The organism is Halobacillus sp. B29 (assembly GCF_052246755.1).
GTDB lineage: Bacteria > Bacillota > Bacilli > Bacillales > Halobacillaceae > Halobacillus > Halobacillus halophilus.
Window position 1 is genome coordinate 1 of sequence record NZ_JBQQCM010000013.1, and the last position, 57,671, is coordinate 57,671.

The following is a 57,671-nucleotide window of genomic DNA, read 5'->3' on the forward strand; positions in this document are numbered from 1 at the left end:
ATCTAAATAATACAAAACCTTCCAATCAAACATTTGAGGAAGGTTATTTGCCATGCGCATTTTTAGTATAACATGGGTTACCTTAAGTTTTTATTGAAAAATGTTGACAAACTATTAGCTGGTTTACTTGAAGACTCAGTTTCAAGATAAATATCCATCTTTCAGTTTTTTCACATTTTAACCATTAATGATAGTCCTACCCTTTTCCGGTGGATTCAATCTCTGATTAGTTTAAGCAAATCGATTGCTATTACATCCATCACCTATCTTATTTGAGGACTTGATTACGGAACTTACAATTGAATTGTACAAAAATCAATAAATGACTTTAACAGAGTCTCCCAAAAAAAAGACAAGCTGCCAGTTTCCTAAGACAGCTTGTCTATCACACTATTCTCTATTACGTTTGCACTCGGTACACGCGAGCTTCATAAGGCTTCAGCTGCAGAGTTCCACCCTCTTCTTGCTCGGAAGGATAATTGCCAATCAGCCGCTCGGCCTGTTCGACCGGAAATGATTCGCTTACCGAGTAGTCAATCGCTTCATTGGTAAAGTTTGCTACGATTAGCGCTTTATCTCCATCCAGCTCTCTTGTATAAGCATAGACCTGCTCATCTTCAGGATCGAGAAGCTGATACGAGCCGTAAATGAGCACGTCATGGTTCTTTCTCACTTTTATGAGCTCTTTGTAGTAATTGAGTATAGACTCTTCGTCTTCCTGCTGCTGCTTAACGTTTATCGAGGTATAATTTGGATTTACTTTGATCCATGGTTCTGCGTCTGAAAAGCCAGCGTAGTTCTCATCGCTCCATTGCATAGGTGTTCGTGCATTGTCTCTTCCTTTTACAAAGATGGAATGCATGATTTCCTGCTTGTCTTTGCCCCTCTCGGTAACCTGCTCGTTATACCAATTGTGGATCTCGACATCCCGATAGTCCTCAATTGAATCAAATTGGACATTAGTCATTCCAATTTCCTGCCCCTGGTAGATATATGGAGTACCTTGCATCAACTGGTAGAAGGTCGCAAGCATCTTAGCGGACTCCTTATGATACTCCTCCGCATCGCCAAACCTGGAAACCGAACGGGGCTGGTCGTGATTTTCCAAATACAGACTGTTCCATCCTTTTCCATTCAAGCTGGTCTGCCAGTCCGTCATAATCTCTTTCATTTTGGAAAGCTTCCAAGGTTTAACCGACCATTTTCCTTCCTGGCTTCCCGGATCGCCGTCGATTTCCATATGATCAAATTGAAAAACCATACTCAGGACACCTGATTCCTCGTCGGTGAACGCAGCTCCATCTTCAGGCTTCACCATCGGGGTTTCCCCTACGGTCATCACGTCATAATGCTTAAGCGCCTGTTCATTCATCTCGTTCATAAACTCCATAAAACGAGGACCATTGACGAAATGCTCGCCTCCCCATTGATACTTGTTATCCTTATTGGTAACTTCTGCATTCGGGAGACCGGGGGTTTTCGAGATTAAATTGATTACATCCATACGGAATCCATCGATGCCTTTATCCATCCAGAAGTTCATCATGTCATACACTTCCTGCCTGACCTGTTCATTCTCCCAGTTTAAATCCGGCTGTTTGTCTGTGAAAAGATGCAGGTAGTACTGGCCGGTGGCCTCATCGTAATCCCAGGCAGACCCGCTGAAGAAGGATACCCAATTATTTGGTTCGGCGCCATTTTTTCCATCACGCCAAATGTAGTAATCGCGATAAGGATTATCTTTAGACTTGCGGGACTCTTGAAACCACGCATGCTCATCAGATGAATGGTTGACCACCAGGTCCATCACCAGCCTCATCTCCCGCTTATGAATCTCTTCGAGCATATTCTCCCAATCTTCCATCGTTCCGAACTCTTCCATGATGGCGCGATAATTGCTGATATCATAGCCATTGTCGTCGTTAGGAGATTCATAGACTGGAGACAGCCATAAAATATCCACACCTAAGTCTTTTAAATAATCCAGTTTCTGTGTGATCCCGCGCAAGTCTCCGATGCCATCCCCATTCGAATCATTAAAACTTCTTGGATATACTTGATAGACGACGCCTTCTTTCCACCATTTTCTTTCCATTTGATCGACCTCCTATGAATGTATCAATTTTTATTGAGAACCTCTTATCCTTTTACAGAACCAGAGGTGAGTCCAGCTACAATTCGTCTCTGGAAAATCAGCACGATGATGACAATTGGAATCGTCACCAGAACGGTTGCCGCCGTTATATCTCCCCATGGAATGGAATATTGACTCTGGTACAGGGAGATTCCAACCGGCACCGTTTTCATCGCATCCTGTGTGTTAATCGTGAGAGCAAATAAGTACTCATTCCAGGCTGCAATAAACACCAGGATGGCTGTCGTAAATACGCCGGGAGCGGCTAATGGTAAAATAATTTTTCTAAACGTCTGAAACGGCGTTGCTCCATCCAGTTTCGCTGACTCCTCAAGCGAATAGGGAATGTTCTGGAAAAATGTAGCCAGAATCCAGATCGCAAGCGGAAGACTGATGGTGATGTAAGGAATCACCAGCCCGGGATACGTATTCCGCAGCCCGAAATCCGTCACAAAGTCGTAGATCGGCGAAATAATCGCAATGGGCGGGAACATAGATGAAGCGAGCACCACGCCTAGAATCACACTCTTAAACCGGATGGGCAGACGCGTCACGGCATAAGCTGTAAAAGCAGCACAGCCGATAGCCAGAATCGTCGTTGCCCCGGACACAATAAAGCTGTTCAGCATGTAACGAAGCAGCGGACGTGTCGTTAAAGCAGATTCATACGATTGAAAAGAAATGCCGGACCCGAACCACGCAAAAGGTGATCCGAATATATCCCCGAGGGGCTTAATCGATGTCAAGAATATCCATAGAAATGGAAACATGACAAGAAAGACAAAGACTATTAGAAACAGGTAAAACCACGGTCCTGCTTTTTGCTGCATAATGCGCCTCCTAACTGGGTAAATTTAGTATCTTAACCTTTTTGTTTGCCTGCCATTAGATCAGAGCCTATAAAGCGGATAAACAGCGTACTGATAATCGCTACACAGATAAAAACAATTACGGAGAGAGCGGATCCTGCTCCGAAGTTCTGCTGGGCGAATAAAACTTTGTAGGCGTACACAGAAACAGCCTCTGTCGCATTGGCTGGTCCTCCTCCCGTTAATACGTAAATCAAATCAAATACCCGGAAGGCATCCAGTGTTCTGAATAACAGCGCCACGAGAATGGTGGAACGGAGCATTGGAAGGGTGATCTTGTAAAAACGGTTCCAGGCATTGGCTCCATCCACTTGTGCAGATTCGTATAACTGATTAGGAATGGTCTGCAAACCTGCCAGTAACAATAGCGCCATGTAAGGTGTCGTTTTCCACACATCTGTGAAAATAATGGAGAAGATTGCTCCCGCACTCGTTGTCAGCAGCTGACCGGCATCCTGTATGATTCCGAGCTGCTCGAAATAGTGAGCGACCACACCCGACTGGCCATCGTAAAGAAATTTCCAAATCATCGCAGACACGGCCGTTGGGATCGCCCATGGGACCAGTACTGACGCACGAACCGCTCCTCTTCCGATAAAAGCCCGGTTAATAAGAAGCGCAATGGCCAGTCCTAAAACCAATTCAAAAAATACAGAAACGACGGTAAATAGCGTGGTTACACCAATGGATGACCATAGTCTAGGTTCTTGAAGGTACTGAGCGTAATTCCCAAAGCCGACAAAGTTCTCCTTCATAAAACTTGAGTCCATTAGTTTCATTTGACCGGATAAGTCGCTTAGCCTGGTCGCTATCTCGCCATCCTGTTCGCTTGAAAGCGACGCCAGTGCCTCCGATCGTTCGGTTAAGTAAGCAGAATAATCTTCCTTAAAGGATTCATCTATGGATACGTATTTCAGTGATTGATCCTTTACGGCATAATGCGATCGCACCGTTTCCAGCACTTCATTAAACTTCGCTTCATGATCGCCCTCTGCAAGGAATGTACGGTGCCTTTCATTGATTCCCTGCTGAATATTTTCTACTTCACTAGTTACTTCTTCCGTACTAGACCCCGCAAGAATTTCTTCTATCGTCTTGTTTACGAAATCGTAGTTATCCGCATACCGCTCCATGTTAATCTCACTCCCAAGCGTACGCTGGGATAAGGAAGGGTCATTCAAACGGTAATCAAACAAGCTGTTCCAAAACGACAACATGATCGGCCACAATACTATGACAGCGATTAGTATTAAGGAAGGTGCTACCATCGCATACCCGAGCTGCTTCTCGCTAAGCGAGAATCGACGCTTACTCATTTTTCATCCTCCTTCTCGCTTTTATTCGTTGACTACACTCTCTATCTCTCTTTGCAGATTCTGCGCCGCTTGTTCTGGCGAGACATCTCCAGCCAGGGCTTTAGAAATCTCAATCTGAATAATGTCGGTGATTTTCGGATAATTCGGTGTCACCGGACGAGGCACAGCATTCTGTAATGTCTCCACAAAGGCCTCGTTCGCAAATACCGGCGAGGCTTCTTTTACTGCTTCATCATCATAAAGAGATTTAATCGTCGGAGCCGTTCCTCCTACAGTAGCACTAATTTTCTGCCCTTCTTTTCCAGTCATGAACTTAACAAATTCCCAGGCAGCTTCTGGATGTTCGGTGTATTTATTAATCATCGTGACCCAGCCGCCCAGTGTAGACGCTGACTGCTCATCTCCTTTTGGCAGCAAGGAGAAACCTACGTCTCCTGCAACGTCTGATTTTTCCTCATTAGCCGATGAAGCCTGCATATAAGGCCAGTTCCGGGCGAAAACCGTATTCCCTTGAATAAAGGCGGTTTCCGTTTCCAGTTCGGTAAAATTCAAAATGTTGTTCGGAACGTAGTCGGACTGCGCAATTTCAGTCATTTTGCGAATCCCTTCAATCGCTTCCGGACTATCCACGACTACTTCTCCTACATCATTGATAACCGCTCCACCATAGGCATGGATGAACTCAATCGCATTCACGACAATCCCTTCATACTGGTTCGCCTGCATCACATAACCAAAGTTGGTCCCCGCTTCTCCCTGGAGATTCCCTGCCATTTCACTCAGTTCATCCCAGGTCTCCGGAGGCTCATCCACAATATCGCTGCGATAATACAATAAGCCGGCATCGGTAAACTTTGGCATGGCCCACGTGCGGCCATTAAACGTAACGGAATCAACGGTTCCTTCAAAATATTTACCCATATCGATGTTATCCTCTTCAATAAACCGGTCTAACCCCATCACATAACCGGCCTGAGCGAATTCCGCCGGCCATACAACGTCCGCATCAAACACATCAATTTCTGCACTTCGGCCACTCAGGGTCGTCACATACTGATCATGCTGCTGACCACTATCCGAAGGCATCTCACGGTACTTGATGTTGATGTTCGGATGCTCTTCTTCAAAAGCTTCAATCAACTTCGCGTTTCCTTCCGTGGTGTCGACACCTCTCGCATACACAAGGGTAACTTCATCACTGTCTCCTGCTGATTCGTCCGAGCTGCACCCTGACACAAGCAGAAGACTCACCATAATTCCCGATAATATCCCCTGCCTGATTGGTCTTATTTTCATCATGCTCCCTCCTTTTTTCGTTAAGACGAATATGTAATCGTTACCATGACCCAACTGTAAATTATTTTACAGTATATTTCAAATTATTCTAAATATTTCATTAGTGAAATATTTAAAACTCCTTTGTTTTTAGAATTTAGGGCTTTTGTCTGAATGTAATTTGAGTGGATACAAAAAACACCTGCGGGATCTATAATCCAACAGGTATTTCTTTTGTATTAGAGTTTTACTATAAAAATACTACTTTTATACTCAATTCATTAACACAAATGGTTTAACCTCTTCTATCAGTTTTGTATCTCTTTATTTAATAAAGACTTGTTCTATGGATTATCTTCATAGTTTATAAATTCTGCTGCCGCAGAAAGATAAGCAACCTATCCACATCAGTTATCGTTGGACACAATTATGCTGAGGAAAACTATTGCCCGGGTGATAATTTAAGTTGAATGGGATGATTGTTCTTAGACAGTGAAAAACAAACCAGAATCCATATCCATTTTAATTTCTTGATCAACTTTATTATCTGGGAGATGCCTTAAAGCCTTGCTTGATAAGCCACCTTTTTCACAGCTTAACGAGGGGTTGCATAGGCTAATGAGGATATTAAAGATAATTAAGGAGGAAAGCGGATGCATTCTCATTATTACCCCGGGCCTTACGGCTATCCGTATGTACCTGCCCCTTATCAACAGCCTTCTTATTCACGTCATCCTTATCCTGACTACTTTCCTAACCATCAAAGTTATTACGACTACAGACAGCCTGTTCGAGGTCAGGCCACATGGACCGAAGGCGGAGCCGTTACCCAATGCGGCATTCCCTGGTCTAACAACCAGTACATGACCGCGGCAGTAGGCAGCAGTTCCCCGTATCAATGCGGTCAGGCAATCAAAGTACGTAATGTTTCGAACGGAAGAGTCGTGATCGTAACGGTGGTCGACAAAGTGCCGAATTACCCAGCCAATAAAATAAATCTTCATAGAAAAGCTTTTGAAGCTCTCGATGCCAATATTGATTTAGGGATTATTAATGTAGATATTACTGCCTCCCCTGAGCTCGAGGAAGAAAAGTGGGGGAAATACTTGCTTGAAATCATTCAGGCAGCCTACCCGAACTATAACGTAACGGATTATAGTAAGGTTAGTAAAAATCAGGTCAACGGTGGACAAATTAGAGAAGTCTTTAAATTTGTCATGACCTCCCCTCAGGAAACGACCAATATTCAGGGGTCGGTCGTTTATAATCCGAATACAGACCGAATTAATTCCATTAATTTTAAAGAAGTATAAGCCGCGAAACTAGCAGCGACCAGAGAAGCAGGAACCTCCCCCGCTTCTCTTTATTTATTAATTTATATGGTATAAAATTCCACCTCAGGTCATACAGTATTTGGATTTTACAACTTAATATTTTATGTTTTGTATATTATTCCGATATGATATTTCAAAAATGGTTCCTATGTCGCAGGAATTTGGGGATGGAAAAATAGACCAAAGGAGGTAGATAGGGCCAAAAGTGGTATAGACGACTATATAATATATACGATACGCTTTTGTTACATATTGAAAACGCTTTCAACAATTACCCTCTCTTTAGTCTTCTTTTCAACACACCTATCACCTATGATCTCGTACAAAATCTCTAATGTTTTGCAGAAGCTGGATCTTTTACATAGCGGTCCACCTTTTTCAAATAGATAAATTTAAGGAGGAATGATGAATGAGAAAAATGGGAAAATGGATGTTCATTGTCACGCTGACCATTTGTATGCTGCTTCCATCGATGTTTGCAAATTCAAAGGCGACGGCATCAGATGAGGGAAACAAGTCTGATTTGATCATCCTTCAAAATGTTCCGCAGTCGGATGTAACCGTAGAAGGGGACAGCTTTGACCTCAGCGCTTTAAATGTCTATGAGGACGGTTATTTCAAAAAGGTGAACGAAGGATTGAAGTGGTCTTCGAAAAATCCTAGAGTCGCAAAGGTAGATCAGAACGGGACCGTTACTTTTACAGGAAAACCTGGCCGAGCGTGGATCTCGGTTACGAACGGGGATCATACGGACAGGATTGCGGCGCACGCCAAACCGAAGCGTGATAATGGAGAAGCCTATATAAGTAAGAACCTTATTAAAGAAAAAGGCGATCGTTACAACCTTGTCTCTCACGCACTTGAAAATATGACGATGAAAGAGAAAGTCGGCCAGATGCTGATGCCGGACTTTAGAAAATGGGACGGAGAAAATGTAACGAAAATGTTGCCGGAAATTGAAGAGCAAGTGAAAAAGTATCACCTTGGCGGCGTGATTTTATTTCGTGAGAATGTCGTCACAACAGAACAGACCGCTGAACTTGTATCCGATTATCAAGCGGCAGCTGAAAAATACGGTTTACTTATGACGATTGATCAGGAAGGCGGTATCGTAACAAGACTACAATCAGGTACGGACTTTCCAGGGAACATGGCCTTAGGCGCCACACGTTCTGAGGAAATCACTCAAAATGTCGGACAAGCAATTGGTGAGGAGCTCTCTTCTCTAGGTATTAATATGAACCTTGCTCCTGTGGTAGATGTGAACAACAATCCTGATAATCCGGTCATTGGCGTACGATCCTTCAGTGGAAACCCTGAGCTTACGGCTAAAATGGGCGTAGCTTACACGAAAGGTCTGCAGGAAACGGGCGTGGCAGCAACAGCTAAACACTTCCCGGGTCACGGAGATACAGCTGTCGATTCCCATCTGGGACTGCCGGAAGTTCCACATGATAAGGAACGCTTGAAAGAAGTAGAACTGTATCCTTTCCAAAAAGCAATGGATGCAGGAATTGACGCTGTAATGACAGCTCATGTCACCTTCCCGAAGATTGATGACACGAAAGTGACATCGAAAAAAGACGGCACGGAAATTGCACTACCTGCCACCTTATCTGAAAAAGTCCTGACCGGGCTGATGCGCAAGGAAATGGGCTTTGAAGGGGTTGTCATTACTGACGCGCTGAACATGAACGCCATTCAGGATCACTTTGGCCCTGTCGATGCGGTCATCCGTTCCATTAATGCTGGTACAGATATCGTACTGATGCCCGTCGGTCTGGAAAAAGTGGCAAATGGCATTTATGAAGCGATTGATTCCGGAGAGATTGAGATCGACACCATCAACAAATCTGTGGAGCGAATTTTGACGTTAAAATTAAATCGCGGCATTATCAAGTCAGAGAATCCAACACCTGTAGATGAGAAAATTGAAAAGGCCAAACAAGTTGTGGGAAGTGAAGCCCATAAGCAAGTGGAAGAAAAAGCGGCTGAACGTTCTACCACTTTAGTCAAAAACGATAACGTCCTCCCTCTTAACTTGGACGAAGATAAAGAACTAGTGGTTATCGGAAATTCATTCAGTGAAGAGTTAGCCGATCAAGTGAAACAGCACCATGAGAACACCACCCTTATTAAAAGCAGCTCGGGTTCATTGACAGACGATCAAAAAGAGCTGGTGGAAGAAGCAGATAAAGTTGTTGTAGGAACCTACACGTACAATGTATCTACACGCGCGGATGATCATCCGCAAATGCAGCTCATGCACGACGTTATGAACACGACCAATGGCGACGTGATCGGTATCGGCATCCGTAACCCATATGACATTATGGCTTATCCGGAAGTGGACGCCTTTATCGCCCAATATGGATTCAGATCGGCAAGTTTTGAAGCCACTGCTGAGACCCTATTTGGTGAAAACGAGCCATCAGGAGAATTACCAGTTGCCATTCCAGATCAAGATGGCGGTACCTTATTCCCATTTGGTACGGGCTTAAGCTATGGAGATCATGGTGATGAAGACGAAAATGAAGATGAGGAAGAAAATGAAGAAGAACACGATGGATCTTTCCAGCTTGGCGTGGAAGAACTTTTAGATGAAGAAAAAGCACTGATTGAAGGCAAAAAGGTAGGCTTAATTACTAATCCGACAGGTGTCGATCAGGAGTTGAACAGCATTGTTGATATTCTTTACAACGATAAGGATGTCGATTTGACGGCTCTTTACGGTCCGGAACACGGGGTTCGTGGAAGTGCGCAGGCTGGTGAGTATGTAGACTTCTATACGGATGAACAAACAGGCTTACCTGTTTACAGCCTCTACGGTAAAACTCGTAAACCGACCCCTGAAATGCTTGAGGACATTGATGTATTAATGTTTGATATTCAGGATGTAGGTACACGCTTCTATACGTATATTTACACGATGGCGTATGCCATGGAAGCAGCTCAGGAGAACGATATTCCGTTTATCGTATTGGACCGCCCAAATCCTATTGGCGGGGAAAAAGTCGAAGGGCCTGTACTGGATACAGACTACAAGTCCTTTGTCGGGAACTATCCGATTCCTTTGCGCCACGGAATGACCGTCGGTGAGCTTGCTAAACTTTTTAATAATGAATACGATATTGGAGCTGATTTGACGGTCGTTGAAATGGATGGGTATGACCGCAGTATGGACTATAATGACACCGATATGTCGTTTGTCGCTCCATCCCCTAACATGCCGACCGTTGATACAGCCTATGTTTATCCAGGAGCTGCCCTGATTGAAGGGACAAATGTCTCAGAAGGACGTGGAACGACCCGTCCGTTTGAATTGATTGGCGCCCCTTTCATTAACAGTACAGAACTGGCAGCGGCGATGAATAAACTGGACTTGCCTGGCGTCAGGTTCCGAGCAGCCTCCTTTACTCCGGCATTCTCGAAGCATGCTGGTGAATTAACGCACGGAGTTCAGCTGCACGTAATGGATCGCGATAAGTTCAACCCTGTAGTTACAGGTGTTCACCTCGTGAAAACCATTCATGATATGTATCCGACGGACTTCCAGTTCCGTGAAGAAAACAGCTCTGGCATTTCATTCTTTGACTATCTGATCGGTAACGGCTGGGTCCGTGAAGGAATTGAAAATGGCCAATCGGTTTCAAGCATGCAGAAGATTTGGGAGAAAGAATTGAAAGGCTTCAAAAACATCCGAGAACAATACCTCCTCTACAAATAAAGAAATAAAAGAATAAGGAATAAAATCCCACCTCAGGTCATCCAGAATCTGGATGACCTGAGGTGGGATATTTTTACATGATTTATTTTGATTGGACGGATGCTCGTTCGATGAACTCGGTGGATAGGTTATAATTTCTTTCCACCTTCTCCCCCGCAAGCATCTGGAAGATCATGTGGACCGCCAGTGCTCCCGCTTCGTACTTGGGCTGACGCACCGTCGTAAGTGGAGGACTGACATACGCGGATAATTGAATATCGTCAAAGCCTACGATGGACACATCATCAGGAATAGAGATTCTTTTTTCATCGAATGCCTGAAGACCTCCAATAGCCATCTCATCGTTCGCATAGAAAATGGCATCAGGTAAGTTCTGTTGAGCAATCAGCATCTTCGTTGCTCGATAGCCCCCTTCTCGAGTAAACTCCCCTCCCATTTTAAAACGTGACTGAAAGGGCACATCATGGTCTTTTAAAGCATCGATATATCCCTTAAAACGTTCTTCGTTATCATGAGAATCGTTCGGTCCACTTACAAATCCAATGGACCGGTGGCCTTTCTGAATCAGATGCTCAGTCGCCTGATACCCGCCCTGGCGGTTATTAACCTCCACATGAATGGCATATGGATTCTCTACATCGCGGTCCAGCACAACTATAGGAAAGTCCTCCCGGGCAGATGCTTCAATCATTTCTGTAGAAATATTGGTAGCTAAAATGATCGCTCCATCTACACGCTTTTCCCTTAAAAACTTGGCCGCTGTCGACCGGTCTCCTCCGACAGAACTGCAAGCAATCAAATCATATTGATTACTTGCAGTCACTTCCTGAACTCCCTTAATCAATTCAGAAAAGTAGGGGCCGGACATATCGCTTAAGATTAAGGCAATTGTATTTGTTTTCGTTCGTTTCAGATCCGAAGCAAATCCGTTCTTCTGATAGTTTAACTCTCTTGCGGCTTTCAGAACTTTATCAATCGTTGCTGAACTGACTTTCCCACTGCCATTTAAGGCATAAGAAGCCGTTGAAACAGCTACTCCTGCTCGTTTAGCCACATCTTTTATCGTAGCCATTGAAATCCTCCATCTATATGGGTTCGTTACTTCTATTGTATCAGTTTTTAAACCCTAACGTTTTACTTGAGACCGGACATGGTAAACCCTTCCACAATATACTTTTGGAAGAAAGCGAAAATAATGATGATCGGAACGACCATAAATGCGGCCCCGGCCATTTGTAAAGCAAAGTTACTGGCGTATTGCCCCTGCAATAAGGACAAGCCTACGGACAATGTGTAAAGACCTTCATCGTTTGCAATAATTAACGGCCATAGGAAACTGTTCCAACCCGCGATAAACGTCAGAATTCCTTGCACCGCAAAGATCGGTTTTGCGATGGGGACGACCAAACGGAAGAATATATAGAATTCTCCTGCCCCGTCCAGCCTCGCTGCTTCAAGTAAGTCATCTGGAATGGTTGTCATGAATTGTCGGAATAAGAAAATACTGAAAGCCACCGCTAAACCTGGAAGTACGATTCCCGTCATCGTGTTGGTCAAGCCCATCGCATTAAGTAAAAGGTAAACAGGAATCATCGTCACCTGACCGGGAATCATCATGGTAGCAAGGACAATATAAAAGATCTTCTCTCGTCCCTTAAAACTGTATTTCGCAAACCCATAACCTGCCATCGCATTAAATAGAAGTCCTAAGAAAGAGAAAAGCACAATCACTAACGTGTTCCTCAAGTAGACGGCAAAATTCAAATTCGTAAACAACTCAATGTAATTTTGTATGGTAGGATTATCCGGAATAATGGCAGGAGGCATCGACAGTACCTCACTCTCCGGCTTAAACGAACTTGAGATCATCCAGATAAACGGAATCGAAACGAGGACTCCACCTACAACCATGATGAATATGACAATCGATTTTTCTAACTTACTTTTCTTTGTTGCTGCAGCCATAAGCTTCCACACTCCCCTCTTTTAATATTCCGTATCTGATTTTCTGAACTTAAATTGGACCAGCGTGACAAGGATGATCATGGCAAACAGGATAAAGGATCCGGCAGCGGCATAACCAAATTCACTGAATTGGAAGCCTTCTTTATAAATAAATAGAGCAATTGAGATCGTTCCATCTAAAGGTCCACCGTCGGTCATGACGAACGGTTCCTCGAAGAACTGCATCCAGCCAATCAGTGTGGTCACGGTTACAAAAAAGGTTGCATAGCGAAGTAAAGGCAATGTCACATTGAACAGGACTTGAAAACGGTTGGCCCCATCCATTTCTGCTGCCTCATAATACGATTTCGGTATTCCTTGAAGAGCAGCCAGGAAGATAATCATATTAATACCGATCCCTTTCCAAACCGCTAGAAGAATTAACGATATTTTGGCAATCGTTGGGTCTTCTAACCAGGGAACGCTTTCCAAAGAAAGAACCGAAAGCAGATAGTTAAACAAACCATATTCGGTGTTATACAGATATCCCCAAATCACTGCAACCGCGATGATGTTGGTAATCGAAGGCATGTAAAACACAGCTCTGAACGTATTAAACAGCCAGCTGGTTCCGTAGTTGAGCAGCAAAGCAATCGATAACGAACAGATAATAACAAGAGGAACACCGATCACTACGTAAAAAAGAGTATTATAGATTGATTGGAGAAACGTACTGTCGGAAAATAAATCTTTATAATTTTCAAAGCCGATAAATGAGATATTGGACCAGTCCGCAAGTCCCTTCAAGTTCATATCCGTAAAACTGATGACAAAAGCAATCAGGATTGGAATCAAGCTGAACAGGGATAGCAGAATGACAGCTGGTGCAATAAACATATAAGGATGCCTGTTTTTGAAATGTTTCATAGAAACCCACCTATCTAAGCATAACGATTAGAAAGGATGATGAAATGATCGAACATCCCATCACCCCTTCCAGCTCTCTATTCTTCTTCAATCAATTCCTGTGCTTCTTGTCTAAATGCCTCAAGTTCCTTTTCTAAATCCGCTCCGCCTTCTGTAATTCGCTCAATCGAAGAGAGCAGCTCCTGAGCAATACGTTCAAATTCTTCTGTTTGCAGACCAGGTTTCGTGTTTTCCAACTGTTTACCAAAGGTTGCATAGTTCGGATCTTCCGTCATTTTCGGTTTTTCCCATGCTTCTGTACGGGAAGGCAGCGTATTTGATTCCTCCAGCCAGTCCATCTGTGTATCGACATCTGTCATAAAGGAAATGTATTTGAGTGCTCCTTCTACGTTATCTGCACTTTCAAAGACAGAGAGGTGTGAACCGCCCATGCTTGATGTGTTGGTTTCCTTGGTAGGCATAACCGCTGTGGCCCATTTCCCTTCAAGGTCAGGCGCCTGGTCATTAATGATGTTGATCATCCAGGGTCCACTGAAGAACATTGGTTTGGAACCAGACTTAAAGGCTTCTACAATGTCGACTCCTTCTTGAGTAGGACTTAAACCTTCTTCAAAGTAGCTTGTATAATACTCTAAGGCTTCCTTAAATTCAGGCGAATCAAAATTCAGCTCGTTTTGATCAAGGTTTGCTTCATATCCATTCTGCCAGGCAAAAATAAATGGAGTAATCTGGTCGTTCCGGTCAATATCAAGCCCGTAAGAATCTTCTCCTCGTGCGCCTAGTTTAGTAGCTGCATCTTTCATTTCATCCCATGTCTTCGGCGCTTCTTCATAACCGGCTTCTTTCAGCAGATCTGTACGGTAGTAGATCACGCGGGTGTCAACGTACCATGGAATCCCAACCACTTGATCGCCATGTTCCATAGTCGTAACCGAACCATCAAAGAAGTTTTCTTTCGCAAAGTTAGGGTAGTCTCCCATGTATTCAGACAAGTCTTTAAGTGCACCGGCTTCAGCAAACTCCGGCACCCATGTTGTTCCTAATTGGACGACATCAGGTCCGTTACCTGAAGCTACGGCCGTTAGTAATTTGTCGTGCGCCGTATCCCAGGGAATAGCCTGCACGTCGACGGTCAAATCCGGATTGTTTTCTTCGAATTTTTTACTGAATTCCTGAAGATTTTTACCTTCTTCCCCCATCGCCCATACGGTCACCGTATTTTCATCTCCTTGCGAGGAAGAACTGTTTGAGCATCCCGCCAGCACCATTGAAAGAATAAGTACAGATAACAAAGTTCCTAATTTCCATTTCACGAAACAAGCACCCCTTTGCTTATTTTTTAATTGAAACGTTTCGATAACTGCATTATAATTTAATTTGTATCCGCTTTCAATAACTTTCCTGAAATTTTTAAAAATTTATTAAACATCTATTATCTAGGGTTTATTGGGTTGACGAATGCCTTACACCTGCTTATACTTCAATTATGTTTAAATCGAAACGTTTCACCAAACCTTAGAGGAGGATTAGAAATGACCGATGTGAATGACCTGCTTCAACAAATGACAATAGAAGAAAAAGTCGGACAGCTTGTACAGCTCGCGACTCCTTTCTTTAAAGGCGCTACAGACCGGGGCGAAATTACGGGTCCGATGGTTCAAATGAATATTAGTGAAGATGATATTCATCTTACTGGATCCGTTCTGGGGGCTTCCGGAGCTAAAGAAACGAATAACATTCAAAAAGTACATATGGAAGAAAACCGTCTCGGCATTCCCTTATTGTTTATGTCGGACATTGTTCACGGCTTTAAAACCATCTTCCCTGTTCCGCTAGCTATTGGCTGCTCGTGGGACTTAGAACTTGCTGAAAAAAGTGCTTCCATTGCAGCAAAAGAAGCTGCTGCTGCAGGGGTTCACGTCACTTTTGCTCCGATGGTCGACCTCTCCCGCGAGCCGCGCTGGGGACGAGTCATGGAAGCAACAGGAGAAGATCCTCACTTAAACAGCGAGTTCGCCCGCTCCTTTGTTAGAGGATTTCAGGGGGATTTAGAGAACGATGATTCCAAAGTTGCCGCCTGTGTCAAACACTTTGCCGCTTACGGCGCGCCGGAAGCCGGCCGAGATTATAATACAGTCGACATGTCGGAATGGCAGCTTCGTGAAAATTATCTCCCCGCTTATAAAGCTGCGCTCGATGAAGGCTGTGAAATGGTGATGACCGCTTTTAATATTTTAAATGGCATTCCTTCCACTGGTAATGAAGCACTCATGAGGGGAATCCTGAGAGGCGAGTGGAATTTTGATGGTCCCCTCGTTTCCGATTGGGGTGCTGTAAAGGAATTGATCCCTCATGGAGTAGCAGAAGATGCGAAACAGGCGGCTGAAAAAGCGATGAAAGCCGGCGTAGATATTGAAATGATGACCGCTTGCTACACCAATCACGTACAGGAATTAATTAAGGAAGAAACACTGCAAGAATCGATCGTGGATGAAGCTGTTCTGCGGATTCTCCGGCTGAAGAAAAAACTCGGACTCTTTGAAAATCCGTACCGTGGAGCCAGTGAAGACAAAGAAGCTGAAGCCATTTTAACCGATGAAAACCGGGAAGCTGCCCGGGAACTCGCTGGTAAATCCATTGTATTATTAAAAAACGATCATGTACTGCCCCTGGATGGTCGACAGAAGACAGCTCTGATTGGACCATTCTCCACAAGTACAGATATCCTTGGGCCGTGGTCATGGGGCGGTTCTCCAGAAGACACAATTACGGTAGATAAAGGTCTTTCCAATTATCTCGACAGTGATCAATTATTTATATCAGAAGGCTGTGGCATTGAAGAAGGAACGGATGAGCAACTGCAATCGGCTTTGGAACAAGCGGAAAATGCGGAAGTAATCGTTGTTGCCTTAGGAGAACACTCAGATATGAGCGGAGAAGCAGGCAGCCGGGCCGACATTCGAATCCCAGAAGTTCAATTGAACCTTCTGAAAAGCGTAAAAGAACTCGGTAAACCAGTTGTGGCTGTACTATTTAACGGGAGACCTCTGGATTTAAGGGAGGTCACGGCAAACGCTGACGCCGTCATCGAAGCCTGGTATCCAGGAACAGAAGGCGGAAACGCACTGGCTGATATTCTATTTGGTACCATCAATCCCTCTGCGAAGCTCACGATGTCCATGCCTTATGCTGTCGGCCAGGTTCCGATCTATTATAATCGTTACAACACCGGCCGCCCGAAAGATGCACCCGATGCGCCGGAACGCTTTGTATCTCAGTATCTAGATATACCGAACGAACCTCTCTATCCTTTCGGTTACGGTCTCAGTTACAGTCAATTTGAGTATGGGGAGCTTACTTTATCCTCCGACCAGATGACACAGGATGAACAACTTTCCGTAACCTCTACGGTAACGAATACCGGAAGCACCGCTGGTGAGGAAATCGTCCAGCTCTATATTCACGATCTGGCAGGAGAAGTTGTACGGCCGCTTAAAGAATTGAAAGATTTCAAGAGGCTCCATCTTGAGCCAGGCGAATCACAGGAAGTCGTTTTCCACATCGAAGAAAGTCAGCTCAGGTACTATCATGCGAATATGGAGCATAAAAGTGATCAAGGAGAATTTGAGGTATTCGTAGGAACCAATAGTCGTGATAACAAAGCAAAGAAATTTCGATTAAAGTAAGAAAAGATAGAAAAATAGGATAAAGGAATAAACTTCCACCTCAGGTCATCCAGAATCTGGATGACCTGAGGTGGGATATTTTTATAATTAATATTTACTAGATTATGAAATTAGTTTGTAATATTTACTAAGATGAATTTATAGAAACTCCCTTTATTTTATTCAACCTCTCTCGTTCACCCTCCATATCACAGGCTTTTATTCCTCTATAATATTTAAATTAGTCCTTAATCCTGTAATAATATGAAATAATCCTTCTACCTATTTATTTTCATCTAAAAATCTCTTGTTTAACCATTCCATACATAGGTAAAAGCCCATTATGCTTGATTCAAATTCGAGGAGGATAATTTCTGACTAATGCTAATACTTCTTATGAAAAACTTAACAACACGGAATTAGTCGATCTATATTTTTTATTACTTTACAATATTTTTGATGGACATTTATCAAATGCCATGTTTCAAGAAACCAGATTGTTAGAATCCATTGCCAGGAGTAGAGGCTTTTTCCTCTCCTACTTCAGAAAGATAAATAGGCATAATAAAATAATGGTACTGATTAAATAACATGAAAGTTACGGCGTTTTATATTTGAACTTTATCCGATATTAATGTATATAGTTCGTGCGAGAAACAAAAAACGATAGGATACCCTTGGTGAACCGGAAGCTCTTCCAAGTCCATTAAAATCACCTATAACCGCCGGAGATTTTAGCAACACCTGTAAAGTAGTGTTAGATGATCCTCGACAAATACCCCTCCACTCTCCCACCTAAGCACTTAATCGAAATACCAGAATGAGCACAAACATCACATCACAGCACAGCCCTTCCCCTATATCCATTATTTCCTTTTACAATTTCCTGTTATTGGACAAACTAGAACCATCTGATGATCTTGAGGTGGACAGCCAATGGAAAACTTTTCAACCCTTCATTTTCTATATGCATTCATTATGCTGGCAGGCGCTATCTATTTCTTTTATTTAAGTCGTGAGCCTAAAGGGGTACCGCTTTATGAGTACTTTCTTGCGATAACGATTCCTTTATGGTCCGGGGCCGCCTATTTATCGATTGCGTTTGGTCAAGGGGTATTAAAGCAATCGGAGCGTACGATCTATTTTGCCAGGTATCTCGACTGGGTGGTAACTACCCCTCTATTACTCCTGGCCCTGGCATTTACGGCTATGATCTATGTAGAAAAAAAGAACAAAACGATGCTTCTGACTTTGGTAGCCTTAGATATCTTTATGATACTGACCGGTTTAATCGCTGACTTCTCCACTGGATACGTGAAGTATATCTGGTATTCGCTTGGTGTCCTGGCTCTTCTGTTCATCCTGTATATTGTCTGGTATCCCCTTCGTTGGATTGCAGATTCCTTCGGTTCACGACTTTCCATTCACTACAAACGCTCAGCCGCTTACCTGACATTTTTCTGGGTTCTCTATCCAACGGTGTGGCTGCTCGGTCCTTCAGGTGCCGGGCTTACTCAGCAGGCGGTGGATGTGCTAGGGTTTATTATCCTTCCCATTTTTTCAAAAGTGGGCTTTAGCATTCTGGACTTGCATGGACTTCGCAATCTGGAGGAATAACTGGATCAAGAAAAACCAACGCTTGATAAGCCCCGTAGATGTGTCTTTGCTTGCGGTAACAAATATTCAAGGTTCCAGGCAGAAACTCAGCCTGGAACCTTGATCATTTTAAACACCCGTATGGATCTGTAATACGCTACTGGATATTTATGGATGACCTGAGGTGGCATATGTTGGAATAAATCATCACTCTTTCCACAGATTCATTAGATTGAATGATCGCAACTCAGGGTAATATGAACGTTATATGGGCATATCATTTACGCCCAACCAAGTATTTCACTAGAAGACAGGAGAAATTTAATGAAAAAACCAGACATCAGCAGATATTTTTCTATGACAAAAAGAGAACGGAGGAATGAGCTTAACCAGACCTTATGGCTGATGCCTATTCGTTACATTGGTGTAGCTATTATACTTTCATGTATCAGCGCATTTTTGGATCTATACTTGGAATTTGACACCTACATACCGGATTCCATTACGTTTGAAGGAACCACAGCTAGATTGCTGATCACTACGTTAATCGGTGGAGTTCTGACGCTAAGTGCCTTTACCATTAACTCCTTGCTCGTCGCTCTTACAACGTTAAGCGGGCAATTCTCTTCACGTATGGTTCTTAATTTCATTAGTGAACCCCCTACCCAGCACGTTCTTGGAATATTTAACGGAAGCTTTATTTATGTATTGTTAAATATATTGTTTTTAAGTAATAGCAGCCAGGAAACCTATTTTGTTATTCCAGTTTTATCTGTTTTTATTACATTTACGGCTGCTGTAACGTTTATTTATTTTGTTAACCATACCTCTACCTGGTTGCAGGTACATAATATAACGTCCAATATGAAAAATACGACTAAAAATACGTTAAGAGAGTCTTTGCTAAAAGAAACGGAACCCTATCGCGTAAATAATGAAGAGTATATTGATAACATTACCAATAATAGTGAAGTAACAACGATTATGTCCAAAAATTCTGGTCACTTGCAATCTGCTGATTTCAAAAAAATCATTCAAAACGCGAAGGCAGATGACATTGTTATAGAATTAAGAGCGTCTATAGGAGAGTTTATCCTAGACAACACCCCACTCTTCGACTACTGGAAAGGTAATGGACCAATTGATGAATCTAAGTATAATGACCTTGTGCGTGTAGATGCAAAAAAGACTGAAATTCAGGATTTAGAGTTCGGCCTTGAGAAATTGGTTGAAGTCGCTGTTAAAGCGATTGGGAATGATGATCCTTTAACCGTCAACAACACGTTGTACCAAATAACGGATCTTCTGAAGGAAATAGGTAATGCCACTTCCTTTTCTCCTTTTCTTGTGGATGACGAGAACCATGTCAGGCTGAAATTAAAATACGATGGTTTTGACTACTTCTTATTTAAGAGCTTTGGCTATATTCGGGAATACGCCGGCAGGAACTCAACAATCATTATCACAATCTTTGAAATGCTGAGCCTCCTAGCCCAGTCCATGGATTCCAAAGTGCATGATGATATCTGGCAGTTTGCTGAACAAACAATCAAAGGATATCAGCAATATACTCTTTATGAGGTAGACTGCTATTATATAGTCAGAAATTTAGAGGAAGTGGCTCATCACACGAACCATTCGGATGGCTATGATGAATTGAAAGATATATTACCAAAAAGAATATATACCTGTTGACTGGAGTTTAGTGAAAAATAAGAGATCCGTTCTAATCTGAGAACGGATCTTTTTTGATGATATCTACTTGTTGGTCCTGCTTTAGAAGGACGGAGTAATCAGAGACGATTTCATGCAAAACCTTTCCTTAAATCACATTAGAATTTCTTCCATTTCACTTGTCTCGCTCTCTTATAACGATCCTGAACAGCCTCCCAGTTCACGACATTCCACCAATTGTCCACGTATTTCCCTCGATCATTTTCATACTGCAGGTAGTACGCATGCTCCCACACGTCGAGCGGAAGCAAGGGAATCTCATCCCACTGACTTAAGTTTTGGTGCTTTTCCGCCTGCAATATTTCAAGCCGGTGAGATCGTGGTGCCCACACCAGAATGGTCCAGCCCGAACCCTCTACTTTTTTTGCAGCTGCAGAGAAGTGTTCTTTGAACTTCTGAAAACTGCCGAAGCTGTTTTCAATTTCCTTTAAAAGATCTCCTACCGGTTTTCCGCCGCCCTCTGGACTCATAATTTCCCAGAAGATCGTGTGCAAATAATGTCCCGCTCCATTAAATGCTGCTTCACGTTCCCAGTGCTTAATTAAATCGTAATTATTGTTTTTTCTAGCCTTCTGCATCTCAATCTCCGCTTTATTTAAACCGTCCACATAGCTCTTATGATGTTTATCATGATGCAGCTGCATAATCCGTCGATCGATATACGGCTCAAGGGCTGCGTAACCATATGGAAGAGGCGGTAATGGATGGCCGCCGATCGGGACAGCATTGCCCCGCCGCTCATGACTGCCGAGACGTTTCTGGATCTTTTCTGCAAGCTCATTCAATTCGTGAGCATTATCCAAATTAAAGGACGAAGCATCCCTGTTCCATTCCTTGATGTGGGAAAGTAATTCATTCATCTCCTCCCGGAAAGATGGATCCTCATTAAATTTACGGGAAGCATCCGCTTTCGCTATATGGTTCGCCCACGTGTCCATTTCACGGAGATATTTGATCAGCGCCTGATCATTCATATGCTTCTCCTCCTTTTTTCCACTATATAACTATATGCAGCCCCGGTTGCTCTTTTGTATGATTTTGAAAAGCCTATAAGATAGGAAATAGAGTAAAGGAATTCGTTTAAGGTATGCTTTTTTCTCAAAAGTTTTTTCCATTAAAAAGAAGACCGAGTCCTGTTCTGGAACCGGTCTTCTTTATTTTAAAGTGCGATGGATGCTTTCTTACTTTCCAACCCCATAAACCAATCATGAATTCGCTGTGCCACTTCAACCGCATACTCCTCTGGTACAACGACACTCCATGCATCCGGAGCACAATTTATTCGGTACACATCTCCAGAAGGCACAAGCTCTTTCTCATTCAATAAAGGAGCCAGCCTTCGTTTTTCATCAAGGTCGGCAAACACGAGATGGACCGCAGTCATTCCTTCAGCATGTTGAATCGAATTGATGCCCAATTTATGCTTATTCTCATTCAACCAGGCTGACATCTCGCTCCCATGCTCCTCCTTGATTATCAAATCTGTGTGCCCATTACTGACCTGCACGTTTCCTACTAAGGAATTCACATCAGCTAATCCGGCCAGAAGCTCTTCTTCCTCAATTTTACCTCTCCATTGAAAATAGGATAATCCTTTTTGAAAAGTAACCCCGACCACTGGAAAGGCAATCCCGCTATCATGCTGAATCTTCGTCCCTTCCTGTTCATGAAAACTGGAACGCACCACGAGAGGAATCTGGTGATCTTGCGCATACGCCACTGCTCTCGGGTGGACAACTTCCGCTCCCGTCTCAGCCAGGGTAAGCAAATGGGTATAATTCAAACGTTCATGTTTCCTTGCTCCGAGAACATAGCGGGGATCAGCCGAGTAAACTCCGTCCACATCGGTAAAAATTTCACAGCGGTCTGCTTGCAATGCGGCCGCGAGCGCCGCGGCTGTCGTGTCTGATCCTCCGCGGCCAAGTGTGCAGATTTCCTGATTTTTTGCACATCCTTGAAAGCCGGCAACCAGTACGATTTTTCCTGCATTCAATTCTTCCCGAATCTTCGCGGTGTTTACGTCTGTAATTCTGGCATCGCCGTGCACCTCTTCTGTTTCAAGCCCTGCCTGAGCTCCTGTCAAAGCGATTGCTTCCCTGCCTCTTTCCTGTATAGCGAGCGCAAGAAGCGAACTTGAGATTTGTTCACCGGTAGATAACAATAAATCGAGTTCTCTTCCTGCAGTACAGGAAGAAACCTCGCTCGCCAGCTGCACCAGTTGGTTGGTAGTATCACCCATGGCCGAAACTACAATGACCAGCTGACTGCCGTTCTCCTGTTCGCGAATGGCCCTGTCTGCAATAAGCCGGATCCGCTCAGTTGATTGTAAAGAAGTCCCTCCATATTTTTGTAAGACCCGTGCCAAGATAGATTCCTCTTTTCTTTACGTAGTAAGGTTTGATTGTTTTTTAAAAGCTGCGAGAGCATTGGTTACACGACCAAATTCGGATGCGTGCGGCCGGTCATCTCCATCAGCGTAGCCATAATCAACCATGCGGTTGCGATTGAGACAAAGCTTGGTCATTTCCGGTTTGAAGAAATCGAATAGTTCAAATCTCTCTTCCAATTCCGGAAATCTTTCCTGGTAATGATGGATGGATTCCGCCAGCAGCTGCCAGAACTTCTCCTCGTTCAGTAAATTATGATTTTCTAATTGATGACTCAAATAACGCAGGTGGCAGATAAACAATCCCGTAAAGATAAATTGCGTCAAACCTTCCGGCGGTTCCGTACGCAGGACCGTTTTCATCTCGTCTGATAAGTCAGCGAGCTCTGGAAACGGCTGATCCGTAACATTGACGTCATCGACGAAGTCTTTAATCGCCAATCGGTGCGGCTGATGATTTTTCAACACAAGAATCGTGTTCTGCCCGTGCGGTGAAAAAACAGTGCCGTACTGATATAGATAATGAAGCAGCGGGTCCATCACTACTTGATAAAATTTCTTCATCCATTCTTCCGGTTCAAGTCCTGACGCCTCCATCATGGCCTGGATATAAGGCGTCCCGTTGTGGTCTTCGTGTAAAAGAGCGGCAAGTGTGATCGCTTGCTCCCCTTCTTCTAAATACGTATAAATACTTTCCCGCCAAATCGCTCCTAACATTTCCAGGTATTGATACGGGGTATCCTTTACCGCGGAATAATGTTTATGGTCAACATTGATACTGGCATTTTCACCAGGCAGGATGACGCGGCACTCATTTTTCAAGAAATCATCGTTTTCATACATTCCTTTAATCAGCTCCGTTACCTTCGGAGCAATAAGCGTCCGCTCTGACGGAAGCCCACGATAAACCAGCGTGTTTAAAATACTCATCGGCAGCTTCACGTGGTGCTTTTCTGTAGAAATTTTATTCACAAATGTACGAATTGACTGCTGAGGAAGATAAGCATCTTTTCCGTCACCCAGGGCGATGATCTCCTTTTTCGCTATTTCTTCAGGGAAATGCTGGATCAACTGATTCTTCCACTGCCATTCATGCACCGGAAAGAAATAATAATCCTCAGGATCGCGGTCTTCTGTTACTACTTTTTGAGAAAAAGCACTTCTTTCCTCTTCACTTAATTCCTGCTCAAGCAGTCGTTCGTAGCTAACGTCCTCGACCGATTGAAAGCTGGCTAATTTTTTATGTGCAGCAATCCAGGAAAGCTGGACTTCCTGCTGGTGCTCCGGGGCAAACTGCAAATATTCTTCATAGCCAAAGCCAATTCTTCCTTTATTGTATGTAATCCACGGATGACCTTTCATATATCCTTCCAGTTCCGCATAATCAGCTGATAAAAGTTGTTCGGAGGTGCGGTCTGTCTTCTGCATTAGATGGACATCAGCGATTAAGGTTGCGTTGAGCTCTTTAATTAAGTGGCCTGTCGTTTCGGCCGACATGCCAATGATTTCTTTCAGATCGACAAGCAGTTCAATCGCACTCTCAGCTTCTTTTTCCTCTCCCTTCTCGATTTGTACGATAGATTCTTTACTGACATCAAAGCTATCGAATAGACGCTGTTCTGCGTCAAACTGGTACGCTTTATCGCTGGATACGCTCAGTTCATACGTTCGCATTTTCCCGCTTGAGTGAAGGATTTCCGGCTGGATCATATCCTCATACATATACTCAGCTAACATCTTTGCGATCAATTGCTGATTAGCTTCTTTCCAATCCTTCGCGTTTAACTGTTCGTGAATTTCCTTTTGAAACAACAAGACGATCCCTTCTTTCTATATAAATAATGGTTATGTCAGGCGTAGTTATTGATTTTTTATCATGGTGTAAGACTGAATTTCGAGATGTTTGTAGCAATAGGGTCGTTGGGGAAGGACTCGCTTTCCTGTGGGGGAACCGGCAAGCTTCCTCGGGCTGCGCCCTGTGGGATCTCGCCAACTCCCTTCTCCCACGGGAGTCTCCCCCTTCCCCAACGACCCTTACGATATAAAAGGCTCGAAATCATCTTAGATAAACGGAAGCTGTCATTATGCGAATCACTTGTATAATAAAGCTGCAAATCAAGCTTTCTTCGTATAAAAGCCCTACACCATGGATATCGTTTCGAGCCTCTACTTAACGTATGGGGGTTGGAAAAACGGCGAGACTCCTATGGGATGAACATGATCGGTGAGATCCCGGAGGGCTATACGAGCCCGAGGAAGCTCAACACATGCCCATGGAAAGCGAGCCGTTTTACCAACCACCATCACTTATTACCAACATCTCGAAACTAATCCTTACGCAATCCGGAGCTTATGTGTAAGACTAATTAATATAGCGGCACTGGCTGCTTTTTTGTTCCAAAGGTCTGAAACACGTGCTTTTCATCTACAGAATAAACTTCTCGCCCAGCAATTTGGTTAATAATGACGGCATTTCGATAAGCCCCTAAACCAAGGTCCGGTGCTCCGACTCCGTGCGTATGGAGTTCTCCATTTTGTATAAAAATCTGACCCTGTGTCTGTAGACGAGTCGCCAAATCATAGCCTTTGTTCACGACAAACCGCCCCTGTTCATCCCAGATGATCGCTTCTTTCATTTCTTTGAAAAAAGCAGGAACACGAGGCTGATAACCCGTCCCTAAAATAACGACATCTGCTTCGACCTCTACAGGCTCGCCGGTTACCTTTTGATAACCGTTTAACCTAAAGTTCTGACCCTGCTGCTCGATTTCTTTCAATTCGGTCATCGCCTGCAGATGAATACCAGGATCAGCATTACCGACCGTCCTTTCATATAAATGATCGTAAATCTCCGCGATCGTTTCTGAACTAATCCCTTTATAAAGAAGATCCTGTTCATTCAGCAGCTGATCCTTTTTGACTTGCGGAAGCTGATAAAAGAAGTCAATATAGTCCGGTGAAAAATACTCAAGGCCGAGCTTGGAGTACTCCATAGGGAAAAAACCTGGCGACCTCGTGTACCACTCCAGCGATCCTAATCTCTCTTCCTGGTGCTTCGCTACATCTAAAAATACCTCAGCTGCACTCTGTCCCGAGCCGATCACCGCAACCGACTGCCCCAGATTGCAGTCCGGCTTTCGAGCTAAGTATTCGGACGTATGAAACACCGATTCACCGAGCGCGTCTTGGAACGCTTCCGGCACCCGCGGCTCCGTACCTATCCCCATAACGATGTGTCTAGCCAGAAATCGATACTCACGACCCGTTTTCAAGTCTTCCGCAGTCACCTGATAGACCGTCTCTCCTTCGACCGGAATCGTCGTTACGTCAGTCACTTCGCTGCCAAACCGACAGGAGGCCAGCCGCTCACTGACCCAGCGGCAATAGTGATTGTATTCCTTTCTTGGAATATGGAACTTCTCAAGAAAATAAAAGTGATACAGCCGGTTATGCTGCTGCAGATAATGTAAGAAGCTGTACTTACTCGTTACATCAGCCATGCTGACCAGATCCGCAAAAAAAGGCACCTGCAGCGTAGTTCCCTCAATCAGCATATGAGGATGCCAGTTGAACTCCTCTTCTTTCTCCAGGAATAATGCCGAGACATCCTCCACCGGATCGAGCAGCGCAGCCATCCCCAGATTGAATGGTCCCAGTCCGATGCCAATGACGTCATACACCTGTTTCTCTGCGTTCATTGTTCCACCTCGTTTCAAATTCTTCGCGTTCACAAAACATAAGCAATCCTTCCTTATCAGGCAGCGTTACCGGAGTAATTGGTGAGAAGCCGCACTTTTTAAATACATGAATCATTTTTTCATTACGAATATCCGGTTCAGCCACAACCCGGGCAGTAGATGCCTGCTGGAATTGAAAGCGAACCATCGCCCTCAGCATGGGAAGGGCGAAGCCTGCGCCTAGAAAACCTTTTTCTCCAATCAAAAGATGCACTCCCTGATCCCAGGCTTCCGCTGTGTAATAGTTGGCGATGATATCCCCTTTCACCCAGTAGGCTTCCCAGTAGCTCATCACTTCGCCGTCGATCGTGCCGAGATAAAGTGTCTGATGATCGTCAGCTAGCGCTTTACGAAAGTGGGTTTGAAACCGATCGAGTGAAATATTTAAATTCCAGAAGGGGTGGACATGCTCTTCGTTCATCCACCGGTGCACCAATTCCACATCCTCAAAGGCAGCTTGGCGGAACCCGATGGTGCGCTCGATGGTTTCGTCGTACCATTCAAATTCAAGCGTCATACACGAACCCCTGCCTTTACCGCGAGTGGATTATCCACCGCCGTGTACACGGACTGGGCTTCCATCGGTCCCACCAGTTCATCCATGTCATACAAACGTGTCAAAAGGTTCGCTTTGCATGGAAGTTTACTTTCTTCCAGCAAACTCTGAATCAACGGAGATGGAAGATATTCCTTCAGACGCAGGCGTAAATGATCCATCAACCTCTCCTCTTCGATCAGCCCGCTCACGCCAAATCCATTAATCAATCCAAACAAGTGATTGAAGAAAAAGTAATAGCGAAGCCGCTCCTCGGCCACCTCATCCGCACAAATCGTGTCACTTTTTTCATTTAAAGAAGGCAGAAGGGCTTTCAGCTGCTCCTCCTTCGACCGGCTGAAGTAATAGCCTTGATTGTCCCGGTAATAGAATTCTTTTGGATAGCCATTCTCTAACCGGACGACCGAGTTCTGCTGGTGAGCCTCCGGAGCAATTCCGTAAGTCGTGAACAGCCAAAGAATTGGATCCAGACAAATCGTTAGATACTGTCGGAACCAGTCCAGACTGACTGCTTCAACAGTCCGCCCTTCCCGATTCGAGATTCCCTGGATCAGAGAATACAATCTGGACTTTCCACCATAAGCATGGTCTTGCACAAGACCGGCAACTAAGCTTGACTGCTGGCTATTTTGATAGAATGGATTTTCTCTCAGAGCCACTTCAAACCCAGAAACCTCTTTACTAGATTTCAGATTAATAAAGGCCGGATCTTTCATAATGTGAAACTGCGGGTAACGGGCTTTTAATTCGTGCCCAAGTTCTGTATCTAATAATCTGGTCACTTCCACCCCTCTTGCCAGTTCTTTCGGCTGGTTGGTTCGAAGGGAATTGGTGATTTTCACCGGTATCGAAAACTTGTACATAAACCGGGAATCTTCACTGTATAGCGTCCGGAACGAAGACGTCGCTGTAAAAAATAAACCGGCCGGTCCGACATTCTTTAGTGCGCCTGACGTTAGCAGCCGCTGGACTTCTTCCTCCTGCAGCACCGCTTTTACCTGAAGAGGATGCATGGGAATTAAATAGCGTCCTTGCTTCCACTCCGCTTCCAGCTTCTCTGCATCCTGCCCCTGGGCCGCATCTTCATAAATCAGCTCCGCCGCTGAACAGTCCAGACTGAAATCCTGATCGACGAGTTCCGGGTCCGCACTAAAATAATGAAGTTGAAATCTGCCCTTATGTTCCGGTGAGTACATCCGGTCCTCAGCATCCGTCAGACCCTGTTTACTTTTTGGCGTCGGATGCATCAAATGTCCGAACAATAACGACTGCTCCGCCTCGATATAGGTAAACTCTTCCTCTACTAAACTTTGGCGGTCACCTACTCGCTCGCTGACATAGTCTTTCATCTTTTGGCAGCTGAGCAGTACGCGCAGCACCAGCTCATCTTCAGAGAATTCCTGCCCATGACCAAGCAGCCATTCTTTTACGAGCAAGCTGGTCATCGTGACATAATCGAGGGTATGATCATCATCATAACCTTCGGCTCGATAGGAGATCGGAAAGTCAAATAGATGTCTTCCCGTTAAAGACCAATACTGGACAGGTACATACACGGCGAGCTTCTGCCGCGTTAAAGGTAAACGCAAAATCCTCTTTCCTTCTTCCACTGATGAATCCGGCGCTGTTGTCCATTCATAATACTCTGTTTCTCTTAAGTAACAATTGAGAAAGCTCTGCATCGTTGCCTGTTCTGCTATTTCTTTTGCTTTTATCAATGAGGAGTCCCTCCTACGATTGCATTTGCTGTTTTTTCAATCTCATCGATCACTTCGTCCACATCTTCTTCACTCGTACGCGGATTTAACAACGTAAATTTAAGGTGCGTTTCTCCATCCACCCCTGTTTTTGCGATCACCGCCCTGCCTTCCTGAAAAAGCTGCTGCTGGATGTTCCGGTTCAGCTCTCCAGGAGAGTCGATTTCATCCTGGCGATATTGAAACACGACGGTCGACATTTCAGGCTTTGAGTTCATCACTTTAAAACAAGGGCGTTTCTCAAGCTCACTTGCAGCATATTGAGCCACTTCCATCGTTCGATCAATCATGCTTCCTAACAAACTAGTTCCCATCGTTTTCAACGTCATCAGTACCTTGAGCGCATCAAACCTCCGTGTGGTCTGGATACTTTTATCTACCAGGTTCAGGATGCCGTCCTCTTCATCTTCAACAGGGTTAAGATAATCCGCATGATGGGATAACAGACGCAGATGCTTCCGGTCTTTTAACAAAAACACCCCGCAGCTGATCGGCTGAAACAGCCACTTATGAAAATCAAGCGCCATCGAATCCGCTCTTTCTAAGCCCGCAAGCTTATGCCGGTGTTGATGACTGAGCAGCAAACCTCCACCATAGGCAGCATCCACATGGAGCCAAAGCCCCTTATCCTTACAAAGGTCGGCAAGATCCTCTAAAGGATCCATGCTGCCATAATCCGTCGTCCCGCATGTAGCAGCGACCGCAAAGGGAAGCAGACCAGCTGATTCCAGCTCTTCTACGATACGTTCCGCTTCGTTTGGATCCATTTGATGATGCTCATCCACGGGAACCGGGATGACCGCCTGCTCTCCAAGCCCAAGCTGGGAGATCGATTTTTTAACCGAGAAATGAGCGTTCTCTGAGCAAAGCACTCTCATTTTCGTAAAGTTTTCCGGCAGTCCTTCCGTCTGAACACGATGGTTCCATTGCGACAGGCAAAAGGCGTCGCGCGCAAGCAGCATTCCCATATAGTTCGACTGGGTGCCGCCGCTTGTGAAAACGCCATCCGCAGTTTCCGGATAATTCACGGTCTCTGTAACATAGCGAATGAGTTCTTCTTCCACATAGGTAGCGGCAGGACTCTGATCCCAGGAATCCATCGACTGATTAAGAGCTCCAATGATTAACTCAGCCAGCACCCCTGGTAAAAGGGGCGGGCAGTGAAGATGAGCCATACTCTTTTCATGAGACACATGCAGACTGTTTTTTAAAATTGGTCCTTTAATCTCCTGCAGCACTTCTTGGAGCGACTGCGCTGTTTCAGGAATACTCATCACTGGGCTCAGCTGCTGTTTAATCTCATCCACCTTAAGCCCTGTAAAAGGCTGGTCGGTTTCTCTTAAAACGTCAGCGATCATGTCCGCGACCAGATCGGTTTGTTTACGAAAAGCTTCTGCCCCTTCTTCGCCCTGCTGAAGGACAAACAGATCGAATAAATTGGCTGTGTGATTTTTGGTTGTCGTCACCATAGGCTTACTCCGAAAGAGCGGCCGCTACCGCTTCACGGAAGATCGAGAGTACTTCTTCTGCCTGTTCGTCTGAAATAATAAGTGGAGGTAAGAACCGCACGACTGCTCCGTGTCTGCCTCCGACTTCAATGATCAGCCCGCGGTCAAAGCATTCTTTTTGAACGCGGCTCGCAAGCGCTCCATCCGCGGGATACGCTCCTCGTGGAGAAGACTTTCCAGATGGATCAACCATCTCGACGCCAATCATCAGTCCGCGGCCGCGAACATCGCCAAGCTCGGGATAATGCTGCTGCATGTTTCTCAATTCCTGTAAAAGTTTCTCCCCTATTTCGGAAGCATGAGACGCGAGCTGATGCTCTTTCACGTACTTAAGGGTTGCCGTTCCTGCAGCCATTGCCATCTGATTTCCGCGGAAGGTACCGATGTGAGCCCCTGGTTCCCACTCATCAAGATCGCGGTCATACACGACGACCGACAGCGGAAGACTTCCGCCTAACGCTTTCGATAGGACGAAAGCATCCGGAACAATTCCGGCGTGTTCAAATGAGAACATCTCCCCTGTCCGGCCAATCCCTGTCTGCACTTCATCAATAATTAACGGAATGCCGTGGTCTTTGGTGATTCTCCGCATTTCTTTCAGCCATTCAATCGAAGCTGGTATGGCTCCTCCTTCACCCTGTACGGTTTCAAAAATCATCGCTGCCGGAGGAAGAATGCCGCTTTCCGGATCATCTAACAACTGTTCAATGTATGCCGCACTCAGTGCAGCTCCTTCTTCCCCGCCTTTTCCGAAAGGACAGCGGTAATCATAGGGGTACGGCAGAAAATGTGTATCCGGAACGAGCCCCTGAACCTTCATTTTAGGAGCCAGATTTCCGCTTATGGACATCGTTCCATGCGTTGACCCGTGATAACCGCCCTGGAAGGTTAATAAGCTCTGTCTGCCCGTTGCGGTCTTCGCAAGCTTTAAAGCTGCTTCGATCGCATCCCCGCCGGTCGGACCGCAGAACTGAATTTTCGCCCGGTCCCGGAATCCTTCTGGAAGACTTGAAAACAATTCATCTACAAAACGTTCTTTCACTTCGGTCGTAATATCCAATGTATGTAACGGCAGCCGGTCATGAAGAACTTTATGCATAGCCTCAATGACTACCGGGTGATTATGTCCTAAAGCTAGTGTCCCCGCTCCTGCCAGACAATCTATATAGGTTCTTCCCTCGACATCTGTAATATATATACCTTCCGCTTCTTTAATCGCTAATGGGATACGGCGCGGATAAGAGCGCGCATTGGATTCCCTTTTTTCCTGCTGATTCAATAAATCTTGATTGGATTTGCTTGTTGTAACGCTCATTTTTCCAACTCCTTCTAAATCAATTGGCTGTTCAACGTCATATTAGTTGATAATGATTATCAATGTCAACAATAATTGAAAACCATTATCATTATCAATTAAGTAGAGATATGTACCTTGAGCCTTGCTATAAAGGCTTTTTTATTGAAAAAATCAGATATTTGTCGTTTAATAATTAGTAATTTATACCTGTCTATACAAAGAGGACCATTTTCATAGAAAGAGACTTAGTCTGAACGTTTGCGATTGTGCGTCAGCCTATTACTCGATAGTAAAAAATCCACCTTCTTCTCAGAAGGTGGATTTGACTAAGCGTACAGGATTTCTTTTAACTTTCTTGTCGTTTCGTCCAGAGCCTGATGCGAACGGTCGACCACACCAATCATATTGATAAAACTATGGACAAGGTCCTCGTAATGATAGAGATCTACTTCTACCCCGAAGTCTTCCAGCCGCTTGCCGTACGCGAAGCCTTCTTCCCGTAAGGGATCGAATTCAGCCGTCACCAATAGCGTCTGCGGCAGCTTCTTTAGATTTTGCAGCCGGAGCGGCGATACATACACCTCTCCCCCATCAGCAGGATCATTCAAGTAATGATTGAAAAACCACTTCATTTTTTCATTCGTCAAGTTGTATTGGTAATTGGCCTGGTACGATTGGGTGTCAAAATTATAATCCAACACAGGCGTAATAAGAAATTGGCAGGATAGCTCCAATTCCTCTGTATCTCTAAAATAAATAGCCGCAGCCGCAGCAAGATTTCCGCCGGAGCTTTCCCCGCCTACCGCCAAGCGTGATAAATCTCCGTTCCATTCTTCCAGCTGACGAGAAATCCATCTGACCGCATCAATAGCATCATGAAAAGCTGCCGGATAGGTATGCTCGGGCGCGAGCCGGTAACCGACAGACACAACGATGGTTTGGGCATGTTTAGATAGATATCTGCAGACATTATCTGAGCTGTCTAAGTCACCGAACACCCAGCCTCCTCCGTGAAAATAGACAAGAACCGGGAAGGGGCCTGTTCCTTCCGGCTTATAGATTCTGACAGGAAGGTCATGTCCATCTCTCCCCTGAAAGCAGTTCTCTTCCACCGTCACCCCATCGACAGGCAGTTCTGTGAAATAACTTCTCGCCACCTGGTAGTAATCTCTTGATTGCTCCGGAGTCAACTGATCTAAAGGGGGATGCTCCAGCTCGACCATCTTCGCCCCAATCGTTTCCAGTAAATGAACCACTTGTGCGTCTACTTTTATCGTCCCTCTCATCAAACCAGCTCATTTCCCGGGACCGTCATGGACTTACGAATATCAACATCGATTTTCTTTTCGTTGAGGTTTTCTTTAACAGGTGCTTTTTCTCCTGAGATTAAGACAGCTTTTTTGTTCGGCAGTTGGATCCGGCCGAGCACTTCTCCGCCTAACTCTCTCAAAATGGGAATAACGATTCGGTTCCTTCGATCAGGTTCGCCAATAATCCGGCCCGCATTATAGCGGTCAAATAAAAATAGGATCATGGCCCGCACAATAGATAGTCCATCCTCTTTATTTAAGTAGGAGTGAGGTCCGATCAGGAGGTGCATCCCCAGATCACCTTTTTTATTGTTGTAGTAATCTTTGATTGGGTCTTCTTCTACGGAGTAAGCAATCAGATAGCAGACGGGCTCGCCGTTATAAAATCCTACATAGCAGTCCTTATGTTTCGCTTCTACGGATTTATGTACCCATGTTTTCAAATCAGCTAATGGAAGATCCAGCTTCCAGAATGGAGCGATATGTTTTTGATGCATCCAGTCATAAAGCAGTTCAACGTCTCTGTCAGCATCTAACGGGCGGAATGAGAAACTCTCTATGTTTTCTCCCTCTGTGATCGTCAGTTCCGTGTAGTTGGATGTTTGTTGCACAACTTTTCCTCCTCATCAATATTTGATAATGATTCTCATTATCATGTTTGTATTGATTATAGAAAAGAACTATTACGAAAGTCAACTAAACTTTTTACCTATGAGGAAGTGTGAACCACCGTCTCGATCTTCCAGTAAAGCTCCCGATACTGGAAGACTCAGTTTCGAGACTTCTGTGAGAATTAGGTCCTTCGGGGGACGATTTCGCTTTCCGTGGGCATGTGGTAAGCTTCCTCAGGCTTCGCCTTCCGGGATCTTACCGATCATGTTCATCCCACAGGAGTCTTCATCGTCCCTCCTCCGGACCTGGCCAAATTAGAAACTCGAAACCACTTAAGATATCTTCTTGATGACCAAAAACAGCATGGAACATGAGGATTTTTCATGCTATAAATATGTGGCACAGCCTATCATAGAAGCATTTAAGATCAGTTAAGAAGGAGAGCATTCTCTCTTCTGGCAGGGTCCGGTATTCTCCCAGGGCTGGGTTGGTTGGTGGGGAAATGGCGAGACTCCCATGGGAGAAGGAACTAGGTGAGATCCCGCAGGGAGTGAAACGAGCGAGGAAGCTCATGGTAAAAGGAGGATCGACTAAGGTCGCCACGTCCTATGGCAACGTCGATCGACCCTACGTCGAGTAGGGCCATAGGAAAGCGAGTTATTTCCCCACCGGCCCGCTCCTCATTTCGTAACGGATCCCATTTATCTCGAAATTAAGTCTTTAACTAACCGTCCCTATTGGGTAATAACCTCATATGAAATTAGACAATAAACTTTAACAGAACCTCTTTACATGTGGTTTTGCAATCGATTTCCATATTTATAAAGTTCTTTGGCTTGAAGCTGACTGAATCTCTTAGAACTTCTGACTAGTATAAAACATGGATATTTTGCCAAGAATGGTTTAAAAACGTCAGGAGTTTTAATATGGGAAAGGATCAGACTTTTCCACCTCACTTGAGCAAAGGTAATTACAGTCACCTGAGCCTTTCAGGAGATGTGGAAAAAGACGTCAATCAGGTCGCAAAAAGTCTCGGTTATCCCCCTGACCTGGTCTCAAAAGTGTACACATTCAAACATAATGCTTTTGCCGTTTGTTATATAGATGGAATGATCAGCAACGACGAGCTAGAGCTAACGGTCATTCTCCCGCTCATGGACTGGTTCAAAGAACATCGATCTCCATGGGACTTTGAAAAAAAAGACTTTCAACAGCATATCCAACTACCTAAAAAATTCAGTAAAACATCCAACTTTTCTCAAATCCTGGATCAATTGCTGCGTGGAAATGTCATCTTGTTTGTTAAAAAAGGAAAAGAAGCTTTCATAACGGCCGATCAGCGATGGGAAACGAGAGCAATCGAAGAGCCAAGTTCTCAGACGGTGATCAGAGGTCCAAGAGAGGGCTTTGTCGAAACGCTCTCTATCAATACGACTTTAATTCGGAGAAGAATTTCGAATCCTGCCCTCCGGTTTAAACAATTTCTTGTCGGTGAAATCACCCAAACACCTGTCATTGTGACCTATATAGAAGGGCTTGTTAACGAGTCAGCACTAGAAATCGCAATAGAACGATTGACTAATGCGAAGCCAAGAGAGGTTTTTGAAACGGGAATGCTTGAGGAATTGATTGAGAAAAAAGGGTATTCTCCTATACCTACACTTTCGAATACCGAACGTCCCGATGTGGTCTGTGCTGCTCTTGTGGAAGGAAAGCTCGCCATTATGATGGAAGGAACTCCATTTGCCATCATTGGCCCAGTTACATTCATTTCGTTCTTCCAGACTGCTGAAGATTATTATAATCGGTTTGATTTGGCCACTTTTATTAGGTTGATTCGTTTCATAGCTTTTTGGATTGCTTTTTCATTACCTGCGACCTATGTGGCGTTGACGACTTTTCACCAGGAATTGATACCGACGAAGCTGTTGATCAGCCTGACGGCCCAGCGAGAGGGTGTTCCCTTCCCAGCGTTGATCGAAGCCTTAATCATGGAGACTGTATTTGAAATCCTCCGTGAAGCTGGAGTAAGAATGCCTCGACCTATAGGTCCAGCTGTCTCCATTGTCGGTGCGATTGTTATTGGTGAGGCTGCTGTATCGGCGGGACTCGTTTCGCCAGCCATTGTCATTGTTGTATCCTTGACAGCTATCGCGAGCTTTGCAAGTCCTTATTACTCTATGGCAGGTTCCACCCGAATGCTTCGTTTTGTCCTTATGTTGTTCGCAGCAACATCAGGCATTTATGGCATGCTCATCTTCACCCTGGCTTTATGCATCCATCTGGTATCGCTGGAATCATTAGGGCAGCCCTACATGGCTCCTTTCGCCCCTTTTCAATTACAAAAACAAAAAGATACTTTTTTCCGTCTCCCTCTCTGGTGGACGAGTCGTAAAAAAAGGAAGAGTCAGGGGATTTGAATTCTATGAAAATTATTCCTTTCTGTATGATAGCTGTCTTCCTTCTTCTCAGTGGATGCAGCTCACTAAACGAGCTGGATGAGATCCTTATCCTTTCCGGGATTGGGATCGATGAAGGTGAAGATGGTGGAGTTAAAGTTATTCTTAAAGCAACCAACCCACAAGCTAGTACAAGCGGGCAGGAAAGCGGAGGCAGCAACCAGGCTCCCAGTTATACATTTGTAAGCGAAGGTGAAGACGTTATTGGAGCTTTTTCCAATGTGAATGAACTCCTAGGCCGAAAACCTTTTTTTGCGCATATATCAGCGCTCGTCGTGGGTGAGGATTACGCAAGAAACCAGGGGATCAAAGAATTGATTGATTACATGGAGAGGCATTATGAAATCAGGGACAGTTACCTTTTATTCATCGCCAAAGGTGAAAAAGCAGAAACCATCATGAACCTGTTTACTCCGATTGAAAACTCATCCGTGTTTACTATGGAGCGGATGGTCGCTATACCTGGAGGTGCTCACGGTATGCAGGATGGCATCAAGCTTGAAGACTTTATTAAATGGACCTATGGGGACAATCGTGATCCCGTAGCTCTTGGAGTAGAAAAGGTGGATAAGGAAGTCCAATCGACGAATGCAGATATCCTGAACAATATCGAAGGAAATAAAAATGCAGTGAGGTTGACTGGTTTAGCAGCCTTTCAAAACAACCGGCTAAAAGATTGGCTAACTCCAAAAGAAACGTTAAGCTTCTCCCTGCTCACCAGTCATACACGCCAGACATTACCCTACTCCATCTCTTGTAACGAAGGCGAAGGGACCATTGGATTCCGTTTAAAAGAGATGAAAAAGGATTTTAAACCTAAGCTTGAGAATGGAAAACTGACCTACGTCATAAATTTAAACGCCCAAATCGTTCTTGAAGGATTCACCTGCCCATTGAAACTATCTACGAATCAGGGGGTTGATGAGCTCCAGGAGCTCATCAATAATACTCTTGAAAAAGATTTAACCTCTTCCTTAGAGAAGGCTCACGAGTTACAGCTGGATTACTTTGGCATCCGCAATCACCTCTTCCGAAATGAAACGAAGCAATGGGAAAAGGTGAAGGGTGAATGGGATGAATTGTATAAGAATATGGAAATACAGGCTCATGTGAAAACCTACTTGGAATCACCTGGAGCGAGAGTTGATAATAATGAACAAACACAATAAAAAGACGTGGAAAGAAAAAGGGTTTATTATCGGAGCGTGGCTGTTTTCCATGTACTACACCACTGGGTATTTACTAGACCGTCCTTTTTTTCCTGTGACGCGTTGGCTGAAGGCTATTTATAAACCTATCTATACAGCTTTATTCGGAGGTTCATCATGAACATACAATTGACAAAATACCAGCTGTTTACAGTAACGACGAACTTTGTCATCTTCAGCTCCATTTTAATGGCCCCGGCCCTTACCGTCACAGCCGCTAAACAGGATGGATGGGTCAGCATGCTAGTCGCGTTCATCATAGGACTTCTTTTGAATTTCGTTTATATCCTTAACTTAAAAAAGCACCAATACCCTTCTCTATTCAGTCTAATCGACAGAGCAGCAGGCAAATGGATCGGCACTGTATTGAATCTTGTTGTTATGTTCTATGCCTTGCATCTTGCCGCGATGGTTGTGAGAAACTTAAGTAATTTCATCGTTTCCAGTGTATTTCCGAATGCTCACCCATGGATTTATCAAATTCTGGTGATTTCAATCGTCGCTTTTACAGCCCTTTATGGAGTAAGGAACTTATTTCTTATAAATGAATTGTTATCCCCGCTGCTGTTTCTCATCGTAGGCACGTCTTTGATCTTAATCATTAAAGATTTCAGCTTTATAGAAATAAAGCCGGTTTTTTACTCATCTTTCCGATCGATTTTCGAAGGAGCCTACGCAACACTTGGCTTTCCCTTTATTGAAGCCCTAATAATAGGGAATTTCTTTCACTATGTACAACAAAAGAAACAATTGATGTTCGTTTATTTATCTGGGATATCTTTAGGAGGGATTACCCTCGTCATCGCCGTATTGCTTATTATTGGAAACGATGGCGCTTATATGGTAGCAAGGGAAACCTACCCTACCTATTCGGTTCTTAGAGATATAGAGTTTACAACCATATTTGAAAGAATTGAAATCTTAATTGCCCTTGCCTGGATCACAGGGCTCTTTTTCAAAACCACTGTCTGTTTCCTAGTTGTCATGATGGGCTTTAAACACCTGTCCAACTCGAAGAGCTATAGACCCTTCATCATTCCTATTGCCATTTTAACTTGGGCAATGAGTAACCATCTTCACAAGACAGTTATGGATTTTTCCAATTTTGTTACGTCGAGCTGGACGTTATATTGGTTCACTCTTTACAGCGTACTAATGATGGTTTTCCTAATTGGATTTTTGAGGCAGAAAAAGCAATCAGGACAAGATCAGCTACCTTGATCATACCTATATTAATATTTCGATAGTAATAAATTTCCACCTCAGGTCATCCATATTCTGGATGACCTTCTTTTAATGTCCCCGCTACTTTCTAACTATCAGAATATTATCATAATTCATACTTTTTCATTATTTACCTCAAAGTTATGGTACTGTAACCTAGAAATCGAAACGTTTCACTAAATCTTGAAAGGAAGTGGAAGTATTGAAAAAGTATAGCCTATTGTTCCTGGTGCTCATTTTAACCGTCGTTACTGTTTTCCCAGCTTCTTCAATTGCGTCCCCGAAGGGTAAAGAGGTTGCTTTATCCAAACAATTGGAAGCGATTTCAAAGAAAACGTATCGATACTTTGAAGAATTTACAATTGAGGAGACCGGTCTTACATATGATGCGGTTCGATTTGACGGCGATGAAATGAACGCCGACAAACATACCTCTCCCACCAACATCTCCATGTATATGATGAGCACGATCTCAGCCGCAGAAACGGGTTTAATTTCCCACGAAGAATCAAAAGATAGAATTGAGGCTACCCTGAATAGTCTGGAGGATATGAAAAAGTGGAACGGGTTATTTTATAACTGGTATAACTCCTCTGATGGATCGCTTTTCACTGATTGGGGCGAATTCATTTCTACCGTGGACAATGGCTGGCTGTCAGCTGGTTTAATCGTTGTCGGTGAAGCCTACCCTGAACTTTATGACCAATCCAATGAACTTGTCGAGAACATGGATTATTCCAAATTATATACGCCTGAAGTCGGCCAGATGAGAGGCGGTTATGATGTGGCAGCCGAAAGTTACACCGAGCATCACTACGGCGCTTTTTATACAGAACCCCGTGTAGCGAGCTACATTGCCATTGGTAAAGGCGATGTTCCAAAAGAACACTGGTGGAAAATGAACCGCACGATGCCGGACAGCTGGGATTGGCAGCAGCAAACTCCAGAAGGTTATACCACCACTTATGATGGGGTCGAGGTCTTTGAAGGCCACTACAGCTACAACGGTAAAAAATATGTACCAAGCTGGGGCGGCAGCATGTTTGAAGCTCTCATGCCACAGCTCGTCCTTAAAGAAAAAGAACTTGGGGAAGATGCTCTTGGCCTGAATAATCAGCGCCATGCAGAAATCCAAATTGAGCATGCGAAGGAACAAGGCTATGCAGCCTGGGGTGAGTCACCGGCTGCTACACCGGATGGATACTCGGAATTTGCCGCAACCCCTCTAGGAACAGATGGATATAAATCGGATGGAACTGTCACTCCACATGCCACTTTCCTGACCCTGGACTATACACCTATGGAAGCTTTTGAAAATATCCAAGAATTGAAACGTTTCGACACTTACAGTAAATACGGATTCTTAGATTCCGTTAACGTTGAAACCGGCAAAGTAACTAACGCCTACCTCGCCCTTGATCAAGGTATGATTATGGTGTCGATCGCCAACTACTTGCAGGATGGCGTCATTCGAGATTATTTCCATTCCTCAGAGATTGGAAAAGCTCCGGAAGACCTTTTGAAAAAAGAAGAATTTTCTATAAAGAATGATGAAGGTGGAGAACTGCCTGATACTTCTTCCAGCGATCCAATGGGGATGTTCGCAGGTTTAACTGTATCGGCTGCGGCGGGTATTTTCCTTGTATTAAGAAGACAACTTAATAAGGAATAAACCTCTTTATTATTGGAGCCTATACCATAACTAAAAGAATCCCTTCCCTAGCAAAGATACTTAGGGAAGGGATTCTTTTAATGTATATAACTGAAAATAAAATAGCTTCTCTCAAGCTACCCTCTATATTTTTTCGTTAGCCCCTGCAGGAAATTCCGCGCATACTGATCACCGAACTGGCGATAATTCTTATGCCCTTCTTTTCGAAGCAGCGCACTGACTTCCCCTTTCGTAATTTTCACATTTACTTCATCTAAAATATCGATTATATCCTCGGCCGTTAATTTAAGCGCTATTTTCACTTTTTTCAGCATGACGTTATTCACACTGGACTGATTCTTAATCGAACGGTCAGGCTTACTGGGTTGTCCGGGTTTCGGTTCCTGAGGCCCTCGTTTAAAGGTAATTAAACCATTCAAGAACGATTCCAGCATACTGTTTGTACATTTAATGTGATCTTCACTTTCTTCTTCCTCATCGATATCCTCTGATTTGGTGAGCACCTTACCGACTTCTTCGGTTGTGAGATCCTCGCCGCCCAGCCTAAAGATCTCTGCCATATCCTGATCTTTTATATCAAGTGCGTATCTTAATCTTATAACGATATCGTTATTATCCATGTAAAAACCTCCAAATACTAATTCCTCGTTGTACCTAAGCGTTTTACTGATATTCGCCTAGAATGATTTTACCATAAAGGCGGCATGTGCGCAGTCCAGCCAACCAACTAAAAGAAGCTGAAGACCATGAAGTTGGTCTTCAGCTATCTAGATTAGTGCTGCATCATGGCATGAACAATTTCCTCGCCACTCATATCGGATGGATAGTAGGTTGGCCAGTGCGTCACTTCATCTAATAAAGCTTCGCGGTCATCGCCCCAATACAGGTGATAGTGATCAGCATCTGTCGGATCGATACTATGGTCACTAAATTGAATATACTGAGGAAGTCCTTCCTTCTCTTCTTTAAGCTTAAAGATGTACCTTACCCCTCTATTTCCTGCTTCATACTTCAAAATTTCATACCCATCAGACGTGTATTTACCAGATTTTTCATCACCATCTTTATAAAAGGTAACGGTAGCGCCATCAATGACAATTCGGTCTACATCCGTTTTGTAGCCTTCCTCGTAGTATTCTTTATATTCTTCTGCTGTCATGTCCTCGGAATTTTCCGCTTTATGATCATACACTTCATCGAGAGTTCCATCCTGATGGTAAGGATAAACGGACTGCCAGTCTCCTTCCCAATCAGATAATGGACGGTCCTCTACTTGACTGTCTTCAAAATAACCATCATAGATTTTCTGAGCTTCTTCATCATCTCCATGACTATGATCATGGTCATGTTCGCTATCGCTCTGTTCTTCGCTTTCAGAGGAATCGTCTAATGATGAATTAGATAAAGCTTTGGTCAATTGTTCTAAATTTTGCTTCATAAGTGTTAAATATGTCTCTTCATTTTTAATGTCTTCCTCGGTTAATACAGATACGTTGTGAAGACGTAAGGTTTCAGCTCCGATTTCTTTTCTCACAACTTCGGCGACTTTCGGTGTTACATTCTGTTCGAAAAATACATGATTCAAGTTATGCTTCTCAGCTTTTTCGATAATATTTTCCAGTTCTTTTTGTGACGGCTCGTTTGTAGGGCTCAGACCTGACACGGCAATCTGTTCAATTCCATAGGCCTGCTCCCAATATCCATAAGCGGCATGCGAAACAATAAATTTATTCTGAGGTAAATCTTCTAGCTGGCTATGAAACTCCTGATCTAAGCTTTCAAGCTCCCCTTTGAGTTCCTCAAAGTTTTTAGTAAAGGCTTCTTCCTGCTCAGGGTTCAGCTCCACAAGCGTTTCCTTAATGTGTTCAGCCAATTGAACAGAGCTGATCGGGTCGAGCCAGACGTGCGGGTCTTGATCCCCGTGGTTATGTCCTTCGTGAGAACCTTCCTGGTTTTCTTCTCCTTCATGAGCATGTTCATCTTCGTTGCTGCCTTCTTCTCCTTCATGCCCATGCTCTTCTTCATGACTTCCTTCTTCTCCCTCAAGAGTATGCTCACCTTCATGACTGCCTTCTTCTTCATGGTTATGGACGTGTTCTTCTAAGTCGATTCCCTTCGCAGCTTCCAGAATTTTTATATCTTCAGATTTAATAGAATCTGAGATTTGCTTGGCATAAGGTTCTAACCCTGCGCCGTTATAAATAAATGCGTCCGCCTCCGCGATTTCCACCATCTCTTTGGTGGTTGGTTCATACGTATGCGGGTCCGACCCAGGCGGCAGTATAGATTCTACCGAAGCTTGGTCTCCTGCAATTTGCTTAGCAAAATACTGCAGAGGATAAACGGTTGTAAAAATCTTTAACTCCTCGTCAGCACCTTCTTCTTTGGTGCCTTCTTCATTGCTGGTCGCCTCATCATTTGCACACGCAGCTAGAATGATAATAAGTATAACGAGCATGGTTGTACGTAAAATATGTTTCATTATAAATTCCTCCTTCTTTAAACACATGGTCATTCTATCGTAATGGTTACGATTTGTTAATAGTAATCATTACTTTTTAAGAGGTGGTTGTTGTACCTTTACACACGCCAGATGATGACCACTTGAATATGCTTCACCCTCTTGAAAAAAATGGTTCGTTACCACCCTCGTGTTACTAATTAAATGATATTCCTCTCCTTCACCTGTCTTACCTATCCTACATCTTAACCCGCTTTAAAATGTAACCATTACGAATTAATAAATGAAATCTAGCATATAGTAAATCAATAGATTGATATGGATCAGGCGAAGCCAACACACACTGCGTTGGTAATTATCTCTATATATAGGAGGTTCTTAAGTGAAACAAGCATATTCATACCCCATCAAATTCAGCTTTTTCTTGCTAGTCGTCTTTTTCGCTTTATTTGTGTTCGGAGATACGTTCCCTTTTGAAAATGTATTCTCGATACCTACATCCATTTTGGACTTAAACACCATGTTTATCAGTATTGTGTTAGAAGCCATTCCTTTTGTCCTTCTCGGAGTCTTTATATCCTCCATTATCCAGACGTTTCTAAAGGAAGAAACACTGAAAAAATTCATCCCTAAGAACCCTTATTTAGCGCTTTTCCCAGCTGTAACGATAGGAGCGATATTTCCTGTATGTGAATGCGCCATCGTTCCTATCGTGAGACGTCTTATTCAAAAAGGAATGCCACTCCATGTAGGAATGGTCATCCTTGTTTCGGCACCTGTGCTGAACCCGATTGTATTTTTATCCACCTTCTATGCTTTTCAGACCGATCTGACAATTGCCTGGGCGAGGATGGGACTGGCCTTTCTGGTATCTCTGATTATTGGCGGGTTGATTTATTCCTATTTCGGGAACAGCTGGCAGTTAAATAAAAGAACCACGCTTGGGATCACGAAGAGTCATGATCACTTGCACCAGCGCGGAAATAAAATCGCGCAGACGTTCCAGCACGCGAGTGACGAATTTTATGATATGGGAAAATTTCTTATCTTAGGAGCTTTGGTTGCAAGTGTGGTACAGACGTACGTGGCTAGAGAAACGTTATTAGAGATTGGAAGCGGCGTTCTAGCAGGACCTGCCGTCATGATGGGCCTTGCCTACATTTTATCTCTATGCTCAGAAGCCGATGCGTTCGTAGCTTCTTCTTTTAAAGGTCTATTTTCTTCAAGTTCCATTCTGGCCTTTCTCGTCTATGGTCCTATGACCGACTTAAAGAATACCATTTTAATGATGGCTTATTTCAGAAAGCGATTTGTGCTAGCTTTCATTCTAATTGTAACGATCGTGGTTTATACGATAACGATCCTGTTTGACGTATTCTATCTTTAAAAGGAGGCTCCCCCCATGAATCGCCAGGCTCACCAGTTTCTCAGAAGCATTATTCTTTTTGGATTTTTTCTGTTCCTTACTAAGCTGATCCTCTCCGGTGACATTCAGAAATTTATTGCGCCACGGATGATGCCCTACGTCTACTTTGCGTTAATTGTTATTGGCATTCTTGCTGTCGTTCAATATCTTAAAAGCAGCTCTAAGAGTGAAGACCTTAATTGCGGGTGTGACCACAGTCATGACTATTCCACCTCTAAACTCCGGTCATTTATTGTCTACCTTTTGTTCATCGTCCCAATCCTGACAGGGATGATGTTTTCCGACCATATTATTGGAAGCTCAGCGGCTTCTAATAAAGGATTCAAGTATGAGATGCGTTCAGACTCCACGGAGCCAGACACCATAGGAATTTCCTCATCAGAAGATTCGATTTCTGACGTAGCTATAGATGATTCAGCGATCCTGACACCTCAAAAAAGATACCCTGACCTCTACAATGAATTACAGCAGACGGATCAGATCCACCTGAATAATACGAACTACATTGGTGCCATCACATTAATGGAAGACAATATGGAAGGCTATGTGGGGAAAGAAATTATTACTCATGGATTCGTATTTCGTGAGGATTCTACCCCTGCGAATCAATTTGTAGTTGGACGGTTCGGCATCAGCTGCTGTGTTGCCGATGGTGGCGTGTACGGAATTCTTGTCCAGGGTGAAAATCTGGAGCAGTTTAAGAATGACACGTGGGTAGAAATTAAAGGTACTTTACAAAAAGCTGAATACAATGGCTGGGAACTTCCTTTAATTGAACCCCTGGAAATAAAACCGATCGAATTGCCCGATGAACCTTATGTATATGAAGACTTAGAATTTGCCGGATAGACCACTGTAAAAGGTCACATCCTGAAACGGCTGTGACCTTTTCATCTTTTAACTTACAGCCGCTTCCTTCATAGCGCGACAGAAATTGAGCAGGATTGTTTCCTCCTAAGCAGATTGAACAATGCGCTCCGCCGCTTTTCTAGCTCCTGCAATGTTTCTTGCAACAGGACCGATTTCCAGTTCTGCAAGAGCCCCGGCAGCAAATAAACCCTGTTTCCATTCCAATGAAGGCTGCACGATCGGAAAACCGCAAGGGGCACAAGGGAGGTCCAACTGTTCAATCACAGGCTGCAGCCATGATTTCCCGGGACAGTCAGCATTTGCACCTGTTGCGAGCAGCAAGCAATCGCCGCGGAGACTTTCATTCTTCCGCATACCTAGCTCAACTGCTCCATCGAATAGATGAGTCGTATTGATTTCATCTGTATAAATCAACAGGTTGCTTTCTTTCATTTGACGCTTTAATTTCACATGAAGATCCCTCGTAATCGAACCACGATTTCTTGCTTCTTGAATCTTTCTGCGCCGCTCTTTATAGCAATTAACTTTTTCATAGTCTCGAAGATATTTAGGGCCGAGCCACCCGGGATCACTGTCGAAGTCTTCCACCCTGAAAGGATGCCGCTTCACCAGGTGTACAGGCTGATCAGGGTTTCTTTTTGATAATGTATAAGCTGCATGTGCGGCCGTCATGCCCCCGCCCACAATAATAGCCGATTTATTTTCGGGCAGGGATTCTTCCAATTCAAACACGTGATGGACAATGTTCGCGTTTTCGCCTTTCAAAGACAGAGCCCATTCAGGATAGTAGGGAACGTGGTTTGCACCGATCGCAAGCACCACCCGTTCCGCTTGAATCGTGTGGGAGGATGCGACCGCCACCTCCCAGAAGCCCGAATTCCATGAAATCCCTTCTACCTTTCCTTGCTTCCAGCACTGTCTGATCCCCGCTTGATCTATAGCATCCAGGCTATGCTGGTTAAACATATCTAAACGCGGGCGGGCATACTTCCCTCTGAATGGATCCGCATAATCATTTGACTGAGCATATTTGTTTAAGCTGTAAGGATCCGCATCTACGTGATGCACGGATGGAGACCTTAAATAACGCATACCGATTTTTTTGGTTAACGACCACCAAGAGTACATCGGTTCAGGATGAGGATCGATAATTAACAGATCCTCCTTTTCAACCTTTTCTTCAAGAAGACGGGCCGCTACACAGCACCCTTGTATCCCTCCGCCAATAATCACCCATTTGTACATAAAAAAAGCCCCTTTTTTTCCTTACCAGCTTGATTTTTTCACTCCTGGAATCTGCCCTTTATGAGCATAGTGTCTGAAGGCGATCCGGGACATTTTGAACTTCCGCATATAGCCGCGAGGTCTTCCTGTTACTTCACATCTTCCGGTTAAACGAGTGGGGGATGAATCACGTGGAAGCTTTCTAAGGGCTTCATAATCTCCTTTCGCTTTTAGCTCCTTTCGAAGTTCCGCGTATTTATCTACCATTGCCTGTCGTTTCTTTTCTTTTGCTACTTTAGATTTTTTAGCCATGGGTATTCACCTTTCCTTTTAAAATAAAAATTTATAAATAAAAATTGCTTCCTTTACTTTCACAAACGTCACTGGTCGTTGTACTCACTTGCCCTGTCTATTCTGGCGCCAGCACGCCTGCATAAATAGTAATTATTACTATTTAAAATCGACAAAAATTTTTCGTTCTTTCTTACTCATGCTTTAAAGTCTTGTGGAATAGAAACATAAAACAGCTTCCTGCTCTTATCTATACCTCCCCTATTATTAATTAGTTCCGTACAGTCCTTCCATTGAACATCCTTCAGCATCGGTTCAAGCTGATGAGCGATTTTATCATCCACCTGCTTCAGCGTTTGCAGAAGTTCAAAGAGCGTCATACCAAAGGCTTGAGCGGCAAGCTTATGAGGAGAATCAACGTGGAGCCTGTTCATAAACTCGACCGGAGTAGCTACTTCTTCAGCAATTTGATCTTCCATTTGAATCACATAGTTATAGATCGCTTTTTCTTCTTCCGGAAAAGAATTTATGATCTTCTCTGTAAGGAGTTTTATTAAATAATCACTCATGGGCTCACCTCAGAAATCACGGAATCTAGTCCTTAAATAAAAAGCTGAAAATCAAACCGAAAAACAAATAGTAATGATTACTATTTATTGCTATATCAAATAATGTATCACTTAATTTCGTGATTAACAAGAGAAAGTTATATATTAATTAAAACGTCCAGATAAAAAGCATTACGTGAGAATAAGTTTTAGGAACATTTCGTGAAGTAAGAAACATCCTAAGACAACCCACATATTTTCTGAACTAATCTCTTATGGTATAAGAGATCCAATTAAAAACAACTGCCTTTCCTGTTTCCTTACGGGAAAGACTAAAGGAGATTAAGTGATAGAATTTACAAACGAAGCACATAGATCGAGATCAGTTCCCGGCCTTAGCCGAAGAGTATTAAGTTTTGGGCATTCCTAGTCTGCTTGTATTTAAAGATGGTAAAAAATCGGGCATCTCCATAGTACAGACGCGAAAATACTTGAAGAAACCAATGAATTTCTATCGAATTACTTCAAACAAACGTTAAATAGTCTTACACAGGGAATTTATATACAAAAAGTGCCCGGTATCTCTTCACGCAGAGATACCGGGCTTTACATGTCAGTCATTTAAATGTTCATCAACTATTTCGATAGCTTCCATATTACCTAGCGGCGCATACCCACTAACCCATGGAGAAAAGCCGACGGAGTAAACCTGATCCTCTTGCACAGCCGTAAGTTCCTGGAAAATGCTGTACTGTTGGATCTCTTCGTATTTATCTTCCGCGTTCTCATCCACTAGTAGAAAGATATGATCCGGATCCGCTTCAGGAAGAGCCTCAATAGATACAGCTTCTGCCCATTTATCAAGAGGTACAATCTCTGCCGGAGTCAGTCCTAAATCGTCATAAAGAATAGAGCCGGCGTTTCGAGTGCCCCCGTAAACACGGACCTCTTTTTCACGGATACGGATAAAAGCAACCGTTTCATCCCCTACAGACTCTTCTAATGAAGCTTCCACTTGATCAGCTTTTTCATTGTATTCAGCTAAGAATTCGTCAGCCGCTTCTTCTTTATCCAGAATCGAAGAGATAAACTTTAAATTTTCCTGAAATGTTTGGCTTGGATCCACTAATACGGTAGGAGCAATCGCCTGCAATTGATCATAGGCTTCATCATGCTGCCCGCCAAAACCTAAAATTAAGTCTGGCGAGAGCTCTGTTATCGATTCAAGGTTCGGTTCATTCGTTCCACCAATTACTTCAACATCTTCTGCTTTATCTTCTAAATAAGAAACGAATCCATCCTGATGGGCGGCAGACCCCACCGGCGTCACCCCTAGTGCTAAAGTATGGTCAAGCAACGGTTCAGCAAGGACCACAACCTTTTCAGGAACTCCTTCAATCTCAGTTTCACCTGCCGCGTGTTCGAACGTCTCTACCTGTGTTGACTCCTCCGATTCACTATTCTCCTGCGTTTGTTTTTCTTCATTACTGCCGTTGCCACAAGCTGCTAAAAAGAATAGCAGCAAACTTCCTACTATAATACTTATGCTTTTCTTGTACGTTAACATTTGCAATCCTCCTACTGCTTTTCTCCGGTGATGATACAGAATGGTACATCACGCTTTTTGTTTTCAATATTGTGTAATGGCGTAATATCTATGTTTACTAACCCAGCCGCTTCCAGCAACGCTTTAATCTGAGCAGCCGTCGCATGTCGGAATGGTAGATTCGTAAAACTTTCATAGTATTCCTTCGTGAAAATTTCATCATTTTCTCTTGCCGTTGGGTCCTCCGGTATCGGAGTTTCATAGTCATTGGCTATAATGTATAGTTTTCCCTGGGGCCTCAAAACGCGCGCCCATTGATAAACCCCCCGGCCCGGATTTGGTAAAGTCCAAAGATTTAAACGATTGACCACTAAATCAAAACTTTCATCTTCAAATGGAAGGTCTTCCGCATCCCCTTGTATAAATTCACAATCAATCCCTGCTTTTTCTCCATTTTCCTTTGCAATAGCAAGCATTGATTCTGAAAGGTCTAAACCTGTCGTATGATGACCAAGCTTTCCAAATAATAGCGCCATAATCCCCGGGCCTGTCCCGACATCCAAAACGTTTAACTTCGGTTCATTAGGGACAAGATTTTGAATTAATTCCAGCCACTTATCATATTGATCGATTCCTTGATTACGAAGGCCCTTTGCATAATGCTCCGCCCCGACTTCCCATCGTTTAGCCAGAATTCCTTTAACGTTTGTTTCCATTCTATTTCCTCCAATAAAAGATAATGATAATCATTATCAGTGTATGGTTGTGAAAAACTAATGTCAATGTACAAATCTGGAATTCAATCAGATTTAAACCATGACATTCAGCGTTTTAAATGGTTTGGCTTTTTTTGAATATATACAGTCATCACGAAACTCCAAGCGTTCAACTAAGTATTTGGAAAATACCTTATTCTTCTGATGTTGGATCATACTCCCACTCAATTGGGCCCTGCCTCATGAAAAATGAGCCTCTCCCCTCTCCCATTCTTTAACTAACGTTATGGAATCGAGTCTCACAAAATCCTTCTCTATCAGCTTATAAAAAACACCTACATTATTTAACACATTAAAAAAATAAACGATTCTTTGAACAAGTATTGATTTATTAATTGAAAATGGTTATCATTATCACTGATTAAACTCAAAGGAGGAAATTGCATCATGAAAATACGTACTTATCTTATCTTCGCTTTGCTTGCAGGTGTTCTGCTGCTTGTTGGCTGCTCAGATACTGAAGGATCCACAGACTCAGAGGAAAATAACACGGAAAACACAGAGCAAGCTTCTGAGACAGAATCGAACGACTCGAATTCAGAACAAGAAACGGAAGCAAAAACCATATCACACCTAAAAGGTGAAACCGAAATTCCAGAAAACGTGGAGAAAGTCGTGGCGCTGCGCCCGAGTTATTTTGACCATCTTTTAACGATTGGCGTTAAACCAGCTGGCGTTACTGCGCAGGCTCAATATGGTGGAGATTACATACCTTATCTATCCGATCAGCTCGAAGGAGCCGAAATTGTTGGTTCAGCCTCTGAAGTTAACTTGGAAAAAATTCTGGAGATTAACCCGGATATTATTCTTGTAGATGATTACACAGCTTCTGAAGTTTATGAAGACTTAGAGAAAATTGCTCCTACCATAGTTTTAGGCGCATCATCTGATGAAGAGCGAAATGACCCTGACTTTTGGCAGCAGGACCTAATGAAGATTGCAAAGATCTTTGACAAAGAAGATGTGGCCGAAGAAAAAATTGCTGAACTGGAAGAAAAAGTAGCATCAGCCAATGAAACCATCTCAAACATGGAAAATAACAAACTAGCATTCCTTCGTATTCGTGAAAAAGTTATTCAAATTTACCCTGAAACTACCCACCCAATGGTCTCCTTGTTATACAACGACCTTGGTTTTGAACCATCTGCCTTAACCGACCCAGAAGAACGCGGGGATCTATCCATGGAAGTTATTCCAGAAATGGGCGCCGATCATATCTTCCTGCAAGTAGACTCTTCTGGAGGACCTGAAAACTACTCCTCTATTCAGGACAGTAATTTGTGGAAAGACCTAGAAGCAGTTGAAAATGAGAACGTATTGAAAACGGACTTCTGGATTTATAAAGCATGGGGAGCTATTGGCCGTACACAAATGGTTGAAGAAGCCATGGAGTATGTAAAACAGTAATAAAAAAAGGCTAAACTTTTTAGTAGAGTTTAGCCTTCTCTTTTTGCTTGCGACTTGAAAAGATGCGGACACGTTCCGCAGCAATGGTCTAGATCCCGGTCGTGCAATAAGTAAGAAAGGCAGCAGTGCTTACGAATATAGAATGGATCGCCTTCCTCAGGGTGATGCCGTTCGAATGTGAAGGCTAATGGGTTATTTTCTTCCTTATCCAATAACTCATTTGTGGTGAAAAGATGGAAGTAATCGTCAATCGTTTGGTCATCGGCAAGCTCCTTCCGCTTCATTAATAAGCGGCGCTGAAACAGGTTATGAGCAACAAACGAATGAAGGTGGTCAGCTTTGCAGCGAGCGGCCTTGGCAACCGCGTTAAAGAAAGGTTCTAAGTGACTTTTTAAAAACGTGCGAATAAGAGCATGAATCTGCTCAGTGCTTAAATCAGAAACTTCTTTCACGGCTTTTTCTTCAATAAAGTAACGGTTGGGTTCTCCCTCTTCGAGCTTAATTCCGATTAAGTGAGGTGATGTATCAATCAAGATACCTCTTCTTATAAGAAGCGAAAATATGCCCATACCTAATACGGAGTATCGTTTACCGAGCAGTGTTCCAACAATTGTAGAATTTTCTGTTCCTCGATGAGGTTTTTGCATTTCTATGAAATTTTTGGCATGTTGTTCGTTCTCGATGATGTCACTTATTCTAAAATCTATTTTATCGTCAAAATCCGATTCGATATGAATGAATGCATTTTGAGCCAAGTAATCATAAAGTTGTTTTCTATCTTCTGTAATCATAGGTAACCTCCTGACTCAGTCTATGTTATAGTGATTATGATAATCATTTTCAATTATAAATGCTAGTTGTGGAAAAAACAATTACAGTTTCCGCAAGCGGTGACAAGAATTAAAGGTGGAGAGAAACATGGCAATACCAAAGGAAGGAATATCGAAAGTTCCTAGAAATCCTAGAAAACAATCGAATCAAAGAGAATATAAAAGCCGCCCTATTATGGCTACGCTCATCCTTATCGTCGGGACGGCACTGATGCTCATAAGTATCGGTTTTTCAGTTATGCTGGGCGCTGCAGATATCAGCTTATCTACCGTCTGGAACGGGGTTTTCCATTACAACCCGGACCTTACCTCTCACCAGATTATCCAGGAATTGCGGATGCCAAGGGCGTTGGTAGCCGCAATCGTTGGGGCATTTCTAGCCGTTTCCGGCGCGATCATGCAAGGGATGACGCGAAACCCGCTTGCCTCCCCTTCCATTATGGGCGTTACGGACGGCTCTGCTTTAATGATCGCAGTAGCCTTTGCTTTCTTCCCTGGCACCTCGCACATTGGACTCATGATCTTTTCCTTCATTGGAGCGGGGCTTGCAGCTGGAGTGGTTTTCCTGATAGGTTCATTCTCTAAAGGCGGCCTCTCCCCTGTCAAACTCGCGCTCGCCGGTACCGCTGTCGGAGCGTTATTAAGCGCATTTTCTTCAGGTATTGCGATTCATTTTGAAGTCGCTCAGGATATGAGCTTCTGGTACGCAGGAGGTGTCGCTGGCACGCAGTGGATTCAAGTACAGTTTATTCTGCCGGTTGTCATTATTGGCGGAGTGATCGCTTTATTCATTGCACGATCGGTCACCGTACTCAGCCTTGGAGAGCGTGTAGCAAAAGGACTGGGCCAGAGGACGACTATGGTGAAAGTTCTTGGGACAATTGTTGTTCTTCTCATGACAGGCGCGGCAGTATCCGTAGCAGGAAGTGTCGGGTTTGTAGGTTTGGTCATTCCGCATATTACACGTTTCCTTGTCGGACTTGATTACAAATGGATTCTCCCTTGTTCAGCAATCTTAGGCAGTTTACTACTCGTACTCGCTGACATTGGTGCACGCATGGTGAATCCACCTTACGAGACCCCCATTGGTGCAATCACAGCCATGGTTGGTGTTCCATTCTTCCTCTATTTAGCACGACGTGAAGGGAGAGGATTTTAATGGATTGGATTCAAAGAAGAAATAGAAGATCCTTTTGGACGATGGGATTATTAGCTGTATTCATCATCATCACTTTGTTAGTGAGTCTCCATACGGGGGTGATTCAAATTGGTCCTTTAGATGTACTCAGGACCACACTTGGATTCGGTACAGAACGTCAGGAGCTTGTTTTATTTGACTTCAGACTTCCGAGGCTTGTAATAGCTATTTTAGTAGGAGCAGGACTTGCCGTTTCAGGAGCCATCTTACAGGGCGTTTCTCAAAATGGTTTAGCAGACCCGGGTATTCTTGGAATTAACGCAGGTGCAGGATTTGCTGTTGTTCTTTATATTTATTTTTCCCAGGGAGCAGGCTCCTCGCTTGGAACCTTATCCATTTTCATTATGCCCTTTATGGCCTTGATTGGTGCAGCAACGGCAGCTTTTCTAATCTATCTGTTAGCTTGGAAAAACGGAGTCACACCAGTTCGACTGATTCTGGTTGGAATTGGAATAAACGCTGCATTTGGCGCGGTGCTCATCGTTTTTCAACTGAAAATGAATCCACGCGATTTTATGCAGGCGACGATCTGGCTTTCGGGCAGTATATGGGGAACGAATTGGAAGTATGTGCTCGCGACTTTACCGTGGATCGTGCTGTTAGTTCCTTTTGCCATATACAAAGCCAGGTTCTTAAATGTCTTAAACCTGGGTGACCGGCTCGCCACAGGTCTTGGTACGAGAGTGGAATGGGAGCGACGGATCCTGTTACTCGTGGCCGTAGGATTGGCAGGAGCAAGCGTAGCGGTAGCCGGAAGCATCGCTTTCCTAGGACTTGTAGCGCCCCACCTTGCGCGAAGATTGATCGGGCCAAAACACGAAATGCTGCTTCCTACCTCCGCTCTTATTGGTGCACTGCTTCTGCTTATAGCTGACATGATCGGACGCAACTTATTAGCCCCTTCCGAGATTCCCGTAGGTATTGTTGTTTCAGCTCTTGGCGCTCCCTACTTTATCTACCTGCTGATGAAAACGAACTAAAGGAGGAACACATATGGCGTCACTATCAACCGAGCAATTGAAAATTGGATACGGAGAAGTGACGGTCGTCGATGATTTAGACCTTCACTTACCCGAGGGAAAAATAACGACCATCATTGGACCGAATGGATGCGGGAAATCGACGATTCTTCAAACGATGTCGCGTCTGATAAAACCCAAAAAGGGATCCGTCTATTTAGATGGAAAAGCGATTCACAAAGCGTCAACGAGAGAGATTGCGACAAAAATGGCTGTCCTTCCGCAAACCCCGGAAGCTCCCAGTGGTCTCACGGTTTATGAACTGGTAACCTATGGCCGCTTCCCACATCAACGGGGATTCGGCCGCCTTACAGATGATGATCGTGACTTGATTGAGTGGGCACTTGAGGTGACAGGCATAGCCGATTTTGCGGAAAGACCCATCGATTCCCTCTCTGGAGGACAGCGGCAAAAAGTATGGATTGCCATGGCGTTAGCTCAAGAGACTGAGTTGCTGCTGCTGGATGAACCGACGACATATTTAGACCTCGCTCACCAACTGGAAGTTTTGCAATTACTCGACCGATTAAACCGGGAGGAAAATCGTACAATTGCCATGGTACTTCATGACTTAAATCATGCTTCCCGTTTCGCCGACCATATGGTGGCTATTAAGAACGGGAGAATCGTTCAAGAGGGCGAGTCTAAAGACGTTATGACAAAAGAAGTATTAGGTGAAGTGTTTCAAATTGATGCTCAACTCGCTAAGGATCCCCAAACCGGACGTCCCGCGCTTTTGACCTACAATCTTTTAAAGGATGCTCAAGTAGAATCTCACGTTTCTGTTTAATCAATGCTTTTTTCCAGTTAGATGGGCTCCTGTATTAGGAGCCCTTAAAAATTTAATAGAATAGTAAAACGAAACAATTGATTTCCTGAATAAAAATCTCACTTTAGTGGATGTAAGCGTATATTCGCACCCCATTCTATGACAACCATCAAGAGCGTTAAAATAGATTATAAGAAGTCTCTTTTTAACATTTCCTACCTAACAAATAAAGGGATATGTGGTTGTGATTCAAAAATAGTTTGCACCTATTCTTTTAGCTCATGTTTACCTGCCCTCCGATATTACTATTAAGAGTTGGAAACAAAACAGGAGACAACTAAAAGTCTGTCTCTCCTATAAGTTGTAAAAGTTATATTTAACCACCTCAAAATCTAATGGTCCTTAGTAGAAAATACTTTAAAAAACAAAAAAGCAAAGCCTCTTTGATACACTACGAAGCTTTGCTAAACGGCTCGATCCAGTTTTCCTTTATTAAAACTGAACGCCACATTCCCCAATCGAAGTAATCGGACTCATTCGAGCAGTAAACGTTGTTGAGAACGTATGCCCCATGTTGTCATTCGCCGTAACCGTCCATGTTCCTATATTTCCTGCTCCAATAGACACCTCAATTAATACTTCAAACAAACCTTGGAACAAATTACCGGTTCCTAAAGCCGTTCCTCGCACCCTGGCAAAGGTATCGTTAATGCAATCAATTTCTATTCTTCGCCCTTGAATAAAGTTTATGGTCGTTCCACCGGAGCGAAACGTTACATTAAAGTTGTCAACAGCTGGATTACAGTTAGGACTGGCAGTAAAGCATTGAACCGCTGTCACATTAATCCTGCCTCGCAAGGTCGATTCCATTCCTTGATTCGTAATATCTACATTTGCATGCGCCCGGTTTCCCTGAACGCCGATCCTGAATTTACAAGGACATTCTACAATTGGACACTCCGCTTGTGTTCCTACATGAACTTCAAGAATGTCCCCTTCTACTTCTGTTGTCGCATTTACATCAATAGATACAAGTGGGGTTCCGGGAAGAACCGTTACAGTTGTAGAAAAATCTCCATTTACATCTGAAATAGCCGGATTCGGGTCATAAAATACCACATCTTCCGGAAAGTCACTAAAGAAGATTTCCGCTCCCTGCACAGGAATTCCTCCACAATTTACATTCCCAGTAATGACTGCATCACAAGTGATCAGTTGAGGTACATTAATAGTTAAGGACATGGGTCTTCACACTCCACGAGGACTTCTACTGAAGCTGAAATCATTTGACCTTCTACAGTAGTTGAAGCTGTAATGGTAACAAGAGTAGACGCTGTTCCATCTGCCACCGTCACACCCGCGAAATAGTTACCATGTGCACCAGTTAAAACCGGATTTGGATCAAAGGTGACCGCAAGGTTATCACTTTCCAATAATACCTCAGCTCCTTCAATAACTCTTCCATCACATCGTACCCTTCCGTCCACAAAACCATCACAAAAGATTTCTTCTGCTGAAAACAACTCAATGATACATGGGTCAGCCAAGCATTGAATAATCGTTGGCAAAGATGTTGCAACCATTTGGCCATCCACCATAGTTTCAGCTGTAATCACGACATCTGTTGGTTCTGTCACGGCTGGGACAATAGCTTCTACTTCAAAATTGCCGAACTCATCTGTGAAAACAGGATCCGGCATAAATTCCACCATAGCCCCTTCAGCACGGAAGGTCACTTCTGCTCCTTCTACAGGATCGATGTCACCACAGATCACCTTACCACTAAGGAATCGATCACAAAGAATATCTGCCGGAACAAACAGATGGATGTCACATGGAGAACAGTTAAATTCTACGTCACCAGCAGGAATCGTCCTTTTAAAATCGCTTTGCTGAACAATCCAATCATATACTCTCGTCACCGATAGACAAGCCACCTCTTGCAGCTGCGCTGGAGCTGGTGAAGTCGTTGATGTTCTAGATTCCTTTTCCGACGTTTCGTTTGATGGATCCTCTAAGTCTAATATTTCGCCAGGGAAAATAACTGGACACTGATTTGGCATTGTAAAAGAACAACGATCAGGAATGATTACGTCCCTTGGCGAACAAAAACCAATCTCCTGTTCAACCACCACATCTGCGACGATTTGAATGCTCTGGCAAATTGCAAAATTTATATCCAAAGATTCAAAAGCTCCGTCAAGACAATTCACACATGCTTGACAATCGAAATCCGTCACGTTGCAAACCACATCTGTACCTGCAGGTGCGCACAGGATTACAAACTCAAAAAAGCAAAACGGAATGGGTTCAGACACACATAAAGTATCTTCATCCTCCACTTCCACTACAACATATCCTTGTTTACGGATCGTTACCCTTTGAAGAATGACTTGTTCTCCATCAGGTAATTGAACAGACATATCTTCCCGATTCCCTTGTTCTTCGCAACTGATTTCATCAACAGGGCTGCCTGCTGCATCGGTTAAATAGCAACGTACAAAACCATTATTCGCTAATAACTCACATAAATCCGGATTCACAACTTTCCCTACTCCTTTCTAAAAGAAATTCAACTAAAACCTTTTCTCACCGAACCTGCTCCAATCAAACATATAAGTAGTGCACAGCGCGGCAAAGTCTTTTTGACGCAAAGGTTATAGTATTGTATGAGTTTGTTTTAATACAAGTTACGTAAAACCGGTAAAACAAAGAACAATATGTTTAAATGTGCTTTTATCTAACTCTAACGTCATTCAAACTTTGTGCGCAGATCGCTGCTTCCAATCCCTTTGAATGCATATAAATATCATGGCCTTACGTTTACGAACATACAAAAAGCCAATATGCCCTTCTTGGACATATTGGCTTTCTTATAAGCTATGTTCTTAGCACCAGCCTAAATCGCAGTCCTTCACATAACCTTCTTCTTGTTCTGTTTTATTATTTTTTGGAGGTAAGGAATGAATGGTTGTTCTATTTTGGATAGGATTATAATTCTTCTTCGTAACTTTGGATAAAATCCACTCGATCATACGAACACCTCTTTACGAACGAAT

The 57,671-nt window shown here is 43.6% G+C and carries 44 protein-coding genes and 2 pseudogenes; 17 read left to right on the forward strand and 29 right to left on the reverse strand.

All coding sequences use genetic code 11. The features are described from left to right. Positions 1 to 400: 400 nt before the first annotated feature. Genes ACTWP7_RS15785 through ACTWP7_RS15800 form a run of 4 tightly spaced genes read right to left on the reverse strand, consistent with a single transcriptional unit; the run spans position 401 to position 5,618 of the window. Complete coding sequence (locus ACTWP7_RS15785) at positions 401 to 2,095, reverse strand: glycoside hydrolase family 13 protein (RefSeq protein WP_443124019.1); 1,695 nt, start codon at positions 2,093 to 2,095, stop codon at positions 401 to 403. Between the two features lie 44 nt (positions 2,096 to 2,139). Next, a complete protein-coding gene (locus ACTWP7_RS15790) occupies positions 2,140 to 2,964 on the reverse strand; it encodes a carbohydrate ABC transporter permease (protein ID WP_014642721.1) in 825 nt (274 codons plus the stop codon). A 32-nt stretch (positions 2,965 to 2,996) separates the two neighbouring features. After that, positions 2,997 to 4,319: a carbohydrate ABC transporter permease gene (locus ACTWP7_RS15795; protein WP_443124020.1), complete on the reverse strand. Its 1,323-nt coding sequence runs from the start codon at positions 4,317 to 4,319 to the stop codon at positions 2,997 to 2,999. Between the two features lie 21 nt (positions 4,320 to 4,340). Next, positions 4,341 to 5,618, reverse strand: a complete 1,278-nt coding sequence (locus tag ACTWP7_RS15800) for an ABC transporter substrate-binding protein (protein WP_443124021.1) — start codon at positions 5,616 to 5,618, stop codon at positions 4,341 to 4,343. 629 nt (positions 5,619 to 6,247) lie between these two features. On the opposite strand from ACTWP7_RS15800, the gene ACTWP7_RS15805 reads away from it, so the two are divergent. The 3 genes and pseudogenes from ACTWP7_RS15805 to ACTWP7_RS15815 form a co-directional block, all read left to right on the forward strand. Continuing rightward, positions 6,248 to 6,907, forward strand: a complete 660-nt coding sequence (locus ACTWP7_RS15805; protein WP_443124022.1) for a DUF3889 domain-containing protein — start codon at positions 6,248 to 6,250, stop codon at positions 6,905 to 6,907. Between the two features lie 478 nt (positions 6,908 to 7,385). Beyond that, positions 7,386 to 9,434: pseudogene (locus tag ACTWP7_RS15810) on the forward strand (glycoside hydrolase family 3 N-terminal domain-containing protein); the annotation flags it as partial. A gap of 66 nt (positions 9,435 to 9,500) precedes the next feature. After that, positions 9,501 to 10,655 (forward strand): annotated as a pseudogene (locus ACTWP7_RS15815) (exo-beta-N-acetylmuramidase NamZ family protein); the annotation flags it as partial. Positions 10,656 to 10,737: 82 nt separating this feature from the next. On the opposite strand, the gene ACTWP7_RS15820 reads toward ACTWP7_RS15815, so the two are convergent. The 4 genes from ACTWP7_RS15820 to ACTWP7_RS15835 all read right to left on the reverse strand — a co-directional run bounded on the left by ACTWP7_RS15820 (position 10,738) and on the right by ACTWP7_RS15835 (position 14,839). After that, positions 10,738 to 11,727, reverse strand: a complete 990-nt coding sequence (locus ACTWP7_RS15820; RefSeq protein ID WP_443124023.1) for a LacI family DNA-binding transcriptional regulator — start codon at positions 11,725 to 11,727, stop codon at positions 10,738 to 10,740. A 62-nt stretch (positions 11,728 to 11,789) separates the two neighbouring features. Beyond that, positions 11,790 to 12,620, reverse strand: a complete 831-nt coding sequence (locus ACTWP7_RS15825; RefSeq protein ID WP_443124024.1) for a carbohydrate ABC transporter permease — start codon at positions 12,618 to 12,620, stop codon at positions 11,790 to 11,792. A 21-nt stretch (positions 12,621 to 12,641) separates the two neighbouring features. Next, a complete protein-coding gene (locus tag ACTWP7_RS15830) occupies positions 12,642 to 13,526 on the reverse strand; it encodes a carbohydrate ABC transporter permease (RefSeq protein ID WP_443124025.1) in 885 nt (294 codons plus the stop codon). 77 nt (positions 13,527 to 13,603) lie between these two features. Next, complete coding sequence (locus ACTWP7_RS15835; protein WP_443124026.1) at positions 13,604 to 14,839, reverse strand: sugar ABC transporter substrate-binding protein; 1,236 nt, start codon at positions 14,837 to 14,839, stop codon at positions 13,604 to 13,606. Between the two features lie 219 nt (positions 14,840 to 15,058). On the opposite strand from ACTWP7_RS15835, the gene ACTWP7_RS15840 reads away from it, so the two are divergent. The 3 genes from ACTWP7_RS15840 to ACTWP7_RS15850 all read left to right on the forward strand — a co-directional run bounded on the left by ACTWP7_RS15840 (position 15,059) and on the right by ACTWP7_RS15850 (position 20,482). After that, a complete protein-coding gene (locus tag ACTWP7_RS15840; RefSeq protein WP_443124027.1) occupies positions 15,059 to 17,212 on the forward strand; it encodes a glycoside hydrolase family 3 N-terminal domain-containing protein in 2,154 nt (717 codons plus the stop codon). Between the two features lie 915 nt (positions 17,213 to 18,127). Beyond that, entirely contained in the window at positions 18,128 to 18,808 is a 681-nt protein-coding gene (locus ACTWP7_RS15845; protein WP_443124028.1) for a bacteriorhodopsin, read from the forward strand. 303 nt (positions 18,809 to 19,111) lie between these two features. After that, positions 19,112 to 20,482 carry a DUF2254 domain-containing protein gene (locus ACTWP7_RS15850; protein ID WP_443124029.1) on the forward strand — a complete coding sequence of 457 codons (1,371 nt, stop codon included), beginning with the start codon at positions 19,112 to 19,114 and terminating at the stop codon, positions 20,480 to 20,482. A 137-nt stretch (positions 20,483 to 20,619) separates the two neighbouring features. Here the strand turns inward: ACTWP7_RS15850 and ACTWP7_RS15855 are convergent, their stop codons facing one another. The 10 genes from ACTWP7_RS15855 to ACTWP7_RS15900 all read right to left on the reverse strand — a co-directional run bounded on the left by ACTWP7_RS15855 (position 20,620) and on the right by ACTWP7_RS15900 (position 33,683). Further along, entirely contained in the window at positions 20,620 to 21,495 is an 876-nt protein-coding gene (locus ACTWP7_RS15855; RefSeq protein WP_443124030.1) for a superoxide dismutase, read from the reverse strand. Between the two features lie 185 nt (positions 21,496 to 21,680). After that, complete coding sequence (locus ACTWP7_RS15860; protein ID WP_443124031.1) at positions 21,681 to 22,886, reverse strand: aspartate kinase; 1,206 nt, start codon at positions 22,884 to 22,886, stop codon at positions 21,681 to 21,683. Positions 22,887 to 22,904: 18 nt separating this feature from the next. Beyond that, positions 22,905 to 24,722 (reverse strand): IucA/IucC family protein, encoded by a 1,818-nt coding sequence (locus tag ACTWP7_RS15865; protein WP_443124032.1) that lies wholly within the window; start codon positions 24,720 to 24,722, stop codon positions 22,905 to 22,907. 551 nt (positions 24,723 to 25,273) lie between these two features. Beyond that, complete coding sequence (locus ACTWP7_RS15870; RefSeq protein WP_443124033.1) at positions 25,274 to 26,605, reverse strand: lysine N(6)-hydroxylase/L-ornithine N(5)-oxygenase family protein; 1,332 nt, start codon at positions 26,603 to 26,605, stop codon at positions 25,274 to 25,276. After that, positions 26,580 to 27,128 carry a GNAT family N-acetyltransferase gene (locus ACTWP7_RS15875; RefSeq protein ID WP_443124130.1) on the reverse strand — a complete coding sequence of 183 codons (549 nt, stop codon included), beginning with the start codon at positions 27,126 to 27,128 and terminating at the stop codon, positions 26,580 to 26,582. The genes ACTWP7_RS15870 and ACTWP7_RS15875 overlap by 26 nt, the downstream gene beginning before the upstream one ends. A gap of 29 nt (positions 27,129 to 27,157) precedes the next feature. Next, positions 27,158 to 28,882: an IucA/IucC family protein gene (locus ACTWP7_RS15880; protein ID WP_443124131.1), complete on the reverse strand. Its 1,725-nt coding sequence runs from the start codon at positions 28,880 to 28,882 to the stop codon at positions 27,158 to 27,160. A 32-nt stretch (positions 28,883 to 28,914) separates the two neighbouring features. Then, positions 28,915 to 30,426: a pyridoxal phosphate-dependent decarboxylase family protein gene (locus ACTWP7_RS15885; protein ID WP_443124034.1), complete on the reverse strand. Its 1,512-nt coding sequence runs from the start codon at positions 30,424 to 30,426 to the stop codon at positions 28,915 to 28,917. A 4-nt stretch (positions 30,427 to 30,430) separates the two neighbouring features. Continuing rightward, positions 30,431 to 31,780: an aspartate aminotransferase family protein gene (locus tag ACTWP7_RS15890; protein WP_443124035.1), complete on the reverse strand. Its 1,350-nt coding sequence runs from the start codon at positions 31,778 to 31,780 to the stop codon at positions 30,431 to 30,433. A 308-nt stretch (positions 31,781 to 32,088) separates the two neighbouring features. After that, positions 32,089 to 33,048, reverse strand: a complete 960-nt coding sequence (locus ACTWP7_RS15895; protein ID WP_443124036.1) for an alpha/beta hydrolase — start codon at positions 33,046 to 33,048, stop codon at positions 32,089 to 32,091. Beyond that, complete coding sequence (locus ACTWP7_RS15900) at positions 33,048 to 33,683, reverse strand: GNAT family N-acetyltransferase (protein ID WP_443124037.1); 636 nt, start codon at positions 33,681 to 33,683, stop codon at positions 33,048 to 33,050. Before ACTWP7_RS15900 ends, ACTWP7_RS15895 begins: the two co-directional genes overlap by 1 nt. A 927-nt stretch (positions 33,684 to 34,610) precedes the next feature. Here ACTWP7_RS15900 and ACTWP7_RS15905 point away from each other — a divergent pair. The 5 genes from ACTWP7_RS15905 to ACTWP7_RS15925 all read left to right on the forward strand — a co-directional run bounded on the left by ACTWP7_RS15905 (position 34,611) and on the right by ACTWP7_RS15925 (position 40,247). Continuing rightward, complete coding sequence (locus ACTWP7_RS15905; RefSeq protein ID WP_443124038.1) at positions 34,611 to 36,104, forward strand: spore germination protein; 1,494 nt, start codon at positions 34,611 to 34,613, stop codon at positions 36,102 to 36,104. Between the two features lie 5 nt (positions 36,105 to 36,109). After that, entirely contained in the window at positions 36,110 to 37,312 is a 1,203-nt protein-coding gene (locus ACTWP7_RS15910; protein ID WP_443124039.1) for a Ger(x)C family spore germination protein, read from the forward strand. Beyond that, entirely contained in the window at positions 37,296 to 37,472 is a 177-nt protein-coding gene (locus tag ACTWP7_RS15915; protein WP_443124040.1) for a hypothetical protein, read from the forward strand. Before ACTWP7_RS15910 ends, ACTWP7_RS15915 begins: the two co-directional genes overlap by 17 nt. Then, entirely contained in the window at positions 37,469 to 38,572 is a 1,104-nt protein-coding gene (locus ACTWP7_RS15920; RefSeq protein WP_443124041.1) for a GerAB/ArcD/ProY family transporter, read from the forward strand. Before ACTWP7_RS15915 ends, ACTWP7_RS15920 begins: the two co-directional genes overlap by 4 nt. Before the next feature lie 196 nt (positions 38,573 to 38,768). Next, positions 38,769 to 40,247 carry a glucoamylase family protein gene (locus tag ACTWP7_RS15925; RefSeq protein WP_443124042.1) on the forward strand — a complete coding sequence of 493 codons (1,479 nt, stop codon included), beginning with the start codon at positions 38,769 to 38,771 and terminating at the stop codon, positions 40,245 to 40,247. A 116-nt stretch (positions 40,248 to 40,363) separates the two neighbouring features. On the opposite strand, the gene ACTWP7_RS15930 is transcribed toward ACTWP7_RS15925, so the two are convergent. Then, complete coding sequence (locus tag ACTWP7_RS15930) at positions 40,364 to 40,867, reverse strand: DUF1456 family protein (protein WP_443124043.1); 504 nt, start codon at positions 40,865 to 40,867, stop codon at positions 40,364 to 40,366. Positions 40,868 to 41,019: 152 nt separating this feature from the next. Further along, entirely contained in the window at positions 41,020 to 42,729 is a 1,710-nt protein-coding gene (locus ACTWP7_RS15935) for a metal ABC transporter solute-binding protein, Zn/Mn family (RefSeq protein WP_443124044.1), read from the reverse strand. 361 nt (positions 42,730 to 43,090) lie between these two features. Between ACTWP7_RS15935 and ACTWP7_RS15940 the strand changes: the two genes are divergently transcribed. Together ACTWP7_RS15940 and ACTWP7_RS15945 are read left to right on the forward strand one after the other, a co-directional pair. Further along, positions 43,091 to 44,095 carry a permease gene (locus tag ACTWP7_RS15940; RefSeq protein WP_443124045.1) on the forward strand — a complete coding sequence of 335 codons (1,005 nt, stop codon included), beginning with the start codon at positions 43,091 to 43,093 and terminating at the stop codon, positions 44,093 to 44,095. Positions 44,096 to 44,110: 15 nt separating this feature from the next. After that, the gene (locus ACTWP7_RS15945; protein WP_443124046.1) at positions 44,111 to 44,983 is read left to right on the forward strand and encodes a TIGR03943 family putative permease subunit; all 873 of its coding nucleotides are present in this window, start codon (positions 44,111 to 44,113) and stop codon (positions 44,981 to 44,983) included. A gap of 105 nt (positions 44,984 to 45,088) precedes the next feature. On the opposite strand, the gene ACTWP7_RS15950 is transcribed toward ACTWP7_RS15945, so the two are convergent. From ACTWP7_RS15950 to ACTWP7_RS15970, 5 genes are all read right to left on the reverse strand, one after another. Beyond that, positions 45,089 to 46,249 (reverse strand): FAD/NAD(P)-binding protein, encoded by a 1,161-nt coding sequence (locus tag ACTWP7_RS15950; RefSeq protein ID WP_443124047.1) that lies wholly within the window; start codon positions 46,247 to 46,249, stop codon positions 45,089 to 45,091. A gap of 21 nt (positions 46,250 to 46,270) precedes the next feature. After that, complete coding sequence (rpsN, locus tag ACTWP7_RS15955) at positions 46,271 to 46,540, reverse strand: 30S ribosomal protein S14 (protein WP_443124048.1); 270 nt, start codon at positions 46,538 to 46,540, stop codon at positions 46,271 to 46,273. 176 nt (positions 46,541 to 46,716) lie between these two features. Then, a complete protein-coding gene (locus ACTWP7_RS15960; protein WP_443124049.1) occupies positions 46,717 to 47,088 on the reverse strand; it encodes a hypothetical protein in 372 nt (123 codons plus the stop codon). 592 nt (positions 47,089 to 47,680) lie between these two features. Continuing rightward, on the reverse strand, positions 47,681 to 48,634 hold the full coding sequence (locus ACTWP7_RS15965) for an ABC transporter substrate-binding protein (protein WP_443124050.1): 954 nt from the start codon (positions 48,632 to 48,634) through the stop codon (positions 47,681 to 47,683). 11 nt (positions 48,635 to 48,645) lie between these two features. Then, positions 48,646 to 49,329, reverse strand: a complete 684-nt coding sequence (locus tag ACTWP7_RS15970) for a class I SAM-dependent methyltransferase (RefSeq protein ID WP_443124051.1) — start codon at positions 49,327 to 49,329, stop codon at positions 48,646 to 48,648. Positions 49,330 to 49,776: 447 nt separating this feature from the next. Between ACTWP7_RS15970 and ACTWP7_RS15975 the strand changes: the two genes are divergently transcribed. Further along, complete coding sequence (locus ACTWP7_RS15975) at positions 49,777 to 50,796, forward strand: ABC transporter substrate-binding protein (protein ID WP_443124052.1); 1,020 nt, start codon at positions 49,777 to 49,779, stop codon at positions 50,794 to 50,796. Positions 50,797 to 50,825: 29 nt separating this feature from the next. On the opposite strand, the gene ACTWP7_RS15980 is transcribed toward ACTWP7_RS15975, so the two are convergent. Then, positions 50,826 to 51,587 carry a hypothetical protein gene (locus ACTWP7_RS15980; protein WP_443124053.1) on the reverse strand — a complete coding sequence of 254 codons (762 nt, stop codon included), beginning with the start codon at positions 51,585 to 51,587 and terminating at the stop codon, positions 50,826 to 50,828. A gap of 214 nt (positions 51,588 to 51,801) precedes the next feature. Here ACTWP7_RS15980 and ACTWP7_RS15985 point away from each other — a divergent pair, with 214 nt between their 5' ends. Genes ACTWP7_RS15985 through ACTWP7_RS15995 form a run of 3 tightly spaced genes read left to right on the forward strand, consistent with a single transcriptional unit; the run spans position 51,802 to position 54,633 of the window. Next, positions 51,802 to 52,785, forward strand: coding sequence for a FecCD family ABC transporter permease (locus tag ACTWP7_RS15985; protein ID WP_443124132.1), 984 nt, complete (start codon positions 51,802 to 51,804; stop codon positions 52,783 to 52,785). 41 nt (positions 52,786 to 52,826) lie between these two features. Beyond that, positions 52,827 to 53,804 (forward strand): FecCD family ABC transporter permease, encoded by a 978-nt coding sequence (locus tag ACTWP7_RS15990; RefSeq protein ID WP_443124133.1) that lies wholly within the window; start codon positions 52,827 to 52,829, stop codon positions 53,802 to 53,804. Between the two features lie 13 nt (positions 53,805 to 53,817). Beyond that, entirely contained in the window at positions 53,818 to 54,633 is an 816-nt protein-coding gene (locus ACTWP7_RS15995; protein WP_443124054.1) for an ABC transporter ATP-binding protein, read from the forward strand. 471 nt (positions 54,634 to 55,104) lie between these two features. Here ACTWP7_RS15995 and ACTWP7_RS16000 read toward each other — a convergent pair whose 3' ends face one another. The 3 genes from ACTWP7_RS16000 to ACTWP7_RS16010 all read right to left on the reverse strand — a co-directional run bounded on the left by ACTWP7_RS16000 (position 55,105) and on the right by ACTWP7_RS16010 (position 57,647). Further along, complete coding sequence (locus ACTWP7_RS16000) at positions 55,105 to 55,854, reverse strand: hypothetical protein (RefSeq protein ID WP_443124055.1); 750 nt, start codon at positions 55,852 to 55,854, stop codon at positions 55,105 to 55,107. Next, the gene (locus ACTWP7_RS16005; protein WP_443124056.1) at positions 55,845 to 57,155 is read right to left on the reverse strand and encodes a hypothetical protein; all 1,311 of its coding nucleotides are present in this window, start codon (positions 57,153 to 57,155) and stop codon (positions 55,845 to 55,847) included. The genes ACTWP7_RS16000 and ACTWP7_RS16005 overlap by 10 nt, the downstream gene beginning before the upstream one ends. A 345-nt stretch (positions 57,156 to 57,500) precedes the next feature. Continuing rightward, positions 57,501 to 57,647 carry a hypothetical protein gene (locus ACTWP7_RS16010; RefSeq protein WP_443124057.1) on the reverse strand — a complete coding sequence of 49 codons (147 nt, stop codon included), beginning with the start codon at positions 57,645 to 57,647 and terminating at the stop codon, positions 57,501 to 57,503. Between the last annotated feature and the right edge of the window lie 24 nt (positions 57,648 to 57,671).

What these genes read in the sequence shown, in the direction of transcription:
- ACTWP7_RS15785 (WP_443124019.1), bottom strand. Translation starts at nt 2,095, where the DNA reads ATGGAAAGAAAATGGTGGAAAGAAGGCGTCGTCTATCAAGTATATCCA.
- ACTWP7_RS15790 (WP_014642721.1), bottom strand. Translation starts at nt 2,964, where the DNA reads ATGCAGCAAAAAGCAGGACCGTGGTTTTACCTGTTTCTAATAGTCTTT.
- ACTWP7_RS15795 (WP_443124020.1), bottom strand. Translation starts at nt 4,319, where the DNA reads ATGAGTAAGCGTCGATTCTCGCTTAGCGAGAAGCAGCTCGGGTATGCG.
- ACTWP7_RS15800 (WP_443124021.1), bottom strand. Translation starts at nt 5,618, where the DNA reads ATGATGAAAATAAGACCAATCAGGCAGGGGATATTATCGGGAATTATG.
- ACTWP7_RS15805 (WP_443124022.1), top strand. Translation starts at nt 6,248, where the DNA reads ATGCATTCTCATTATTACCCCGGGCCTTACGGCTATCCGTATGTACCT.
- ACTWP7_RS15820 (WP_443124023.1), bottom strand. Translation starts at nt 11,727, where the DNA reads ATGGCTACGATAAAAGATGTGGCTAAACGAGCAGGAGTAGCTGTTTCA.
- ACTWP7_RS15825 (WP_443124024.1), bottom strand. Translation starts at nt 12,620, where the DNA reads ATGGCTGCAGCAACAAAGAAAAGTAAGTTAGAAAAATCGATTGTCATA.
- ACTWP7_RS15830 (WP_443124025.1), bottom strand. Translation starts at nt 13,526, where the DNA reads ATGAAACATTTCAAAAACAGGCATCCTTATATGTTTATTGCACCAGCT.
- ACTWP7_RS15840 (WP_443124027.1), top strand. Translation starts at nt 15,059, where the DNA reads ATGACCGATGTGAATGACCTGCTTCAACAAATGACAATAGAAGAAAAA.
- ACTWP7_RS15845 (WP_443124028.1), top strand. Translation starts at nt 18,128, where the DNA reads ATGGAAAACTTTTCAACCCTTCATTTTCTATATGCATTCATTATGCTG.
- ACTWP7_RS15850 (WP_443124029.1), top strand. Translation starts at nt 19,112, where the DNA reads ATGAAAAAACCAGACATCAGCAGATATTTTTCTATGACAAAAAGAGAA.
- ACTWP7_RS15855 (WP_443124030.1), bottom strand. Translation starts at nt 21,495, where the DNA reads ATGAATGATCAGGCGCTGATCAAATATCTCCGTGAAATGGACACGTGG.
- ACTWP7_RS15870 (WP_443124033.1), bottom strand. Translation starts at nt 26,605, where the DNA reads ATGAACGCAGAGAAACAGGTGTATGACGTCATTGGCATCGGACTGGGA.
- ACTWP7_RS15880 (WP_443124131.1), bottom strand. Translation starts at nt 28,882, where the DNA reads ATGCAGAGCTTTCTCAATTGTTACTTAAGAGAAACAGAGTATTATGAA.
- ACTWP7_RS15885 (WP_443124034.1), bottom strand. Translation starts at nt 30,426, where the DNA reads ATGGTGACGACAACCAAAAATCACACAGCCAATTTATTCGATCTGTTT.
- ACTWP7_RS15890 (WP_443124035.1), bottom strand. Translation starts at nt 31,780, where the DNA reads ATGAGCGTTACAACAAGCAAATCCAATCAAGATTTATTGAATCAGCAG.
- ACTWP7_RS15895 (WP_443124036.1), bottom strand. Translation starts at nt 33,048, where the DNA reads ATGAGAGGGACGATAAAAGTAGACGCACAAGTGGTTCATTTACTGGAA.
- ACTWP7_RS15905 (WP_443124038.1), top strand. Translation starts at nt 34,611, where the DNA reads ATGGGAAAGGATCAGACTTTTCCACCTCACTTGAGCAAAGGTAATTAC.
- ACTWP7_RS15910 (WP_443124039.1), top strand. Translation starts at nt 36,110, where the DNA reads ATGAAAATTATTCCTTTCTGTATGATAGCTGTCTTCCTTCTTCTCAGT.
- ACTWP7_RS15915 (WP_443124040.1), top strand. Translation starts at nt 37,296, where the DNA reads ATGAACAAACACAATAAAAAGACGTGGAAAGAAAAAGGGTTTATTATC.
- ACTWP7_RS15920 (WP_443124041.1), top strand. Translation starts at nt 37,469, where the DNA reads ATGAACATACAATTGACAAAATACCAGCTGTTTACAGTAACGACGAAC.
- ACTWP7_RS15930 (WP_443124043.1), bottom strand. Translation starts at nt 40,867, where the DNA reads ATGGATAATAACGATATCGTTATAAGATTAAGATACGCACTTGATATA.
- ACTWP7_RS15935 (WP_443124044.1), bottom strand. Translation starts at nt 42,729, where the DNA reads ATGAAACATATTTTACGTACAACCATGCTCGTTATACTTATTATCATT.
- ACTWP7_RS15945 (WP_443124046.1), top strand. Translation starts at nt 44,111, where the DNA reads ATGAATCGCCAGGCTCACCAGTTTCTCAGAAGCATTATTCTTTTTGGA.
- ACTWP7_RS15950 (WP_443124047.1), bottom strand. Translation starts at nt 46,249, where the DNA reads ATGTACAAATGGGTGATTATTGGCGGAGGGATACAAGGGTGCTGTGTA.
- rpsN (WP_443124048.1), bottom strand. Translation starts at nt 46,540, where the DNA reads ATGGCTAAAAAATCTAAAGTAGCAAAAGAAAAGAAACGACAGGCAATG.
- ACTWP7_RS15960 (WP_443124049.1), bottom strand. Translation starts at nt 47,088, where the DNA reads ATGAGTGATTATTTAATAAAACTCCTTACAGAGAAGATCATAAATTCT.
- ACTWP7_RS15965 (WP_443124050.1), bottom strand. Translation starts at nt 48,634, where the DNA reads ATGTTAACGTACAAGAAAAGCATAAGTATTATAGTAGGAAGTTTGCTG.
- ACTWP7_RS15970 (WP_443124051.1), bottom strand. Translation starts at nt 49,329, where the DNA reads ATGGAAACAAACGTTAAAGGAATTCTGGCTAAACGATGGGAAGTCGGG.
- ACTWP7_RS15975 (WP_443124052.1), top strand. Translation starts at nt 49,777, where the DNA reads ATGAAAATACGTACTTATCTTATCTTCGCTTTGCTTGCAGGTGTTCTG.
- ACTWP7_RS15980 (WP_443124053.1), bottom strand. Translation starts at nt 51,587, where the DNA reads ATGATTACAGAAGATAGAAAACAACTTTATGATTACTTGGCTCAAAAT.
- ACTWP7_RS15985 (WP_443124132.1), top strand. Translation starts at nt 51,802, where the DNA reads ATGGCTACGCTCATCCTTATCGTCGGGACGGCACTGATGCTCATAAGT.
- ACTWP7_RS15990 (WP_443124133.1), top strand. Translation starts at nt 52,827, where the DNA reads ATGGGATTATTAGCTGTATTCATCATCATCACTTTGTTAGTGAGTCTC.
- ACTWP7_RS15995 (WP_443124054.1), top strand. Translation starts at nt 53,818, where the DNA reads ATGGCGTCACTATCAACCGAGCAATTGAAAATTGGATACGGAGAAGTG.
- ACTWP7_RS16000 (WP_443124055.1), bottom strand. Translation starts at nt 55,854, where the DNA reads ATGTCCTTAACTATTAATGTACCTCAACTGATCACTTGTGATGCAGTC.
- ACTWP7_RS16010 (WP_443124057.1), bottom strand. Translation starts at nt 57,647, where the DNA reads ATGATCGAGTGGATTTTATCCAAAGTTACGAAGAAGAATTATAATCCT.